This window comes from uncultured Sphingomonas sp. (assembly GCF_913062585.1).
Taxonomy (GTDB): Bacteria; Pseudomonadota; Alphaproteobacteria; order Sphingomonadales; family Sphingomonadaceae; genus Sphingomonas.
The window spans coordinates 1-41,441 of the sequence record NZ_CAJXWX010000032.1 but is presented as its reverse complement, the minus strand read 5'-3'; the positions used below and the strand labels follow the sequence as shown (position 1 = coordinate 41,441).

Sequence of the window (41,441 nt, the reverse complement as noted above, 5' to 3'; positions counted from 1 at the left end):
GGCTCCTTCATATGAGGCTGGCAACGACCTCATCGTGGCACATTGCGATGCCGTTGGGAGCCGTCCACCCCAACACGCACGCTGGTCAGGAAGCGGAAGCGCAGATCCTCGGGCGAAACCTTCGCGAAGAAGGCGGCGAGCGCGGGCTCGTCCTCTTCGCGGGCGGGCCGGACGTGCAGCACTGTGCCGTGGCGGGTGACGAGCATCTCGGTATCGGCGGCGATCATGGTGTCCTCCTGGGTTGCCGTACCGATGAATCGGTGGCACGCGTGCCGCATTGACCGCGGTCAAGAGGGCAGCATCGTCCCCGTTTCCATGAAGCGCCGATGCCAGGACAATGCCTCGCCAGGAAGCGCGGGGGCATGGAGGCCATAGGAACCGCCCTCGGCCCGCATCGCATAGTCGGCGAGCATCGGGCGGTAATCGGGATGGGCGCAGCGTTCGATCACGGCCCGTGCGCGCTGGCGCGGCGACAGGCCGCGCAGATCGGCGAGGCCCTGTTCGGTCACGATCACCTGCACGTCCTGCATGATGTGATCGACATGCGAGGCCTGCGGCACGATGGCGGAAATCTTGCCGCCCTTGGCGGTCGAGGGCGTCATGAAGATCGAGACATAGGCGTTGCGCGCGAAATCGCCCGACCCACCGATGCCGTTCTGGATGCGCGATCCCATCACCAGCGTGGAATTGACGTTGCCGTAGATGTCCGCCTCGATCAGCCCGTTCATCGCGATGCACCCCAAGCGACGGACAAGTTCGGGATGGTTGCTGATTTCCTGCGGGCGCAGGATCATGCGGTTCCGGTACGCGGCCATGTCGGCGTTGAGCCGCGCCGCCGCCTGCGGGCTGAGCGAAAAGGCGGTGGCGGAGGCCATGCGCAAGCGGCCGGCATCGAGCAGGTCGAGCATCCCGTCCTGGATCACCTCGGTATAGGCGGTCATCGGCTCGAACGGCGCATCGATCAGGCCCGACAGAACGGCATTGGCGATATTGCCGACCCCCGACTGGATCGGCAGCAGCGCGGGTGGCAGGCGGCCGCGCGAGACCTCATGGGCCAGGAACTCGATGATATGCCCGGCGATGGCGCGCGCCGTGTCGTCGGGCGCGGCGAAGGGCAGGTTGCGGTCCGGCGCGTCCGTCTCGACGATGGCGACGATTTTGTCCGGATCGCAGGCGAGATAGGGCGTGCCGATCCGGTCGTCGGGGCGCACCAATGGGATCGGTACGCGATCCGGTGGTAGGCGGGTGCCGTAATAGATGTCGTGCATCCCCTCCAGCGCCGCATCCTGCCAGCGATTGACCTCCAGGATGACGCGGGACGCGCGGTCCAACCAGGTCTTGTTGTTGCCGACCGAGGAGGAGGGGATCAGCGAGCCGTCCGCGCGGATGCCGGACACCTCGACGATCGCGGTGTCGAGCGGGCCCAGCACGCCCTCCCACGCCATCGGCGCGACCTGGCTCAGGTGCATGTCGAGATAGTCGATCTCGCCGCGATTGATCTTCTCTCGCGCGACCGGATCGCCGCTATAGGGCAGGCGCTGGGCGATGCCGTCGACCGCCGCCAGTGCGCCGTCCAGTTCGGGTCCGGTCGAGGCGCCGGTCCACAGGTTGACGCGGAACGGGCGCCCCTCCTTATGATGGGCTGCGATCCGTCGTCCCAGTGCTTGCGGGACGGCCTTGGGATAACCCGATCCGGTGAAGCCGCTGGTCGCCACGGTTTCGCCCGGACGGATCAATGCGGCTGCGGTATCGGCATCGGTGATACGCGAAAGAAGGGCAGGGCAGGCGATACGATCGGTCATTGTCACTCCCAAGGCGGCGGGCGGGGCCGAAGCCGCCGCCCGCCGGGGTTTCAGGCGGCGAGGTCGAGGACGACGCGGCCCTCGATCTGGCCTTTGCGCATTCGGTCGAACACCTCATTGACCTCGGTTAGCGGCGCGGTGGAGACGGTCGCCTTCACCTTGCCGTCCGCCGCGAAGTCGAGCGACTCCTGCAGGTCGAGCCGGGTGCCGACGATCGACCCGCGCACCGTGATGCCGTTCAGCACCAGCCCGAAGATGTTGAGCGGGAAGTCGCCGGGCGGCAGGCCGTTCAGCGCCACCGTGCCGCCGCGCGCCATCATGCCGACGGCTTGCGTAAACGCCTTTTCGCTGACCGCGGTGACGAGCGCGCCCTGCGCACCGCCGCCGGTCTCGCGCTTGATCGCCGCGGCCGGATCGGCTTCGGTCCGGGCATTGACCGTCACCTTCGCGCCCAGCCGCCGGGCGAGGTCGAGCTTGGCGTCGTCGACATCGACCGCCGCGACGTTCAGGCCCATGGCAACCGCATATTGCACGGCCATATGGCCCAGCCCACCGATGCCGGAGATGACCACCGTGTCGCCCGGCTTGGTGTCGGTCATCTTCAGCCCCTTGTAGACCGTGACCCCGGCGCACAGCACCGGCGCGATCTCGGTGAAGCTGATATTGCCGGGCAAATGGCCGACGAAATTGGGGTCGGCGATGACATAATCGGCAAAGCCGCCATTGACCGAATAGCCGGTGTTGAGCTGGCTCTCGCACAATGTCTCCCACCCCCCCAGGCAATGCACGCAGTGGCCGCAGGCGGTGTAGAGCCACGGCACGCCCACCCGGTCGCCTTCCTTGATATGCTTGACGCCCTTGCCGACCGCCGAGACATAGCCGACGCCCTCATGCCCCGGGATGAAGGGCGGGTTGGGCTTGACCGGCCAGTCGCCCTCGGCGGCGTGCAGGTCGGTGTGGCAGACGCCCGACGCCTGGATCGCGACCTGGATCAGGCCGTCGCCGACCTCGGGAACGGGGACTTCATCGATGGTGAGCGGGGCACCGAATTCGCGGACGACGGCTGCCTTCATGGTCTTGGCCATGGATATTCTCCTCTCGAATGATGATGGAGCGGGGATGGGAGTGATCGACCGTCCCCGCTTTGACCGGGATCAAAAGAAGCCGAGCTTCTTGGCCGAGTAGCTGACCAACAGATTCTTGGTCTGCTGATAGTGATCGAGCATCATGCGGTGCGTCTCGCGTCCGATGCCGGAGCGCTTGTAGCCGCCGAACGCCGCATGGGCGGGATAGGCGTGGTAGCAGTTGGTCCACACGCGGCCCGCCTGGATCGCGCGGCCCATGCGATAGGCGCGGGTGCCGTCGCGCGTCCACACGCCCGCGCCCAAGCCGTAAAGCGTGTCGTTGGCGATGCGCAGCGCTTCCTCATCGTCCTTGAAGGTCGCGACCGAGACGACGGGGCCGAAAATCTCCTCCTGGAACACCCGCATTTTGTTGTGGCCGCTGAGCACGGTTGGCTTGACGTAATAGCCCTCCAGCCCTTCGGGCCGGTTGCGGGTGCCGCCGGTCAGCACCTTGGCCCCTTCGTCCCGACCGATGTCGAGATAGCCGAGGATCTTGTCCATTTGCTCCTGCGAGGCCTGTGCGCCGACCATCGTGGCGGGGTCGAGCGGATCGCCCTGGATCATCGCCTCGACCCGCGCGACCGCCTTTTCCATGAAGCGGTCGTAAATGGACTCGTGCACCAGCGCGCGGCTGGGGCAGGTGCAGACCTCGCCTTGGTTTAGCGCGAACATGGCGAAGCCTTCGATGGCCTTGTCGAAGTAATCGTCGTCCTTGGCGGCCACGTCGGAAAAGAAGATGTTGGGGCTCTTGCCGCCCAGTTCGAGCGTGACCGGGATCAGGTTTTCGGACGCATAGGACATGATGAGCTGCCCGGTCGTCGTCTCGCCGGTAAAGGCGATCTTGGCGATGCGCGAGTTCTGCGCCAGCGGCTTGCCCGCCTCGACGCCATAGCCGTTGACGATGTTGAGCACGCCCTCAGGCAGCAGGTCGGCGATCAGTTCGGCCAGCACCATGATCGAGGCAGGGGTCTGTTCGGCGGGTTTCAGCACCACGCAATTGCCCGCGGCCAGCGCGGGCGCCAGCTTCCAGCAGGCCATCAGCAGCGGGAAGTTCCACGGGATGATCTGACCCACCACGCCCAGCGGCTCGTGGAAGTGATAGGCGACGGTATCGTGGTCGATCTCGGAAATCCCGCCTTCCTGAGCGCGGATGCATCCGGCGAAATAGCGGAAATGGTCGATGGCCAGCGGCAGGTCGGCGGCGGTCGTCTCGCGGATCGGCTTGCCATTGTCCCAGGTCTCGGCGGTCGCGAGGAGCGACAGGTTTTCTTCCATCCGGTCGGCGATGCGGTGGAGGATCAGCGCACGCTCGGCGACACTGGTGCGGCCCCAGCCGTCCTTGGCCTTGTGCGCGGCGTCGAGCGCCAGTTCGATATCGGCCGCCTGACTGCGCGCGACCTGGCAGATAACTTGCCCGTCAATCGGCGATCTATTGTCGAACCAGCGCCCATCGACCGGATCGACCCAGCGGCCGCCGATGAAATTGGCGTAGCGTTGTTTGAGCGGCGCGGTGCGGGCCTTGATGGCTTCCTGGATCGTCATGCAACCTCTCCTTCGTTTCGTATGAAACAAAGGCTCTGCCTGTCCCCAGCCGACGACAAGCCGATCCGCGACGAAGTGTCTGTGCGATGATGGACTTTCTGCGGGCTAAGCGTAGCATGTGTCGCATGGCGCAACGCGAAGGCGCGCCAGTGTCGCAACTTGCGACAGTGGGAGAAGGATGCGGCGATGGACGGCGCCGGAATAGAGCAGGGGCGACGCGCCTATTTCGACGAGGGGCAGTTGCCGCTGGAAAGCGTGCGCCAGCCGGTGTTGCGCTCCTGGTTACGATGCACCGACATGGGCCTGGCGCAAGGACGGCGACGTGATGGCGGTCCGCTGACCGAGAGCGACCTCACTGCGCTTCGCCAGCGGCGAGAGTCGCTGCGCCGTCTGTGCCGCCCCGAACTGGAGATGCTGGCGGGCGAGGCGCGCGATACGGGCAGCGTCGTGATCCTGGCCGATGCGGACGGCATGATCCTGGACAGCATCGGCGACACCGGCTTCCTGTCGCGCGCCGCGCAGGTGGCGCTACGCCCCGGCGTGTCCTGGACCGAGGCGAGCACCGGCACCAACGCGATCGGCACCGCTATTGCCGAGCGTCGCCCGATTGCCGTCCATGGTCCGGAGCATTTCTTTGCCGAGCATGCGGTATTGAGTTGCGCTGCAACCCCCGTACTCGACCCGCGCGGCGCGATCGTCGGCGCGCTGGATATTTCGGGCCCGTCGGTAAATGGCCATGGCCATGCGCTGGGTCTGATCCGGCTGGCGGTCGATCAGATCGAGCATCGCCTTTTCCGCTCAGGTTTCACCGATTGCCGCGTGCTGCGGATGCACGACGATGCGGCGATGCTGGGCACCGCGCGGGAGGGGATATTGGTGTTCCGCGACGAGCAGTTGGTCGCCGCCAATCGCCGTGGCCTGTCGCTGGTCGGGCGCAGCTGGGAGGCGTTGGACGATACCGCGCTGGGCGAGCTACTTGATATGCGCGGTCAGGCGGCGCGGGGACATCTGCGCCTGACGAATGGCGCGACGCTGATCGGTGGTTGGGACGCCGATGTTCGGGGCGGCGGCATCGAATTATCGGTGGCGCGCCCACTGGCCTTCGAGCGGGCGGAGGCGATCGACGCGGCACTGGCGGCGCATGACGGCAATGTCTCGGCGGCGGCGCGGCAACTGGGCGTCCATCGCAGCACCATCCACCGGCACCTCGCCCGCCAGCGCTGAGGGCTGCGGCCCGGTGCTTTGACCATCGTCAATGCGGGGTGCACCGCCCTTCGTCATCAGGGGGACGAAGGAGAAGACCCGCGATGGATCGCAACCCGCTTCAAGGCAGCGTCGTGTCGTTCGCGCGGCGCTGGCACGTCATTCAGGAAATCGACCTGATCCGCCTGGTCCAGGAGCATCGTCGTCGGCTGGCGCTGTGCGGGCAGGCGGAGGCGATGGCGGACGCCTTGCCCGATCGTCCCGACGCCGCGACCATGACGCTGTTCCTGCAGGCGCTGGAGGCGCTGGTGACGCGGGGGGCGCAGGCGGACGGCGTCTATCTGGAGGCGATGCTGTCCAACGGACGGGCCGATCCGCTCACCGACACGCTCCTCGACCATGTCCGCCACCGGCATGAGGCGGATGCGGCAGCGGCGCGCGAAATGGTCGCGGCCTTTGACGAGGCGGATGCCTTCGCCGCGCCCGAGACGCTGGGCCATATGCTGCGCAGCTTCTTCACCGGATGTCGCCGCGCGGTCGATTTCGAGCAGTTGGCCATCATCGCGCTGGCGGGGCACCGGCTGACCCCGGAGGCGCGCGGCCTGCTGGTCGATGCGCTGGCGGAAAGTTTGGCGGCTTAAGCGGCCTCGGCACGTGCCGCCAATGCCTCACGGTCGCTGATCGTGATGGCGCGGCCGCCGGGCAGGCCGATCACGCCGCTTTGCTTCATCCGAGTCAGCTGGCGGCTGACCGTTTCGATCGTCATACCCAGCACATCGGCGATCTGCCCGCGCGTTAGCGGCAGATCGAACGTCACCGGCCCGTCGCGGCTGGCCCGGCACCCGCTGGCCCCGGCGCGTGCCGCCATGTCGAGGAGGAAGCCCGCCAGCTTCTCCCCCGCCGACTTGCGCGCCAGCACCAGCATCCGCCCGCGCGCCTCGTTCAGCGATTCGAAGGTGCGCTGGAGCAGCAGGCGCTCCATGCGCTGATGATCTTCCAGCACCCGCTCGAACGCGGCGCGGGGAAAGACGCAGAGTTCCGCCTCGGTCAGCGCGGTCAGGGTGAAGTCGACATCGCCCGCATAGGGCTGTCCGAAGAAGTCGGCGGGGTAGAGCAGGCCGACCGTCTGCTCGCGGCCGTCGGCGGTGGCGGCGACCAGCTTCAGCACGCCCGTCAGCAGGTTGCCACAGATCACCGCCTCGTCGCCTGCCCAGGCGATGGTCTGGCCGCGCGCGACCCGGCGGCGCTGGCCGATGGCGTTCAGGGCGAGCAATTCCCGGTCGTCGAGGCTGCCGCACAAGGCCCGGTCGCGCACCGCGCAATCGGCACAGATGTCGTTTGGGATCATGGCCTTGCCCTATAGCGCCGCCATGATCCCCTGTCGTCGGACGGATTGTCCTATCTGTCAGTGTCGCGGTGACACGTCGTCCTCGTGCGGCAGATGGAATTCGTGCCAGATGCCGTTGAGGATGCCGAAGCCGATCGCCAGGCCGAGGCCCAGGACCCAGGAGAAATACCACATGGGTCGTTCCTTTCTCAGTAGAAGTCGGGATTGGTGCGCACCGCGTCCGCCGTCACGCGGCCGAACATCACCCGATAGGCCCAGGCGGTGTAGGCGAGCACGATCGGCAGGAAGACGAGCGTGACGAACAGCATGATGCCCAGCGTCTTCTGCGTGGACGAGGCGTTCCACACCGTCAGACTGCTATGCGCGTCGATGCTCGACGGCAGGATGAAGGGGAACATTGCGCAGCCGACGGTGGCGATGATCCCCGTCGCGGCGAGCGACGATCCGGCAAAGGCCAGCGCCTCACGACCGCTGCGGATACCAATCAGCGCCAGCGCGGCCCCGGCGAAGCCCAGTGCGGGCAGCGCCATCATCCAGGGATAGGTCGCATAATTGTCGAGCCATGCGCCGCCCGCTTGCTCCGCCGTCATGCGCAACGGGTTGGACGGGCCGAGCGGATCGACCGCGCCGACGATCCGATAGCCCATATCGCCCCATGCGACGAAGGCGAAGCCGACCGCGAACAACAGGATGGAGGCGATGGCCGCCGCCGTACCGAACGCCCGCGCCCGGTCATGGACGGGACCATGCTCGACCTTGATCGACAGCCACGCCGCGCCGTGTAGCACCAGCATCGCCACCGACAACAGCCCGCAGACCAGCGTGAAGGGCGTGAACAGCCCAAGCAAAGTGCCGTCGTAAAAGGCGCGCAGGTCTCCATCCAAGCGGAAGGGCGCGCCGAGCAGCACATTGCCGACCGCGACGCCGAAGACGAGGGCTGGCACCAGTCCCCCGACGAACAGCGCCCAGTCCCAGCGGGTGCGCCAGGCCGGGTCCGGCCGCTTCGAGCGATATTTGAACCCCACCGGCCGCAGGATCAGCGCAGCCAGCACCAGGAACATCGCGAGGTAGAAGCCCGAAAAGCTGACCGCATAGACGAACGGCCAAGCCGCGAAGATCGCGCCGCCGCCCAGGATGAACCAGACCTGGTTTCCCTCCCAGGTCGGCCCGATGGAATTGATGACCATCCGCCGCTCGGCATCGCTCCTCGCGACGAAGGGCAGGAGGGCGGCGACCCCCAGGTCGAACCCGTCGGTCAGCGCAAAGCCGATCAGCAGCACGCCCAGCAGCGCCCACCATATCAGGCGCAACATCTCATAGTCGAACATGTCCTGGCCTCCTTCAGGCGGTGACGGGAGTGGCGGCGGGGATCGGTCCGGGTGCGGGCTGGTCGTCTCGCTCCTCTGGGCCGTGTGCGATGGCGGCGAGGATCAGGCGCACCTCGATCACCGCCAGCACGCCGTAGAGCGCGGTAAACCCGGCCAGCGTGGTCCACAGCGCCCCGCGCGACAGCGAGCTGGTCGCGAGGAAGGTCGGCAGCACACCCTCGATCGCCCAGGGCTGTCGTCCCAGTTCGGCGACCAGCCAGCCGAGCTCGATCGCCACCCAGGGCAACGGGATCGCCGCCACCGCGAGGCGGAGGAACCAGCGGGCATCCATGTGCATCCGGAGCGAACACAGGATGAAGGCGGTGGCGAACAATGCGATCATTGCAAAGCCGATCGCGGCCATGATGCGGAAGCTCCAGAAGAGCAGGCCGACATTGGGGACCGTGTCCCAGGCCGCCGCCTCGATCTGCTTCGCAGTCGCGGCGCGCGGGTCGGCCATCTGCCGCTTGAGCAGCAGCGCATAGCCCAGGTCGCGCTTGTGGGCCTCGAACCGGGCGCGCTGGGCGACGTCGTTCGGGTTCGCCTTCAGCTGCTGCACCGCGTCATAGGCGATCACGCCCGAGGCGATGCGCTCCTGCGCCTTGAGCACCAGTTCGGACATGCCCGCGACCGTCCCGTCCAGGCTGCGCGTCGCGATCAGGCCCAGCACCCAGGGGATTTCGACCTTGTAGCGCGTCTCGCGCGCGACCGTATCGGGCAGGCCGAACAGGGTGAGGCCCGAGGGGCCGGGCTCGGTGTGCCAGACCGCCTCGATCGCGGCGAGCTTCATCTTCTGGTTATCGGTCAGCGCATAGCCGCTCTCGTCGCCCAGCACGACGACCGACAGCGAGGAGGCCAGGCCGAACGCCGCCGCCACCGTCATCGACCGGCGCGCGATGGGCACGAACCGCCCCTTCAACAGCCAGAAGGCCGACACACCCAGCACCACGACCGAGGCGCAGACATAGCCCGCGCTCACCGTGTGGACGAACTTGGCCTGGGCGACGGGATTGAACAGCACCGCGCCGAAATCGGTGACCTCCATGCGCATCGTATCGGGGTTGAAGCTCGCGCCGACCGGGTTCTGCATCCAGCCATTGGCGACCAGAATCCACAGCGCCGACAAATTGGTGCCCAGCGCCGTCATGAAGGTGACGATCAGATGGCCGAGCTTCGACAGCCGGTCCCAGCCGAAGAACATCAGCCCGACGAACGTCGCCTCCAGGAAGAAGGCCATCAGCCCCTCGATCGCCAGCGGCGCACCGAAGATGTCGCCGACATAATGCGAGAAATAGGACCAGTTGGTGCCGAACTGGAACTCCATGGTCAGGCCCGTGGCGACGCCGAGTACGAAGTTGATGCCGAAGATCTTGCCCCAGAAGCGCGTTGTCACGCGCCACACCGGGCGGTTGGTCATGACATAGACCGATTCCATGATGACCAACATCATCGACAGGCCGAGCGTCAGCGGCACGAACAGGAAATGATAAAGCGCGGTGGCCGCGAATTGCAGTCGCGACAGGTCTACGACGCCGGGGTCCATAGCATGTCTCCATAATAGGAGCCGCCCCCGGCCCCTTGCCGAGCGACTCGCTAGGCCTGGCGCGCCGTGCCGACATTGACCGCGGTCAAAGACAGGTCGGCCAGTCGCGGCGACGGTCGGGCCATGACGACGATCGCCCATGACGCCTCGACCCCCGGAATGCGGAACCGCTGGTTGAAGGACGCGGCCGGGGGGCGGGACGGGGCGGTGGGCCTGTTGCTTCTCGATACGCTGGCCGCGGTCGGCTTTGCGGGCGGGATCGCGGGGGCCGTGGCGGCGGTGGCGGGGCGAGGGGCATTGTGGCCCTGGGCTCTGCTGATGGTCGGCATGGGGGCCTTGCGCGGACTGTTCGCGATGCTGGCCGTGCGGCGGGGTGCCGCGCGGGCGGGAATGATCAAGCGAGCGCAGCGGCGGCGGGTCGTCGCCGCCACGCTCCATCGGCAGGCGGGCACACCGATCGACAGCGGCCTGTTGGCGACGCAGGCGGTGGATGCGGTCGAGGCGCTGGACGGCTATGTCGCGCGCTTCATGCCCGCACGCCGGGCCGCCGCCATCGCGCCGATGCTGGTCCTGGCGGCCACGGCCTGCGCGAGTTGGGTCGCGGCCGTCATTCTGGCGGGCACCCTGCTGCCCTTCGTGGCGGCGATGATTCTGGCGGGCGGTGCGGCGGCGGACGAATCGCGACGACAGTTCATCGCCTTGCATCGTCTGTCTGCCCGTTTCGCCGACCGGGTGCGCGCTCTGCCCGTCGTGCTGGCCTTCCGCGCCGAGATGCGCGAGACCGAGGCGATCGGCGCGGCGGCTGAGGAACTGGCGGAGCGGACGATGCGTGTCCTGCGGATCGCCTTCCTGTCCTCCGCCGCGCTGGAGTTCTTCGCGGCGCTGTCGGTCGCCTTGGTCGCGGTCTATTGCGGCTTTTCACTGCTCGGCCTGTTGCCCTTTGCGGCCCCCGAGACGCTGACCCTGGCGCGGGCCTTCTTCGTGCTGGCCCTGGCGCCCGAATTCTACGCGCCGATGCGCCGCCTTGCCGCAGCCTATCATGACAAACAGTGCGCCGATACGGCCGCCGATACGCTGATGCCGCTGGTCGAGCCGGTGCGGGCGGTTCCCGTCGTGGCGGCGGCCCCCCTGAGCTTGCGCGATGTGACGATCCATTATCCCGGCTGCTACACGCCCGCCGTCTCGGGCCTGTCCTTCTGTGTCGAGGCGGGCGAGACGGTGGCGCTGCTGGGTCCGTCGGGCAGCGGCAAGACCAGCGTGCTGCATCTGCTGCTGGGTCTCGCGCCGCTGTCGGCGGGAACGGTCGAGGCGGGCGGTGTACCGCTCACTTCGCTGGCGGGGCAGGCGAGCTGGGTGGGGCAGCATCCCCTGCTGGTCGCGGGCACGATCCGCGAGAACCTGTTGCTGGCCTACACCCATGCGGATGACCTGGCGGTCCGGCGCGTGGTCGCGGCGGCGGGGCTGGGCCGGATGCTCGCATCCCGACGCGGCGGGCTGGACGCGCCGCTGGATGCGCGGGGGAGCGGGTTGTCGGGGGGCGAGCGACGGCGGATCGCGCTGGCCCGCGCGCTTCTCAACCCCGCCCCGTTCCTGCTGCTCGACGAGCCGACCGCGCATCTCGACGCCGGTGCCGAAACCAGGCTGATCGCGACCATCGCCCGCGCGGCGCGGGGGCGTACGACGCTGATCGCCACCCACAGCCCTGCGCTTGCCGCCATCGCGACGCGGGTCATTCATCTGGGACCTGCCGCATGACCTTGCGAACGCTGATCGCCGCCGAACGTCGCAAGGAGCGCCGCCGTTTGCGACAGGCGGGAGCGTGCGCCGCGCTGGTCGCTGCTGCCTCGGTGCTGCTGCTGTCGCTGTCGGGCTGGTTCCTGGCCGCCGCAGCCTTGGCGGGCGGGGCAGGGATCGTCGCGGCGCAGGCGTTCAATTACATGCTGCCCTCCGCCGCGATCCGCTTGCTGGCGATCGTGCGGACCGGCGCGCGTTATGGCGAGCGGTTGGCGAGCCATGGCGCGGCATTCGGGGCACTCGCCCGGCTGCGCCCCGCGCTCTATCGCGCGATCACCGCCGCGCCGCCCTCGGTCGCGCTGGCGCTTGGGCGGGGCGAGGCGACGGCGCGGCTGATCGGCGATGTCGATGCGGTGGAATGGCGCTTCGTCCGTCTGTCGGGGCCGTGGGGTGCCGTGGCGGCGTTGGCATCGGGGGCGGTGTTGACGCTGCTCGGCGGATGGCTGACGATGGGGGCGGCACTGGCCTGTGCCGGGGGAATATGGGCTCTGGCGCGTTATGGGGCGGGTCGGTTGGAGCAGCCCGGCCGCGCGGTGCAACAGGCGACCGGTGCCTTGCGCGAGGAAGTGGCGATGCTCGGCAGCGCGGCGGCGGAGTTGCGTTGCTTCGCGCTGGAGGATTGGGCGACGGCGCGTGTCGCGGCGGCGGGCGATCGCCTGTCCGAAGCGCAGGTCAGGCAGGCGGCGGTCGCCGCGTGGTTCGAGGCGTTGCACGCGAGCGGCGTGGCCGTGGCGGCGGCCTTGGCCCTGACGTTTTCATCCGGCGCCGGCGCACCGATCGCCGCGCTCGCGGCGCTGGCGGCGGCGATGACCGTCGATGGCATCGCCCCGATCCTGCGGGCGTTGACCGAGAGCGGACGGCTTCGCGAGGCGGAGGCACGGCTCGACGCGGTGTTCGATGCGGTGGAGGACGCGCCCTCCGCCATCGGATCGCGCGGCCCGTCGATCCTCGTCATCGATGGCGAGCGGTTCATGCCGGGCAGCCGGATCGCGCTGACCGGACCATCGGGCTGCGGCAAGACGACATTGGTCGAAGGCTTGCTGGGGCTGCGTCCCCTACAGCCGGGCCGGATCGGGATCGATGGTCGGGATGCCGCTGATCTCGCGCCCGCGACCCTGCGCGCGATCTTTGCCTGGGCGCCGCAGGATGCCGCGCTGATGGCGAGCACGGTTCGCGACAATCTGCGGATCGCCGAGCCTCACGCGAGCGAGGATCGGCTGTGGCAGGCGCTGGGCGATGCAGCGTTGGAGGCGGTCGTGCGGGCCTTGCCCGACGGGCTCGACACATGGCTGGGCGATGATGGAGCGCGGCTGTCGGGTGGCGAGCGGCGGCGGCTGTCGCTGGCCCGCGCCTATCTGGGCGATGCGCCCTGGTTGTTGCTCGATGAACCGGGCGAGGGACTGGACGCCGATGTCGCGGCCGAGGTCGCCGGCCGCCTGGATGCGCGCGTCCGGCGGACGGGGCAGGGAATGATCCTGGTCAGCCATCGCCCCGTGCTCACCGTGCTGTGCGAGCGGCAATGGGCGGTGGATGAAGCGTCCCGCCGATCCGCCGCCTGACCTAGCCCGCGATGATGGCCAGGCGTGTCCTGTCGATCAGGCGCACGCCGCGCAGGCCGGATAGCGCGATCAGACCGTCCTGCTGGAATGCGGTCATGTGACGGCTGACGGTCTCGACCACCAAGCCCAGTGCCTCCGCCATCGCGCCACGCGACAGGGGCAGGCGGAACATGTCTTCACCGTCCGCCGCGCACCGCCGCGCCATGTCGAGCAGCAGCGCGGCGACCCGTGCGTCGGCCCGCGCGCGCGCCAGCATCGGCATCCAGCGCCGCACCTCGCCCAGCGTCGCCAGCGTCCGGCGCAGCAGTAATCGCCCGGCGGCCGGGTGGCGGACCAGCATCTCCTCCAGCGCCCGGCGCGGATAAACGCACAGATCGGCCTCGCTCAGCGCCGCGATGGTGTCGGCGGAGCGATCGGCGAAGAGCGTGCCGACGAAATCGCCGGGATAGAGCAGGCCGACGATCTGGATGCCGCCGTCCGCCTCCACGCGAGACACTTTCAGGACGCCCGAAATGAGATTGGCGCAACTGCTTGCCCGATCGCCGAACCAGCCGAAAGCCTGCCCGGCGCGCAACCGACGGCGGCGCCCGATCTGATGGAGCGCGGCGAGGGCCGTCTCGTCCAGGCCGTCGCATAAGGCCATATCCCGCGCGGCACAGGCGGCACATCGCAGCGGCAGGTCAGACGGCATGGCTGAACCGCATATCTTCCTCGTTGCGCCAGGCGTCGAAGGCGGCCGCGATGCTGCGGGCATAGGGCAGGGCGTCGGCCGCCAGCCGCAGGCGCGCGCCGTCCCAGGCGACCAAACCCACCTGCTCGAAGCGGTGGAGGCGTCCGCGAATGGCGCCCCGTTCGGGCAGGCCGTCGAGATTGGCGACGCCGTGGCACAGCAAAGCTGCGATGGCCTGGCCTCGGCGCTGGTCCAGCGGACTGCGATGGATGCCGCGTGTGGTTGCAAACCGACCCGCACCGATCGCCTGATGCCATGCGCCCGCACTCTTGGCGTTCTGGAGCAGCCGGTCGGGAAATGCGCTGATCGCGCTGGCCCCCAGTCCAATCACGATGTCGGCGGGGTCGTCGGTGAAGCCCTGGAAATTGCGGTGCAACGTTCCGTTCGCCGCTGCCCGCGCCAGCGGATCATGTGCTTGTGCGAAGTGATCGAAGCCGACCGCCCGGTAGCCTGCCTGCGTCAGCCGGTCATGCGCCAGCGCCGCCTGGACGAAGCGTGCCGCCGGGTCGGGGAGAGCCCGGGCGTCGATGCGGCGCTGGCGCGGGATGAGGTGCGGCACATGCGCATAGCCGAACACCGCCAGCCGTTCCGGGGCCAGTGCGATGGCCTCGTCGAGCGTCGCGGCCAGTGTTGCCTCGTCCTGACCGGGCAGGCCGTACATCAGGTCGAAGTTGATTGATCCGACCCCGACGGCGCGCAGCAGCGTGACGGCGCGGATAATGTCCTCGCCGGGCTGGACCCGACCGATCGCCGCCTGAAGGGCCGGGTCGAAGGTCTGCACCCCCAGGCTGACCCGTGCGACACCGGTGTCCGCGATGACGCTCGCCCAGTCCACGTCGAAGCCGCGCGGATCGATCTCCAGCGAAAGGATTGCACTATCGCTGGCAAAGGCGGCGCGCAGATGGGCGACCAGCGCGGCAAAGGCGGCGGGCGGGATCGCATTGGGGCTCCCGCCACCAAAGGCGATCCGCCCGATCCGTCCGCGACCCTCCAGCCGGGCGGCCACCAGATCGATCTCGCGATGCAACCGCGTGAGATAGGCATCCAGCCGCGCGGTCCGGTTCGCCGCCCCGGTATTGCACCCGCAATACCAGCAAATCGCCCGGCAATAGGGGATGTGCAGATAGAGCGACAGGATTTCGTCCGTACCGACCGTACCGAGTGCTGCAGCCATGTCGGCATGACCCACATGATCGCCGAATTCGGCGGCGGTGGGATAGCTGGTGTAGCGCGGCACGGGCCGGGCGAGCAGATCGGGATGATAGGGCCACATGGCCATGCCGTGCCCCGAGCGTGCGATCCTGCCTTTGACCGCCGTCAAACCGGCGCTTGTCGGTAGTCAAGGCGACGGGGCAGGGGCGCTCCTATCCGGACCTTCTGTACGCTAACAGGAGACAAGGGATGACCATTATCAGAACCGCCACCGTCCTGCTCGCGCTCGCTGCGACGGGTATCGGTACGTCGGCATGGGCGCAGGATACCGCAGGGAACGATCCTCGGGTCGGGATACGCGCTGGAGACGTATTGCTCCGCGCCCGCGCCATCCTGGTCGCGCCGAACGAGCGGTCGGGCAGTATCCTGCCCGCCTTCCCCGGCGAGCCGGTGAAGGTCAACGACAGCGTGATGCCGGAGGTCGATGCGACCTATATGGCTACCGACCATATCGGCATCGAACTGATCGCCTCGACCACGAAACATTCGGTCGGCGGGGTGCGGGGCACGACCGGCAGCATCGGCAAGCTCGCCTCCACCTGGGTCCTGCCACCGACCCTGACCGCCCAATATCATTTCATGCCGACGCAGCATGTCCGCCCCTATGTCGGTGCGGGTGTAAACTATACGATCTTCTGGAACGAAGCGGCGTCGGACGGGCTGCAAAGGGCGGTGGGGCCGACCAGGGTACACCTCAATGACAGTGTAGGCTGGGCGGCGCAGGCGGGCGTCGACGTGGACATCACCCGCCGGGTCTTCCTGAACCTCGACATCAAATATATCGATATCGACACCACCGCCCGGCTCTACAATGCGACACTGGGTCGCCAGCGGGTGAACGTCTCCCTGGACCCGCTGGTGTTCGGGATCGGTCTTGGAGTTCGGCTGTAATGAGAGGCGATCGGATCGAAAAAGCGTCGGCCTATTGTGACCGGAGATGAGGAAATTCAGGCGCAACAACGCAAATCGGCGGCCGGGCCGCCAATTTGCTGGTGCGCGCGCTCGGTCAGGAGCGACCGAGCGCGGTGTCCTCCAGCCGCACGCGGCTTCCGGAAGGCGGGAGGGATGTCATAGTCACAAAAAGCGCGGATTTTCGGGCTTTTTGTGTCTCGCGACCAGCCACGCTGTACCTGTTCGCTGTACCAACGCGGTTGATCTCCCGATCATAGCGAAGCAGGAGCGCGATGCAATTGTTTGGTACTGAGCCACTGCGGCCAGCTGCTAGGTCCCGTGCCGCGCACAAGTCGCCCACCAGCCCCTTGACACCCCGCCGCCAGCAAACGTTGCGTCTGCTGGCACATTGTTGCCTGGAGCGGAAGGTCGGCGGGCATCCACCGCCACGGTGAGTCCGTTCTTCAGGACTTGCAGAGACCGTTGAATACCTCGTGCAGACCATGGGCGCGCTGGCCCGCATCCTGACAGACGTTCTTCTCGGCGCATCCCGGAAGACCCGTGACACGCGGCACCGGTCGACCATCACTGAACGGCCATACTACATCTAGGTTGATATTCGCAGGATGGCCTCAGCGAGAGCCATATCGGCTACATGCCTTCATCGATCCGATGGCCCAGTCGATCGCGGCGTCGAACAGCTTCAGCCCGTCGGGCGAGAGATTGGTAAAGCCGTCGTTGCCCATGAACAGCATAACGCGCCTGGCCGGTGCGAGCGCTTCATAGTCCATCGTTGCGCCGGTCTCATAGCCGAAGATCGCCACCTTTTCCGGCTGGCCGTAGATCGTCGCGATGATCGTGGCGCCCAAGCCCGGTTTGCCCCAGCTCATCGGGGCCTGACGGGCGTAGACGTCGACGATCCCCGCCGGCAGGCCGGCGGCCATCGGCTGCGGCGCGTTGACGATCCAGAGATAGCGTTCCTTCTCCGCCTCGCCGAAATCGCTGTCGTGTCGCTTGCCGGTCATGGCGAGATCGTCGAGCAAGTCGTTTTCCCAGGTGACCAGCGGCACCGCCAGGCCTCGCCAGCCGGGTTTGACCGACTTGGCCGACACCGTGGCCGAGATCACGACCAGCGCCGCTTCGCGCGCGGTCAGCGGGTCCGCCGACTGGTCGGCGAGGCGAACCGTGAACCCTCGTGCAGCCAGCCGGTCGCGGACCGTCAGGTCGCTAGCCATCGACGGGCCGCCTTGCTGGACGACCAGCATGGCGATCCGTTCGCGCGCCGCCGCCGGGGTTGCGATCATCGGGGCACAGAGCGCCCCCAGGACAAGGCCGTACCAGCGCATCAGAAGGCGAAGCTCATCGTGCCGATCGCCCGGCGCGGGTCGCCGATCGCGACGCCGTACTGGTTGACCGCCGAGGTGTAATAGGTCTTGTCGAAGACGTTCTTCAGGTTGAACTGGAACGTCACCCGCCGCCCGGCGAGACGCGTGTCATAGGTCACGAAGGCATCCGCGACGACGTAATCGGCCAGCCAGAAGCTGTTGGCGCTGTCGCCCGGCCGCCGCCCTACATAGCGCCCGCCCGCGCCCAGCCGCAGGCGATCGTCGCCTGCGATCGCGCCGACGTCATAGGCGGCCGACAGCGACGCGGTATGCGGCGCGACATTGGCGAGCTGCTTGCCTGCGAAGACCGGGTCCTCGGTGGTGCGCGCATAGGTATAGGCATAGCTGCCAATCAGGCTGAAGGTCCGGGTGACCTGCCCGGACACGTCCAGCTCGACCCCGCGCGAGATCGCCCGGCCCGAGGTGCGATAGTCGTTCAGCCCGGTCGCCGGATTGAACTGCGACACCAGCACGTTGCGCTTGTCGATGTCATAGAGCGCTAGCGTGCCCGAGATGCGATCGGGAACGTCCAGTTTGGCCCCGATCTCGAACGAGCGTCCCCGTTCGGGCGCGAAGCTGGAGGTGATGGTGACGCCGCTGCCCAGCGGGGCGATGGTTGAGGTGGGTTTGAGCGAGCGGGTATAGCTGCCGTAGAGCGAGAAGATGTCCGCCGCGCGCCACACGAGGCCCGCCTGCGGTACGAACGCCCATCCGGTCAGGTCGGTGTTGGCGACGAAGGGCCGCTCGCGTCCGGCACGCTGGTCGAAGCCGATCAGTCGTCCACCCGCCACCACGATCCAGCGGTCGCCGAGATGGATCGAATCCTGCCCGAATAGCGAGTAATTGTAGAGCCGGTCGGTCTGGTCGCTGTCGCTGGGCGACACGCGGGTGGGGAAGGGCTCCAGGCCGTAGACGGGCTTGAGATAGCTGAAGGTCGCGCGCACCGGCTGGCGGATCAGGTCGCGGCGGTAATAGCGCCGATACTCGCCCTCAGCCCCCAGGATGACATCGTGCCGCGCGCCGAACAGGTCGAAGCGGCCGTCGACATAGGTCTGGAGATAGGCGTCGGTGCTGAGCGCCCCGACCGTCGCGTCATTGCTGCGCGACAGCGTGCCGCGCTGGACGTTGATGCCGTTCACGCGCAACTGGCCGGCGTCGTAGCTTTCGCTGTTGAAGCTGGTCGCCAGATGCGCCGCCCAAGTGCCGCCCAGCCGGTGGTCGAGCGCGAGCTGGACAAGGTGGCTGACCCCAAACATCCGGTTGCTGAGATCGTCGAGCCGTTCGCGGCGCGGCATCGCCAGCGGCGTCATCGTGCGCGGATCGAGGATCGTGCCGCGATCGAAGGGCGTGTCGAAGCGGCGAAATTCGTACCACAGCACCGCCTGCGTGGTGCCGCCATACCAGCCGATCGAGGGGGCGATCAGCGTGTCGCGTCGCTCGCCGAAATCGCGCCAGTAATCCTCGCTCTGCTGGTCGAGCACCAGCCGCCCGGCAAGGTCGCCCGCGATCGGCCCGGTCAGGTCCGCCATCGCCTCCAGCCCGGCGCGGGCATTGGCATAGCTGGAGCCGATCAGTGCGACGGTCAGATGCGGGTCGAGCAGCGGCTTCTTCGAGACGATGTTGATGACGCCGCCGGGGTCCATGATGCCGTAGAGCAGTGAGGCAGGACCCTTCAGCACTTCGACGCTTTGCGAGGCGGCGTTGAACCCGCGCCCCTGGACCAGCGGCATGCCGTTGTGCATCACCGACCCGTCGCGATTGCCGCCGAAGCCGCGCTTCAGAACCGTGTCCTGGGTGCCCGCCAGCGTGTTGCCTTGGGTGATACCGCTGACATTGGTCAGCACGTCGTCTAGATAGCGGGGGCGCTGGTCGCGGATGACTTGGGCGGGGACGATGTTCACCGTTTGTGGCGTGTCCAGTGGATCGGCCGACGAGCGGAGCGTCGAGGCGTCGGGCGTCGGCTTGTAGCGATCGTCGGCCGCCTTGGGCGCAGGCGAGGCGCGGCCGGTGACGACGATGTCCTGGCCCATGGTGTCGCTTGCCGATGCTGGTGCGTCCCGCTCGTGCCCATGAGCGGGCGTGATGGACGCGACCGTCAGGCCCGCAGCCACAAGGCTGCCGGTGATGATCCTCATGATGTATGATCCCCTTCGCGGGGCTTCATACATTAATGCTAAGAAGTCGCAATAGCTATCGCGCGGGTCGTCCGTCTGCCGTCAGTTCGATCTGGTACAGCTTTCCGTCCCGGCGCCAGTAGATTTCATAATAGGCCGGGTTTCCGTGAACCCGCTCAATCAGCACTATGTGGCCGCTTCCGATAACGGTCGGCAGGGCGGCGCGGACGGCGGCGGGGAGGTCTCCGATGGAAATGCTGTGTTCGACCGCGAAAGCGCCATTGCCTTCGCGTTCGATCGCGGCGCGGGGCGTGCCGCCCCAATAAAACTGGAGTTCCGGCTCGTCGCCCGGGGCGACATAGGCGACCCAGGCCTGGTGGATCGACAGGATCCGTTGCCCCGACAGGCTGAACATCGCGACGCCCGACGCCACCATCGCCAGCAACCCGATCCGACGGAACAGGCTTTCGTGCATCAGCGCGAGCACCCGCTTGGAGGCGAAGGACGCGAGCACCGCCGCCGCAGCGACCAGGGCTCCCGCGATCCAAGCTGATCGTGGCAACAGCCCGAACGCCGCGTAGAGCGCAATCTTCAGCAGGTGGAGCAGCACCTCGTTCATCGCGCGGGTGGCGACGATCTCGTCTTTCGACAGGCCGATGCGATAATAGGCGCGGTTGAACACGACGCCGACCGCGCCGGTAAAGCCCGACAGCAGTCCCGCCGCGGCGCCCAGCCAGGGCAGGCGGTCGAGCGCTAAAGGCGGCTCCGATCCGGCGGGCGGTGTGCGGCGAAACAGGCTGGGCAGGTTGAGCAGCAGGAAACAACCAAGCAGGAACTCGACATAGACCGGCGGAAAGCGCGTGAGCAGCCATGCTCCGAGTGCAGCGGCGGGCAGGGCGGTGGGCAGGAAACGGCGCACCACGTCCCACCGGATGCGGGTGCGGAACAGCCAGATGCGCGACAGCGAACTGGCCGCCGTTCCGATCGATAGCGCGCCTGGGATCGACGCCACTGGCACGATCAGGCGAAGCAGTGGGACCAGGACCAGCCCGGCCCCGCCGCCCGCCACCGCACTGACGATGAACGCCAGAAAGGCGGCGAGGAAGACGAGGCCGACGATCATGCCGGAACAGCGCGCTCGTCCCGCGGCGGCAGTAGGCCGAGCAGGACCGGCAGGGCCAGCAGCACCAGCGGATATTGCAGCAGCAGTCCGGCGATGATCGCGATCGCCAGCGGTTGCTGGATTCCTGCGCCCTGACCGAGCGCCAGCGCCAGCGGCAAGAGCGTCAGGATCGCGGCAAGCGTCGTCATCGTGATCGGGCGCAGGCGATTGCGGCTGGCTTCGCGCGCAGCCTCACGCGGAGGAAGACGGTGCGCCAATTCCTCGTACTCGCTGACATAGAAGATCGCCATTTCGGTGCCGATGCCCAGGATCATCGTCATGCCCATGAGCGCGGTGATGTTGAGATCTACCCCGGTGATCCACAGCGCGGTGAACACGGCCGTGGTCGACAGCAGCGAACAGCCGATGATGACCAGCGGCACGCCCAGGCGGCGATAGAGGATCAGCAACAGGATGAACTCGGCGACCAAAGCGGCGAGGAACACCTTGAGAAGCCCGGCAAAGGCGATCTGCTGCTGCTGGTACAGGCCACCCAGTTCGTAGCGAACGCCAGGGGCCAGCACGCCGGGCCGGGCCAGCGCATGGGTGATATCGGCGATGGTCGCACCCAGCCCGCGGCCCTGGATGCGTCCCGTCACCGCGACCATCGGCTCCAGATTTTCGCGTGCGATCTGTGGTTGGCCGGTGACGACGCGCAGATCGGCGACACGCGACAGCGGGAAGACATGGCCATCGCCGCTGCGGATCGGCAGGCGTGCCAGTTCGTCGCGGGTGATCGTCATGGCATCGGGCAGGCGGATGCGCACGTCCATCGCCTTGGTCGGCAGCGCCAGCGACGTCGCGATCGTGCCGGTTAGCGCGGCATCGACTGCCGTCTGGACATCGGCGGGGGTGACGCCCTCGAACCCAGCACGGATCGGATCGATATGCAGGTCGATCGCATCGCCCGCCAGCTGCACCCCGTTCTTCACCTCGACGACGCCCGAGATTTTCTGGATCAGCGCGGCGACCTTCTGCGCTTGGTCGGTCAATATGCCGGGATCGGCGGAGAAGAGCTTGATCTCGATCGGCTGCGGAACTGCGGTCAGGTCGCCGATCAGGTCCTCCATCAACTGCGCCACCTCGACCTGAACGCCGGGCACCTTCGCGGCGACCTGATCGGCGATTATGGCGGCGACCTCTTCGGTCGCGCGAGCATGATCCGCCTTCAGTCGCACGAAATAGTCGCCGTGATAGCTCTGACCGAGATCGCCGCCGAGCCCGGTGCCGAGGCGACGCGAGAAGGTCAGCACATCCGGGTCGGCGCGGAGCAGCGCGTCGACCTGCGCCATGCGCCGCTCGGTTTCGATCAGAGAGGTGCCGGGTGGCGTGTAATAGTCCATCACGAACCCGCCCTCGTCCACCTTGGGCATGAAGCCCGTCGGAACACGGGTATAGCCGACATAGCCCAGCACCAGCAGCGGCACGGCGATGACCGCCAGCCACCACGGCCGGGCGACCAGCCTGTCCAGCGACCGGTCGTGCCAGCGCCCCAGCCGCCCCTGACCCGCCGCGTGCGGATCGTGCAGCGTGTCGAAGTTCACCAGCCGCCGGGTCAGCACCGGCACGACGAACGCCGTCATCGCCCAGGAGATGGCGAGGGCCGCCGCCATGGTGATCGACAGCGCCTGCGAAAATGCGCCCGTCACCCCGCTGAGGAAGGAGAGCGGCAGGAAGACGATCAGCGTCGCCAGGCTCGATCCGGTCAGCGGCGTCAGGAACTCGCGCGCGGCGGGCAGGACGGCGTCGCGGCCGGTCGGGGTTCCGTCGCTGGGCGGCGCGGCGGCGCGGCGAACGATATGTTCGACCATGACGATGACGTCGTCGATCAGCAGGCCGACGGCGGCGGCGATGCCGCCCAGTGTCATGATGTTAAAGCTCATTCCGAGCACGGTCAGCACCAGCACAGTCGCCGCCAGCGTCGCGGGAACCACGATCGCGGCGACCAGCGTGATCCGCCAGTTGCGCAGGAACAGCAGCAGCACGAGGGCGGCGAGGACTAGGCCGATCAGCACGGCATCGCGCACGCTGGCCACTGATTGCGTCACCAACTCGCTCTGGTCGTACCAGCTGACCAGCCGGGTGCCGGGCGGCAGGCGGGTCGCGGCCAATTTAGCCTGCACCTCGCGGGCGATGCGCACCGCATTGCCGTCGGGCTGTTCGTAGATATTGAGCAGCACTGCGGGCCGCCCATCCTCGCTGACGTGCAGCCATTGCGGCACCACCCCCTGCTGCACGGTGGCGACATCGCGGACATGCACGACGCCCGCCGCATCGGTGCGGATGACGACATCGCCGACCGCCGCGATGCCGGGCAGGCTGTGGTCGGCGATGACCAGCGACAGGCGACCACGATCCTGCACCCGCCCGACCGCGCTCAGCACGTTGCCGTTGCTGATCGCAGTCGCCACGTCGCTCATCGCCAGACCGTGGCTGGCGAGCCGGGCGGGATCGGCCAGCACCTCCACCTCGCCGGTGTCGCCGCCCTGCACCTCGACGCGGGCCAGGCCCTGGATACCGCTGAGCAGCGGCACGAGTTGATAGCGGGCGAAGTCCTGAAGCTGGACCGGCGAACTGGCGGGGGATTGGAGCGCATAGGAGATGATCGGAAAGACCGTCGGGTCCATCCGCCGGACATTATAGGTCGTGCCGGGCGGCAGGGTGCCGAGCGCGCGCGACATCGCCGCCTCGACCAGCAGCGTGCTAGCTACCATGTCGCGGCCCCAGCCGAAGTCGATCGAGATCTGCGCCGAGCCGCGGGTCGTTTCCGACCGGACGTCCTGAACGCCCTGCACGGCGCGCAACGCCTGTTCGACCGGCCGGGTGACGATCAGCGCGGTCTGGTCGGCGGGGCGCGATCCGGCATCAATGTCCACCAAGACGCGGGGGAAGGCGACCTGCGGGAATAGTCCGATCGGCAGCGAGAGGGCCGCCACCGCGCCCGCCAGCGAAAGCGCCAGCGCGACGACCATGATCGCCAGCGACTGGCGCCGCAGGAAGGTCGGATAGCTCATCGCGGCCGCTCGACCCGGACGGCATCGCCATCCGCCACCTGATACGCGCCGTCGACGATCACAGGTGCGTTGGGATCGAGCGCGCCGGTGACGAGATCGTCGGGCGTGCCGCCGACCGTGACGGTGACGGGCACCGCCTTGGCCTTGCCGTTTGCGATCTGGAACAGCTGCGCGTTGCCGTCGCTGGTCATCACGACGGCGCGGTGGGGGACCTGCCAGCCATCGGCGCTACCGGTGGCGATGGCGACCTTCATCGCTTCGCCGGACAGGATCGCGCCCGCCGGATAGGCGATATCCACATCGATCTGCCGGGTGCGCGGGTTCAGCACCGCGTCGATGTGCTGGAGATGGCCCGAGACCGGGGCGCCGCCGTCGAGTCGGGAGAGGGTGACGGGCGCGCCAAGGCGAAGTTCGGCGCGGCGGCCGGGGTCGACGCCTACGGTCACGATCAGGCCGCCTGCCCGTGCGATCGTCGCCAGCGCCTGGCCCGGCTGGGTGCGGTCGCCGAGTGCGACGGGCAGCGTCGCAACGACCCCGACAAAGGGCGCGCGCAGCACGGTGACGGTCGCGCTGGCACCGTCTTTGCGCAGCGCGGCCAGGGCAGCGCGGGCGTCGAGGACCGCCTTGTTCGCCTGGACGAGCTGGTCACGGGTGGCGAGCTGGTGGGCAAGAAGCTGGGCGGTGGTGGCGCGCTGTGACTCCGCCGCGTTCACCGCATCCAGCGCCTGCTGGTAGCTGCTGCGCGCCGAGGGGGCGAGGGTGAAGACCAGGATCGGCTCGCCCGCACGGACTTGCGCGCCCGCGACGACGTGGACCTGCGTGATCTGGCCCGGTTGCGGCATACTCAGCGTGGCGACGGCATTGCTGGCCGGGGTCGCCTCGCCATAAGCCTGGATGGTCCGGGTGGCTGAGCCGTGACGCGCGGGCACGGTGGTGACGAGGGTCGTCGGGGACGCGGTTGCTTCGGTATCGGACGCCTGCGACCCGCAGGCCGATAGGCCCAGCAGCAGGAGCGGCAACAGACCGTTCTTCGTCATCGTGCGGCGCCACGCGTGCCGGGATCGACGAGCCCCAGCGTCTCGACGCCGGGCAGGCCGAGCCCCAACAGGGTCGACACCGCCACCTGACGGTCCAGCAATGCAAGCCGAAGTGTCGCCAATTCCTGTTCCTTGGTGAAGCGGTTGGTGATGAGGTCGACATAGGCGCGCTCGTCCAGCGCGGCGGCGCCGAAGGCGGCGGCGGCGCGAGAGGCGGCGAGGCGCGCGGCGGGCAGGTCGCGTTCGACCAGGTCCAGCTGGCGTTGCAGCTGGGCCATCTCGTCCAGCAACGCCCCGATCTCGCCGGTCGCGTTGGTCAGGCGGGCGGCATATTCGGCCCGAAGCTGCGCGCGGGTGGCGCGGGCGATGGCGATGTTACCCTGGTTGTGATCGAACAAGGGCAGTCCGACCTGCGCATTGGGGCCGACATTGATGACCTTGGAACTGTCGCTGGATCCGGTGGCGCCGAGGATCAGGTCGGGGAATTGCGACAGGATCGCCGCGCGCAGCCCTTCGTCCTGCGCCGCATAGCCGAAGCGGAGCGCGAGCAGGTCGGGGCGCCGGTCGGCCAGCGTCGTCACGCCCGCCCGCGCCGCCGTCAGGTCGAAGGGCGGGAGGTCGACCGCAGTCCGGAGCGAGAGCGGCGCGTCGGGTGCAAGCCCGAGCAGCGCGTTGAGCTTGTGCCGGTCCTGCAATTGCGTCTGGTCGAGCGTCTGGAGCGTGGTGCGTGCCTGCTGGAAGCCGACCGCGCTCGGGGCTGCCGTCACCAGCGTGGCATTGCCCGCCGCCAGTGCCGCTTGCGTCACCCGCTGGCGGTGGCCGAGGATGCGCACGGCCTCGTCGAGCAGCGGCCGTGTCTGTTCGCGCGCGATGATGTCGACGGCCAGCTGGCGCGCCTGGCCCGCCACCTGCCATTCCTGCCATAGCAGGTCGGCGCGGACTTGACCGACGCTGTCGCGCGCGGCGCGGCGCTTGGGTTTGTAGACGAGCAGCGACTTGATGTCTTGTGCCAGCCCCAGGTTCCACGCGGGCACCGTCCCGGCACCGGCGACCAGCGGCAGCAATGCCCCGGTCAGCGATGGATTGGGCAGCACGCCCGCCTGAATGAGCTGAGCCTGCGCCACTCCGGCCTTTGTCCGCGCCGCGACCAGGTCGGGATCGCGCGCCACGGCGAGCGCGACGACATCGGCGACGCCCAGCGGACCGGCGGGATTATCGGCAGTCGCGGGCAGGGTCGCCGAAAGCATCGGGGCCTCGGCCAGCGGTGCAGGGCTGTAATGGGCGCAGGCCGTCAGGATCACGGCCAGCAGCGGCATTGTCCGGGATGGCGCACCCACGATCGTCTTGTCCCATTCAACCACGCCGGGTCGGCGCAGATGTGCCTTAGCCGCCGGATGTCCCGACCCGACATTGTGTCTTCCCAATGTTGCACGAACGGGGTGGCGTGGCGGGCCGGGGTTCGCGCAAGGGAGCGGCGAAGGAGACCATCCATGTTCTTGTCGCTTCGCGCCGCCATCCTCGCTGTCGCCATGATCGGACTTCCGGTCACCGCCGCTACCATTGCGGGCGATGCTCCCCGGTCGATTGCCGTGCCCGGCGATGGCGGATGGGATTATGCCCGCGTGGACGAGAAGGCGGACCGCCTTTACATCGCGCATGGCGATACGGTCGCGGTGATCGATCTGGCCAGCGGGCGTGCCCTAAAGCCGCTCGGGCCGGTGGCGCGTGCCCATGCCGTGGTGCCGCTCTCGAATGGCGAAGTCGCCGTGACGAGCGGCGATGACGACAGCGTCCGCTTCTTCGATCCCGCCTCCGGGCGGCAGATGGCCAGCGTCGGCGTTGGGCGGAAGCCCGATGCCGCGATCGTCGATCCGGCCAATGGCCATCTGTTGACCATGGATGCCAAGAGCGGCGTCGTGTCCGACATCGCCATCGGAACCCATCAGGTCGTGCGGACCATCAAGGTGGCGGCAGGCCTGGAATATCCGGCCATCGTCGGGCGGATCCTGTTCGTCAACAACGAGGACCGGGGCGAGATGGACGTGGTCGATCTGGCCCGGGGAGTTGCTGAAGCACCGATCGCCCTGCCCGGCTGCAAGGAGCCGAGCGGCCTGGGGCTGGACGCGCCGCATCACCGGCTGATCGCCGCCTGCGCCAACGGGATTGCAGCGGTCGTCGACGTGCCCTCGCGCCGCCTAGTCCAGCGCGTGGCCGTGGGGCGCGGGCCTGACGCGGTCATCATTGATGCCCGGCGGTCGCTAGCCTTGCTTCCGGCAGGCAAGGACGGGGTGCTCGACGTGTTGTCGACTGAGGGGCCCTCGGTCACGCATAAGCGCGCGATCCGGACGGAGGTGGGAGCCCGGACCGGTGCGCTGGATGCGCGGACCGGTCTGGTCTGGCTCCCCGTCGCACGCACCCTGCCTGCGGTCGGCGGCGCCAAGCCGCACGCCGTACCTGGCACCTTCCACGTCTTGGGCGTTGACCCGGCCTGATCGGTCGCGGAAACCCGGCGGATGCGAATCCTGCTTGCCGAAGACGATGGTGATACCGCCGCGCAGGTCGTTCGCGGCTTGACCGCGCTCGGCCATGTGGTGGAGCGTTTCGATGACGGGCGTGCGGCGCGCGACGCGGGATTGGCCGAAGCCTTCGATCTGGCCATCCTGGACCGGCTGCTTCCCGGCGTCGACGGCGTGGAGATCGTGCGCCATTGGCGGGAGGAGGGGAACCACGTGCCGGTCATCCTGCTTACCGCGCTGGGCAGCATCGCCGACCGGGTGACGGGGCTGGACGCCGGCGCAGACGACTATCTGGTCAAGCCGTTCGCGCTGCCCGAATTGTCTGCGCGGGTCAGCGCGCTGCTCCGCCGCCCGCCGATCGCGGAGGTGCCGACGCGGCTTCAGGTCGGCGATGTAGTGCTCGACGCGATGCGGCGCGAGGTCCGGCGAGGGGCCCGTCCGATCCGCCTTCAACCGCGCGAGTTCCGCATCTTGGAGGAACTGATGCGCCATGCCGGACGGGTCGTGACGCGCAAGATGCTGCTGGAAGCGGTCTGGGGGTTCCATTTCGACCCGCAGACCAACATCGTCGAAAGCCATCTCAGCCGGATGCGGTCCAAGCTGAATGAGGGCTTTGCCCATGACCCGATCGAGACGCTGCGCGGCGAGGGGTATCGGATGGGCGGCGATGCCTGACCGGCGGCGCAGCGCCGCCTATCGCATTGCGCTGACCCATTCGGCTGCGTTCGCGCTCGCCATCGCGATCCTCGGCGTGCTCGTCTATTTCGCCGCGGATGCTGCCTTCCGTCGGCAGCAAGACACCGCCCTGGCGGAGGCGAGCGCTGATCTGGTCCGACAATATCATGACGAGGGCGCGCACGAACTTGCCGAGGCGGTAGCGCATCGCGGGGGAGAGAACGGCGTCATCACCTTCGGCTATGCGCTGTTCGATAAAGCCGGTCGCCGCATCGTCGGGGATTTCGATCTGGCGTTGCCGCCGCCCGGTTATGCCGATGTGCCCTTTCACGATCCGGTCGAGGGCGATGATGACGCACGCGTCCTGACGACCCGCCTGCCGGATGGCACCTATCTGGTGGTGGGGATCGACTCGCAGGCGGTCGAGCAGCTGGACGGCGTGATCCTCAGCCTGTTCGGCGGCGCCTTCTTCCTCGTCCTGATGATCGGGGCAATCGCCGCGCTGGTGCTGGGCGGCTATCTTCACCGGCGCCTGGAACAGGTCACTGCGACAGCCGAGGCGATCATGGCGGGGGATGTCCGCCGCCGCGTGCCGTTTTCGCCGCGCGACGACGAGTTCGACCGCCTGGCGATTATCCTCAACAGGATGCTGGAGCGGATCGGCCGCCTGCTCGAAAACCTGCGCCAGGTATCGGCCGACGTCGCGCATGACCTGCGCACGCCGCTCGCCCGGCTGCGCGGCGACCTAGAACTGGCGCTGGACACGCGCGACCCCGACGCGCAGCGCGCCGCCATCGGCAAGGCCCTGAGGCAGAGCGACGCGCTGCTCGCGCTGTTCGGCGGCATCCTGCGCATCGTCGAGGTGGATGCGGGCGATATCCGGCAGGGCTTCGTGCGGATGGATATCGGAGCGCTGGCGGAGGATATCTGCGACAGCTATGCGCCCGCCGTCGCTGACGGCGGGCGCAGCCTGTCCTGCGATATCCAGGGCGGGCTGACGATCGCCGGCGACCGTGAGCTGCTGTCCCAGGCCCTCATCAACCTGCTCGACAATGCCCAGGCGCACACGCCGCAGGGTACGCATATCCGTGTCATTGTCGTACCCGAAGAGGAGGCGGCGGTCGCGGTATCGGTGATCGACAACGGCCCCGGCGTCGCCGAGGGTGATCGCGAACGCATCGTCGAACGCTTCGTCCGGCTCGACCGCACCCGCTCGGCGGCAGGACATGGCCTTGGCCTCAATCTGGTGGAGGCGATCGTGCGGGCGCATGGCGGCACCTTGACCATCGGCGATGCGAGGCCTGGGCTGGTGGTGACGCTCCACCTGCCGTGTGCCGCATAAGGTGGCGATCAGCTGATCCCCGCTGCCTCCATTTCGGCGCGGGCGGCGTCGAACTGGGCGCGGAACGCGGGCTTGCTCATCAATCGCTCGGCGATCACAAGCCCGAGCGCTTCCCCAGCCGTCACGTCGCTGCGCCAATGCTGTTCGCAGGTGATCCGCGTTTCGGCATAGGTGGCCGCCCGGGTGAGCAGGGCAGGCGCCTTGCCGGGCACCAGCCTCGCCAGCACGCCTGCCATCGCATAGGCGTTGGTCGTGTGGCCGCTGGGATAGCTCGACAGCGGTTCGTTGCCGGGTTTGCAGGTCTTCAGCGTGGGGTCGACGATCCAGGGGCGCGGCCGGGCGAAATGATCCTTGCCGCGTGCGATCACCTCCTTCTCGGTGGCGCGCACCATCGCCATCAGCCGCGCCGTGGCGGGCGGGTGCTACAGATCAAAACGCGGCCCCAGCACGCCCGCAAAGATCGTGGCGGTCGTCGTTTCCCCCGCCTCGCGGGCGGCCTTTGCCTGTTCGGACGAGCGCGACGTTTCGACCGCTTTGAGCTCAGCGATTTCGGCACTTGCCTGCGTGCTATCGCGGGCGGGCGGCGGGGGTACCATCGGTGGGAAGATCCGCTTTCGCTTGTGACTGTTCCCCGGCAGATGAACGAACGGCGGAATCTGGGAAGCCGGGTCGGGGCCCGAGCGTCGGAGTGTGGGTCTTTTGCTCGCCAGCATCCGGCCCTCATCTCTTTATAAGCGGGAGATTGCACCACCATCCCGCCTTGCCGAATGATTCGTAATTTCGTCAGCACGTTACGCTTGGCAGCGTCAAAGCCGCAGTTCAGCGCTTGAGATTGTTAACCCGCCCGGCGTAGAGGTGGACTGTTCGCCAGCAGGCGGACCGAGGCGTCAGAACCTTGTCGTTGAGTAGCCGAAGCCCGGCCCGAATTCTATTCGGCCGGGGAGCGGGTGTGCATGTCCAGGGCGCAAGCCTAAAGACACTCGCGCCTGTCTCAACGCAGGATTCTGAATCCCCGGCTCACGGGCCGGCACCGCCTCGTCAACAGGGGCGGTGCCGTCGGCTGGGGTCAGCCTGTCAGCACCGCGCGAACGGGGGTTCGGGCGTGAGTGCAGATCACAAATGCCGCAGCAGGCGGCTTGCCATCATCAGGAATTCGACCGCGGCAACGGCGGCGCTGTTGCTCGCCGCATGCGGCGGAGGCGGCAGTGGCGTGAACACGCCCGGCGGGAATGCGCCGCCAACCGGTACGCCTTCGCCAACCCCAGCGGCAACGCCAACGCCGTCTCCCACGCCAGCACCGACACCAACAACTGCTGACACCGCCGAATACCAGTCATCCGCCGCGGTGGTCAGCGCAAAGGCAGCCTATGCGTATGACCGCGGGATCACCGGCAAGGGCGTGACGATCGCGATCATCGACAGTGGAATCGTGCGGTCCTCGCCCGAGTTCGCCGGTCGCATCTCGGCCGACAGTGCCGGCTTCGAGCAGCGCATCGCCCGTTGCGCGACCTGTCCGGGCGAGACGGTGCCGCCCTTCGCGATCGACGACAATGATGGCCACGGCAGCAAGGTCGCCTCGATCGCGGCGGCGGCGCGCAACGGCTCCGGCATGCAGGGACTGGCACCGGATGCGACCATCCTCGCGCTCAAGGTGGCGGGGCCTGACCTAGACGGCGTGACGGCGGGCAGCACGACACCGATCCGCGAGGGTACGCAGCCGAACGCAGGTCTGATTGCACCGGCGCTGCGCGAAGCCATCGCCAGGGGCGCGTTCGTCACGGTGATGTCGCTGAACGGCTTCGGCGGCGGACAAGTCGCGACCGAGCAGCGTGCGGCGATGGACGGCTTGCGCGCCGCCGACCGGCTGCTGGTCGAGTCCGTCGCGAATGAGACCGGAAAGGACAGCTTCGCCGGCCAGTTTGCCGAGACCCTCGTCGGCAGCGACCGCGCCAACGCCGACTGGTTCCTGTTCGCGATCGGGGTGGACGCCAACGGCAACCCGCGTTCCGCCAATGGTAACGCAGGGGTGCTCGCCGACCGTATGATCGCGGCGGTGGGCGTGAACGTGCAGGCGGTCGACAAGGACGGCAGCATCACCACCGTCACCGGCAACAGCTTCGCGGCCCCTGCGGTCGGCGGGGCGGCGGCGCTGCTGAAACAGTATTGGCCGCAGCTCGGCGGCAAGGCGATCGCCCGTATCCTGCTCGACACCGCCACCGATATGGGCGCGCCCGGTGTCGATCCGATCTATGGCGCAGGGCTACTCAACGTCGAGAAGGCGATGCAGGCGCAGGCGCCTGCATCGTCATTCGCGGCGGCGCAGGCGGTGCTCGCCCGTTATTCATCGCTCGACGTCTCCGCACCGTTCGGCGGCTCGGCAACCGCGTCGATGATCGCGATGGCGGCGGGCAGCATGAGGGTGTTCGACCGCTACGGCCGCGACTTTGCTATGACGGGCGCGACCGGCATCCGTGCCTGGTCATCGGGGCTGCTGGCCGGCGGCATGACCGGGTCGGTCGATCCGCTGCCCGTCCGCCGCTGGTCGGCGAGCGAGGCACGGCTGGGCTTCGCCGGGCAGGACGCGGTCGGTCCATGGCAGGGCACGACAGCCAACCGACCGGCGGTGGCGAGCTTCTCTCCGGCAGCGGGGCAGACGGTGACGGTCGGCGCGAACACAGCGGTGGGCGGTAGCGGCTTGTCCCTCACCGGTTCCCCACTGCGCGGTGTGGTCGGCCAGCCCATTGGCCTGTGGTCGTCGTGGAGTGGCGGCGGCTGGTCGGCATCGTTCTCGTCGGGCTCGTCGCGCGACCGCAGCGCGGACCTGCGCGGCGTCACCTTCGCCACCCCGTTCGGCATCGGCCTGGAGGTAACCGACCTCACCGAGCACGGCCGGGTGCTGGGGTTCGGCGGTGGCATGGCTGCATCGGGCTTGCGTGGCGGTCGGACGACGCTCACCACCCTCGTCGCACGCCGCACCGTGGCGGGTGTCTCGCTCACCGCGCGGGCTACAACGGGAAGCACCAGCGTCGACGGTGGTGGCGACGGCCCGATCCGCTTCGACGGTCGCATCGTCAGCACCGCCTTCGCGGTAGAGGGCGCGCGTCCGCTGTTCGGCGGGTTGGCGACGCTCGGGCTGTCGTCGCCGTTGCGCGTCGAGCGGGCACGGGCGTCGCTGCTGGTGCCGGTCGCGTACGACCTGATGTCGGGTGTGCTCGCCGAAGAGGGCCGGACCTTCGACCTGTCGCCGACGGCGCGGGAACTCGATCTGGAGTTCGGCTGGTCGACCGCGCTGGCGTCCACCTCGACGCTGCGGGTCGGCGTCGCGCGGGCTTTCGACGCCGGTCATGTCCGCGGCGCGTCCGACGTCGCCGCCTTCTTCAATTTCGTCGTCCGCTGAACCGCAAGGAACACCCATGTCCAGATCCACTGCAGTGCCCGCCTCTGTCCTGCTCTTCGCCGCCGCCACGGGCTTGAGCGGGTGTGGCAATTCCAAGGCCCCGAGCAAGGCGGCGTTCGCCGCCGCGCTCGAACCTGTCGTCCGCGACGTCTTCTGCCACCCCATCGATGTGATGCGGTACGAGGTCGAAGGCGAGCCCGGCGGATCGGGGTTTCCGATCGTCACCTCGCCGAAGCCGACGCTCGCGGGGCCAGGTTCTGATGGAAAGGCGGTCGCGATGCTGGACGGTCTGGCCGGCGTCGGGCTCGTCACGCGCACGACGTTCGAGAAGCCGGCGCGGTGGAGCGGGTCAACCAACGCATTCGTGCGGCAGCCGCTGATCTCCTACGCGCCGACGCCGAAAGGCGCGCCCTATCTGCATACGGTCGAGCGCAAGGCCACGAACGCCATGGTTTCGGTGCCGTACTTCTGCCTGGCAAAAGGCGAGGTTGTCGACGTGGTGCGCTGGACCGAGCCGACCGACTTCGCCGGTCATCGGGTCAGCCAGGTCACCTACACCTATCACGGCGTCGATCCGATCCCGGTCATGCCGCCGGCGGAACAGGCGCGCATCGCCGAGCCGAAGGAATCGACGATGCCGTTCGAGCTGCAGAGCGACGGCTGGCGACCGATGCCGCGCTGACGATCGACGTGACCATCACCATCCCATCCATTTCGGCCAACACCATGACCCGAGCGCCGAGCGCCGGGTCGTCAAGGAACACCATGATGAAAATGACCAATGCTGCTGCCATCGGTGCCGTGATGGCGTTGTCGCTCGCCACCGCTCCCGCCATGGCGCAGAAGGCGCGATTGGCCGCACAACCCGCGTCTTCCGCTACACCGCTGGCGATGGACGTCGCCGGCGTTCGCCTCGGGATGCCGCTGGCCGCGGTGCAGGCAGCGCTGGCGGGGACCTACCGTTGCTCGACCTACCAGTCGGCCTCGTTCCGGCAACTCGTCGAGCGAGAGGTCCGCAAGCGCAAAGGCATCCCCGATGGCTTCGGCCCTGATGGCACTGCCGTTGGAGACCTGACCTGCCAGGGTCCTGCTGGTGAATATCTCCGCCTGTTCATGGCGCAGACGCCGGCGGGAGAGATCGTCGACCGGATCGACCTGACGGTGTCGACCAAACGCGTTGATCTGGCCACGCTGGTCGGCCAAGTCGAGGCCAAGTACGGGCGGCCAACTGAGGGCGTCCCGTCGAACGGATCGTGGTGCATCACCCGATGCGGCGGCGATCTGACCATGGAGCCCGATCCGCGCATCACCGTCAGGTCCGACGCCTGGTCCCTCAAGATATTCGGCACCCGGGGAAGCAACGCGCGTCTTGCCGATGAGGCGGCGGTGAAGGCGGCCGCCGCGCGCGAAGCACCGGCTGCGGCGCGCGGCGCCTTTTGAGGTCGGGCATGATCACGGCCGCGGTATCGCTTCTCGCGCCCGTAGCCGCGTTGTCGCTGTTGGCCACCGCGCCAACGCTCGCGAACATGCCGGTAGGCGTCCCGCGAAACGGCGTCGGGGCCACTGAGCCCGTAGCACCGCTGCGGCCGCTCTCGATGGCGATGGTCATGAAGGCGGGAGCCGCGGGGACCGGCTGCTCGTGGTCGTTGGCGAAGGACAGACGCATGCGCTTCGCCGCGGCCGACGACCGTGCCGTGGTCCGTCTCGACAGCGGCATGGTGCACCTTCGGCCTGCGGCTGGCGCTGGCGACCTGTTCCCGTTCACCCATGATCGCTGGGTCGGCGACAGCATCACCGTGACGGTGACATCCGTCGGTCGATCGACATGGCGGGGCACCGAGGTGAACGAGGGGGCGGCCGATATCGACGTTCGCACTGGCGACCGTCGATGGGTCGTGCGGGGGGCGCCTGACCTGCGGATCCTGACCCTCGCCGATCAGGATCGAAGGTCGTATGCCCTTCAGATCCGATAGGAGAAAACAGAAGAGGCCCGGGCAAGATTTTAAGGCGCAACAGCGCAAAAAGGTGGTGACCACCTTTTTGCGGGGACTGACCGACCGCAGTTCGGAGACATCCCCCATGTCCTCCACCTTCGGCTCCGGAAGGCATTTTTGTTCGAGGGCAGGGGGCGCCCCCTTGAGAATGGGGCAGCGCCACGAGACACTATACGCCATGACCAGCGGTGCCGACCCACAACCTGCCTATCCGCAATATGCGCATCAGCTGCAGGCGCTGCTACGGCGGCTGGCCCGCGAGGATCGCGAGGCGATCGGCGCGAATTTGCGACGCGGCGGCTTCGGCAAGCGGGAGATCGAGCCCGGGCCAGCTGTCTCACCTGGTCGCGTGCGGGGAACATCCGACGCCGGCTCGCATACGCAATCGCCCTCGCGCGAAGCCACGGGAACGCGCCGACGTATCACCGATGCGGGCGGCAATGGTGGGCGGACGACGTCGGTCGACTTCTCGCGGACCAGCCCGCTTTCGCTGAGCCCGCGCCAGACCGGGCCTGTGCGAATCCCGCATTTCGACATGGTGCGGATCAGTCGCACCGTCGTTCCCCGCGCTAAGGATGGCCGTACTCACCCGCGCTATCCCGACCGAAGCGGCATCGCCGCGGCCCACCACAGCTATGTCACCCGCGGCGGCGTCGCCGACTTCGAAACCCATCTCGACTATATCACCCGTACCACCGCCGTGGAGAAGAATGACACCGCGCGGCTGATCGACATGCTCGACATGGACGAAGATCGCCGGCTGCAGAATCACCTCGCCATCATCAGCAACATCCCCGGCGGGCGCGAGCGGGAACGCAGCCTGTTCGAAGCGGTCGAGCGCTGCGAGCGGCAAGCCAAGGGCGGGACGCTGTACGTCTCGACCCAATATGCCGATGACTGGATGCTGCTGGCCACCCGGCAAGATGCGCCGGGATGGGTGCGCAAGGCTGCGGTGACGCTGCAGCAGAAGCGGCTCGCCCAGGAGGCGAAGGCGAAAGCTGAAGGCAAGGCCTTTCTCGACGCCATCGTCGACATCGCCAAGGTCAACCTGGAAGATGCCTATGACCGGCTGGTGTGGTGTGATGACCAGCCTGGCTTGCCCGCGGCTGCGCGACCGAACTGGAAGGCGGGACCATGCGGGCGCACCCAGACCCGCTTCGTCGGCGAGTTTCCACGCGGACTGAAGCCAGCCGAGCGGCGCCTGGTGCTCGAACGTTTTTGTGAGACGCTTAACGCGGAAGGCTGGATGTACGTCGCCGCGATCCATCGCCCTGATGCGACGAACGACCCCGACAACTTCCACTTCCACATCGATGGCTATGATCGGCCGGCACGCTGGCTGACGGCGAAGGAGATCAATGACGAGCGCAACCCCCGCAAGCCGGTCGAAGGCGAGGGTTGCTGGGATTTCGAATATTCCGAGCGCAAGCGGAACGGCAAGTTCTGTTACCCTTATCGCCAGGACAAGATCGCAGAGCCGACCCGGGACGTGCCGAAGGACGGCGAAAAGGCCGTTTCCCATTTTGTGGCTGGTCGACGCTACGTCAAAGCGTTGCGCAAGCGCTATGTCGACATCGTCAACAAGGTCGTGGATGGTCGGGCTGGGAGCCCCATCTACGCGCCGGGGCCTTATCGGGATGCCAGGATTCGGCTGACACCGATGGAGCATCTCGGCTCCGCCATCACCGCCAGCGAGGCCAGGGGCGATGTAACGGCTGCTGGAACCCGAAACGCCCATATCCGGTTCAATGATGAGATGCGGCTGCTTCTGGAGCAGGCCGATTTCGACCGGAATGAGAATGGTTTGAAGGCCGCGATCCCACTCGGTCGACGGGCTTCAGCCGCTTCCCTGAAGGCGACTGCACACTGGCGGCAACTCGCAAACGCCGCCGTAACGCGGCGCTGCCAGGCGGGGCTGGTCGCCATCGTCGAGCGGATGGTGCGCTCACGCGCCGAGACGGTGCTGCGTGTCGGCACCGCAAGTCTAAAAGTCCAGGACGAGGCCCGCGCGTGGCTGGGCGAAATCGACGCCATCGTGGCACCGACCCCTCAGCAGGTCCGCGCGGCGGCCCGGCTAAAGGACCTCGACGGCAAGGTCGAGAAGGCGTGGGCTGAGGTTGTCGCGGCCACGGGCAATGGGCGTGAACGGCTGCGATACGTACCAGCCGATCACGCCAAGCTGGCGCCCCTTAATCCGATCTCGCCGGCCTATCGACCGCAGGTCGAAAAGCGCCTGCACGCATGGCTGATCAAGCATCGCCGAAGCCATGAACACCTGCGTTTCGTCTCGGGCGGATATGTAATCGACAAGACGGTCCCGCTCGCGATCCACCGGTTGTTCCGCCTGCTCGGCGACGAACCTGAAATCCAGAAGTTGCTGTTGGCCGAGCGCGAGCGTCGCGAGATCGCGGCGGCATCGGCAGCTGTGTCCCGTGACCTGATGCATCAGGACCATGGCGGCAGATCGGTCCTGCTCGGCGAGGGATTGGGGCACGCGCTCACCGTCGCGGATCGTGGTGCCGACGGCGGACAATCACGCACGCTGGCAAATATCGACAGTCTGCAGGATGTCGAACTGCTGCAGACGCTGTCGACAATCCAGGCCAAGCGCCGACGCAAGGCGACGGGTGCACCGCCTGCTGGCCCCGAAGAGCTCGCCGCCACGTCGCCCGTAGACGTTCCGAAGCCATCGCCCGCCGATCCTGCGTCGAGAGGCAAGTCGAGCGGCTTGCTCGGGCAGGCGGTCGCAGCCGTTGGCGACCGGCAAGCGGCTCATCCTCAATCCGGTATGTCGGGTGGAAAACGACATACCGGAAGCAGAGGCCCTGCCGTTGGCGTGACAAGCCAGACGAGTAAGAAAGGACAGGAAAGATAGGCGCTGCAGTAAGGGGGAAGCTGGGCTTTTGAGCCGCTGAAGATCGATGAAAAAGATTGGAGGTGCTTGTCCGGATCGCTCGGTCCGCGACCCTTAAGCTTCGGAACCACAATGGATTTCCTGACTACCCCCGTGCACTCGCTCCCGCACGTGCTTCTTCACTATATCGCCTCCGGGTTCGGCAAGCCCGAGGTGCCCATCCTGGTTTCGGGCGGCGGTATGCCCGCCGACAGCGTTCTGTACGACGCCCAGTCGGTCGTCGTGGCGCTGACCTGTGTCGCCGCACCCATGTTCCGCAGCAAGATCGAACGGCTCGCGGCCGATCAGTCGATCGACGTCATGCTGGTGCGCTGCTGCCTGACCGGCGGTGACCTGCTGCCGGTGTCGATCGATGTCGTTTTGGCGGGCGGTGGCCTCACCACCTTCAAGCTGGAGGACCTAGCACTTTACCGCCATGATGATGGCGGCCTGTGGCTGGTGCCGTTCGGGTTCGGCGGGGCGATCCGGCTGGAGGCGCACGGCCTCGAACTCTATCTGGTGCCGCCCTACGCAACGCTCGCCGAACGCGCCGACGGCATCTACCGCGCTGCGTCCGATCTGGCCGAACGCCTCTACCCGCAAGGTGCGTTCTGATGCGGACCAAGGCCAAGCGCGCAGCGGCAACACCCAGCGTCGAGGTCAACCCGGGCTGCCTGCCGGATCCGGCGAACCCGCATAGCTGGCTGGTACTGACCGGCGATGACGCCGATCGCGATGCGACCCGTGTCATGTATGGCTGCCTGCGCCCCAGCTTTCGCGGCCACCTGAACAGCGCGGCGGCTTTTGCCGCTGCCAAACTGACCGTTGGTGCGCCACCCGACACGCCGCCATGGACGCTGACCGCCGCACGCGCCGAGGTGTTGCTGCCGCCGGGGGCCGATGACCGGCTGTCCGACCCGCGTATCCTGATGGAGACGGTCGACGCAGAACTGCCGGTCAAGGCCAAGGCGCTGCTCGCCTATCTGACCTTCACCTTCCCAACCGCGCGACTGCATGAGCAGTATGAGCTGGTCCGCGCCTTCACCGGCCGGTGGATCGTCGATCCGTTCGAGGTCGCCGCATTGCTGGTCCAGCATGCCCCCCACCGGGCCGGCAGCGCCAGCCCGCCGCATGTTCATGTTCTCCTTGCTGGACCCAGGCGATTGACGCCGCTCGGCTTTGGCGAATGGGTGACGCCGCTTGCCACCGACAAGGCCCATGCCCTGGTCGGCAACGCCTTTCGCCAGTTCCAAGCCGACTGGCGGCAAGCCTGACCACGCCGGCGCACCAACACCATCATCGGGAAACATCATGAACGATAACGAACCCTGGCCGCGGATCGGCCAGGCGATGAACTCGCACGTCGTGCGGACACTGGCGCAGGCAGCGGGGTGGCGGCTGACCGACATGCCGGCCGACCTCGGCCTGCCGCTCGCCGGCTGCCTGTACAGCGAGGCGAACCACCTGCTGGTCACGACGATGAACGGCAATCTCGCCGCGTCCATCGCCGTGATGGACAGTGCGCTGCTCGCGACCCGGTCGGATGCGCTGATCGTGAGGACACCGTCGGCGGACGCGATGCCGGGCTTCGCCCTGGGCCTGTGGCACAGCGGGCGGGTCACCTGGCACTGGATGCTGACGCTTTGGGTCGATGTCGACGCTGGCCTGTGGCTCGTGCCGACACCGGACAAGCGGGATGGCACCGCTGCTTCGGGGTTCCGGCTGACGGCGCGCCATCTTCGGGTTGAAGAAGTGCCGTGGCGAACGGCGCACGAACGCGCCGACGGATTGGTCCGGGCCATCCGCCTGTTGGTCCACGGCGAGCGCGGCACGACATCCGGCCCTGCGGGCGGGGAGGATCGGTCATGACGGTGCCGATGCCGCGCCTGCTGCGGCAGGCGTGCTGGGCGCTCGTCATCGCCTTTCCGCTGCTCGTGCTGGCCGGCCAGCACTGGCAGCACGCGGCGGCGGGCCCCGGTACACGAGGCGTGACGGCGGTCGCCGCCGTCATCTGCCCGGCGGCCGTCGAGCCGGTCCTAGCGGTGCGCGTCGCCGACGGCGCGCACGCGCTCGACCGCGCCGTTCTGCGGCGGATCGTGGTGCAGCTTCACATAGGACCGGGGTGCTCAGTCCCGGTTGAACCGCCCGCCGTGCGGGCCGATCGATGGCGCGATCACGGTGGAGGGGAGAAGAAGAGGGGGATGGGCAAGTCGATGTGATCCCCGTGGTGGGGATGAAACAAGGAAGACAGACCATGAACCCCGACCAGACCGCCCATGTCCGCGCCCATGTCGCTGCCGTTTCCAAGCTCCTGCTCGGCAACAAGATCATGAACCCCGGCCTGATGATCATGGCCGGAGGTCCGCTCGATCCCCACCAGCGAATTGCGTTTGGTCGCACAGCGGTCGAAGCCCAGGTCGATCTCATCTATCTCGAATTCGCCGTCGGCGAAGACGACGTCCCCGTGATGACCGGAATCACCGTCATGCTGCCGCGCGACACCATCTGCTATGTCTCGACGGGATGCCGCCTGTCGCTCGTCCCCGGCAAGGCTCGCGCGGTGATCGTGCCGCAGGACGGGGCTCAGTCCCACTTCAAGGTACTGCCGGGCGAGATCGTGCAGGTGCGGGGGCGGCCGGCCTCGCTGGCAGCCGGATGTGACCGCGCGACCGCGAAGCTGGCGATGCTCGTTCGCGATGGCGCTGACCTAGGAAACCAAGTCAATCTGCAGACGTGGTGCTGATAGTTCAGAGGTTGCCATGCAAAAGGCGGCAACCTCTTCAACCCAGCTCAGCTGCCTCGGCCTTGCCATCACGGGCTGCGTGCATTTCCGAATAACGGCCTCGAAAGTCGTTATCGAAAGGGATCATATCCTGGTATGATGAGACCCTTCTGTAAGGCGATGATTGGGACTTTGCTGCCGTTCGCCTGCGGCGTGTCGAACGGCGCCTCTTGTCAGAAGCCGACGTTGAACGTTCGCCCGTTCGGCATCTGGGAACGTCGAAAGCTGGGCCGTCTTCCACCTGTCAGCATTCAGGCGGAGCGCTTCGAAAAGCTGACATTTGATAGAGCCATCGCCGGGCCAGCAGTCACTGGTATACCGACCCTTCCGAGTTTCAGCATTCCCGATGGTTGTAGATCATTCACGCGTCCGCGCCGGCTCCCCAGTTTGAAACGGGAAGCAGGCGATCAACATCAAGCACTCATGCGCTGAATGTAGAAGGCCATCGGCACCATCGGCAGGTGATGCTCAGAACTCGACATAAGCAGCAGGCGATTAATCGTATTGTCCTGGATGCCCGTCGGCGCGAAAACGCAGGAGATTCTGCCGTCATTTCCGACGTCTCCCCGCTTGCGAAGCGCGTTCTGGGCGGCTGTGTGCGTGCTGACGAACCGGGAAGCAAGCCCCGCCTCGAAATTCGGCCGGGGACCGTGATCTTCGACAGCGGCAAGATATCGGAACATCTCGCCGAACAGCTTATGATAGCCCGACAATATGCCTTCCCGCGCCAACTGGATGATGCGATCCGGGTTGTCGGGGAACAGAAAGGTGGCGTCAGCGAATTTCTCGGCGAGCTGCCTGAGACGAGCCGGCGGCGCTCCTGCCCTCGGTCGCGCCGCGCGAAGAATCTCCCGCCAGCGGAAGGCGCTGTCGGTCACGATGGAGGCCCCGGTCGCCTGTGCCAGATACATGGCGATCTCGAAGTTTGGCTTCATCTGGGTCGTGTCCGTCAACGTGGTGTAATTTCAGGTGTGCCACCGGGCCGCATCGTTCAGGCGGCCTTGGGTGTAATCTG

The 41,441-nt window shown here is 67.5% G+C and carries 37 protein-coding genes; 19 read left to right on the top strand and 18 right to left on the bottom strand.

The window, feature by feature from the left end:
- Positions 1-29: 29 nt before the first annotated feature.
- From QZ546_RS16545 to adh, 4 genes are all read right to left on the bottom strand, one after another.
- Positions 30-227: a hypothetical protein gene (locus tag QZ546_RS16545; RefSeq protein WP_367113544.1), complete on the bottom strand. Its 198-nt coding sequence runs from the start codon at positions 225-227 to the stop codon at positions 30-32.
- Between the two features lie 60 nt (positions 228-287).
- Positions 288-1,802, bottom strand: a complete 1,515-nt coding sequence (locus tag QZ546_RS16540; RefSeq protein ID WP_017978490.1) for an acetyl-CoA hydrolase/transferase family protein — start codon at positions 1,800-1,802, stop codon at positions 288-290.
- A 50-nt stretch (positions 1,803-1,852) separates the two neighbouring features.
- Positions 1,853-2,887: an alcohol dehydrogenase AdhP gene (gene adhP / locus QZ546_RS16535; RefSeq protein WP_017978491.1), complete on the bottom strand. Its 1,035-nt coding sequence runs from the start codon at positions 2,885-2,887 to the stop codon at positions 1,853-1,855.
- A 69-nt stretch (positions 2,888-2,956) separates the two neighbouring features.
- Positions 2,957-4,468 carry an aldehyde dehydrogenase gene (gene adh / locus QZ546_RS16530; RefSeq protein ID WP_017978492.1) on the bottom strand — a complete coding sequence of 504 codons (1,512 nt, stop codon included), beginning with the start codon at positions 4,466-4,468 and terminating at the stop codon, positions 2,957-2,959.
- 186 nt (positions 4,469-4,654) lie between these two features.
- Between adh and QZ546_RS16525 the strand changes: the two genes are divergently transcribed.
- Both QZ546_RS16525 and QZ546_RS16520 read left to right on the top strand, forming a co-directional pair.
- Positions 4,655-5,692, top strand: a complete 1,038-nt coding sequence (locus QZ546_RS16525; RefSeq protein WP_017978493.1) for a GAF domain-containing protein — start codon at positions 4,655-4,657, stop codon at positions 5,690-5,692.
- A gap of 83 nt (positions 5,693-5,775) precedes the next feature.
- On the top strand, positions 5,776-6,312 hold the full coding sequence (locus QZ546_RS16520) for a hypothetical protein (RefSeq protein ID WP_017978494.1): 537 nt from the start codon (positions 5,776-5,778) through the stop codon (positions 6,310-6,312).
- On the opposite strand, the gene QZ546_RS16515 is transcribed toward QZ546_RS16520, so the two are convergent.
- Genes QZ546_RS16515 through QZ546_RS16500 form a run of 4 tightly spaced genes read right to left on the bottom strand, consistent with a single transcriptional unit; the run spans position 6,309 to position 9,929 of the window.
- A complete protein-coding gene (locus QZ546_RS16515) occupies positions 6,309-7,019 on the bottom strand; it encodes a Crp/Fnr family transcriptional regulator (RefSeq protein WP_017978495.1) in 711 nt (236 codons plus the stop codon). The two genes, QZ546_RS16520 and QZ546_RS16515, sit on opposite strands and share 4 nt — an antisense overlap.
- Before the next feature lie 57 nt (positions 7,020-7,076).
- Positions 7,077-7,193, bottom strand: a complete 117-nt coding sequence (gene cydX, locus QZ546_RS16510) for a cytochrome bd-I oxidase subunit CydX (RefSeq protein WP_017978496.1) — start codon at positions 7,191-7,193, stop codon at positions 7,077-7,079.
- A 14-nt stretch (positions 7,194-7,207) separates the two neighbouring features.
- Positions 7,208-8,347, bottom strand: a complete 1,140-nt coding sequence (cydB, locus tag QZ546_RS16505; RefSeq protein WP_017978497.1) for a cytochrome d ubiquinol oxidase subunit II — start codon at positions 8,345-8,347, stop codon at positions 7,208-7,210.
- Between the two features lie 13 nt (positions 8,348-8,360).
- A complete protein-coding gene (locus tag QZ546_RS16500; RefSeq protein WP_017978498.1) occupies positions 8,361-9,929 on the bottom strand; it encodes a cytochrome ubiquinol oxidase subunit I in 1,569 nt (522 codons plus the stop codon).
- Between the two features lie 123 nt (positions 9,930-10,052).
- Here QZ546_RS16500 and cydD point away from each other — a divergent pair, with 123 nt between their 5' ends.
- Both cydD and QZ546_RS16490 read left to right on the top strand, forming a co-directional pair.
- On the top strand, positions 10,053-11,684 hold the full coding sequence (cydD, locus tag QZ546_RS16495) for a thiol reductant ABC exporter subunit CydD (RefSeq protein ID WP_020486466.1): 1,632 nt from the start codon (positions 10,053-10,055) through the stop codon (positions 11,682-11,684).
- On the top strand, positions 11,681-13,282 hold the full coding sequence (locus QZ546_RS16490) for an amino acid ABC transporter ATP-binding/permease protein (RefSeq protein WP_017978500.1): 1,602 nt from the start codon (positions 11,681-11,683) through the stop codon (positions 13,280-13,282). Before cydD ends, QZ546_RS16490 begins: the two co-directional genes overlap by 4 nt.
- A 1-nt stretch (position 13,283) precedes the next feature.
- Here the strand turns inward: QZ546_RS16490 and QZ546_RS16485 are convergent, their stop codons facing one another.
- Both QZ546_RS16485 and hemN read right to left on the bottom strand, forming a co-directional pair.
- A complete protein-coding gene (locus QZ546_RS16485; protein ID WP_020486467.1) occupies positions 13,284-13,973 on the bottom strand; it encodes a Crp/Fnr family transcriptional regulator in 690 nt (229 codons plus the stop codon).
- Positions 13,963-15,285 (bottom strand): oxygen-independent coproporphyrinogen III oxidase, encoded by a 1,323-nt coding sequence (hemN, locus tag QZ546_RS16480; protein WP_024310519.1) that lies wholly within the window; start codon positions 15,283-15,285, stop codon positions 13,963-13,965. Before hemN ends, QZ546_RS16485 begins: the two co-directional genes overlap by 11 nt.
- 128 nt (positions 15,286-15,413) lie before the next feature.
- Here hemN and QZ546_RS16475 point away from each other — a divergent pair, with 128 nt between their 5' ends.
- Complete coding sequence (locus tag QZ546_RS16475) at positions 15,414-16,115, top strand: OmpW family outer membrane protein (protein WP_081609127.1); 702 nt, start codon at positions 15,414-15,416, stop codon at positions 16,113-16,115.
- A gap of 632 nt (positions 16,116-16,747) precedes the next feature.
- Here the strand turns inward: QZ546_RS16475 and QZ546_RS16470 are convergent.
- Genes QZ546_RS16470 through QZ546_RS16445 form a run of 6 tightly spaced genes read right to left on the bottom strand, consistent with a single transcriptional unit; the run spans position 16,748 to position 26,143 of the window.
- Entirely contained in the window at positions 16,748-17,419 is a 672-nt protein-coding gene (locus QZ546_RS16470) for a hypothetical protein (RefSeq protein ID WP_231292001.1), read from the bottom strand.
- Positions 17,420-17,460: 41 nt separating this feature from the next.
- Entirely contained in the window at positions 17,461-19,635 is a 2,175-nt protein-coding gene (locus QZ546_RS16465; RefSeq protein WP_231376766.1) for a TonB-dependent siderophore receptor, read from the bottom strand.
- 55 nt (positions 19,636-19,690) lie between these two features.
- On the bottom strand, positions 19,691-20,737 hold the full coding sequence (locus tag QZ546_RS16460) for a sulfite exporter TauE/SafE family protein (RefSeq protein WP_017978507.1): 1,047 nt from the start codon (positions 20,735-20,737) through the stop codon (positions 19,691-19,693).
- On the bottom strand, positions 20,734-23,790 hold the full coding sequence (locus QZ546_RS16455) for an efflux RND transporter permease subunit (protein ID WP_017978508.1): 3,057 nt from the start codon (positions 23,788-23,790) through the stop codon (positions 20,734-20,736). The genes QZ546_RS16460 and QZ546_RS16455 overlap by 4 nt, the downstream gene beginning before the upstream one ends.
- Complete coding sequence (locus tag QZ546_RS16450) at positions 23,787-24,827, bottom strand: efflux RND transporter periplasmic adaptor subunit (RefSeq protein WP_017978509.1); 1,041 nt, start codon at positions 24,825-24,827, stop codon at positions 23,787-23,789. Before QZ546_RS16450 ends, QZ546_RS16455 begins: the two co-directional genes overlap by 4 nt.
- Positions 24,824-26,143 carry a TolC family protein gene (locus QZ546_RS16445; RefSeq protein WP_017978510.1) on the bottom strand — a complete coding sequence of 440 codons (1,320 nt, stop codon included), beginning with the start codon at positions 26,141-26,143 and terminating at the stop codon, positions 24,824-24,826. Before QZ546_RS16445 ends, QZ546_RS16450 begins: the two co-directional genes overlap by 4 nt.
- A 174-nt stretch (positions 26,144-26,317) precedes the next feature.
- On the opposite strand from QZ546_RS16445, the gene QZ546_RS16440 reads away from it, so the two are divergent.
- Genes QZ546_RS16440 through QZ546_RS16430 form a run of 3 tightly spaced genes read left to right on the top strand, consistent with a single transcriptional unit; the run spans position 26,318 to position 29,360 of the window.
- A complete protein-coding gene (locus QZ546_RS16440; RefSeq protein WP_017978511.1) occupies positions 26,318-27,319 on the top strand; it encodes a YncE family protein in 1,002 nt (333 codons plus the stop codon).
- Positions 27,320-27,340: 21 nt separating this feature from the next.
- Complete coding sequence (locus QZ546_RS16435; protein ID WP_017978512.1) at positions 27,341-28,018, top strand: response regulator transcription factor; 678 nt, start codon at positions 27,341-27,343, stop codon at positions 28,016-28,018.
- Positions 28,011-29,360, top strand: coding sequence for a HAMP domain-containing sensor histidine kinase (locus tag QZ546_RS16430; protein ID WP_017978513.1), 1,350 nt, complete (start codon positions 28,011-28,013; stop codon positions 29,358-29,360). Before QZ546_RS16435 ends, QZ546_RS16430 begins: the two co-directional genes overlap by 8 nt.
- An 8-nt stretch (positions 29,361-29,368) precedes the next feature.
- Here the strand turns inward: QZ546_RS16430 and QZ546_RS16425 are convergent, their stop codons facing one another.
- The gene (locus tag QZ546_RS16425; protein ID WP_017978514.1) at positions 29,369-29,758 is read right to left on the bottom strand and encodes a phosphatase PAP2 family protein; all 390 of its coding nucleotides are present in this window, start codon (positions 29,756-29,758) and stop codon (positions 29,369-29,371) included.
- 721 nt (positions 29,759-30,479) lie between these two features.
- On the opposite strand from QZ546_RS16425, the gene QZ546_RS16420 reads away from it, so the two are divergent.
- The 11 genes from QZ546_RS16420 (at position 30,480) to QZ546_RS16370 (ending at position 40,387) form a co-directional block, all read left to right on the top strand.
- On the top strand, positions 30,480-30,677 hold the full coding sequence (locus QZ546_RS16420; protein ID WP_167692814.1) for a hypothetical protein: 198 nt from the start codon (positions 30,480-30,482) through the stop codon (positions 30,675-30,677).
- A 28-nt stretch (positions 30,678-30,705) separates the two neighbouring features.
- Positions 30,706-32,757, top strand: a complete 2,052-nt coding sequence (locus QZ546_RS16415; RefSeq protein ID WP_017978517.1) for a S8 family serine peptidase — start codon at positions 30,706-30,708, stop codon at positions 32,755-32,757.
- Between the two features lie 16 nt (positions 32,758-32,773).
- Positions 32,774-33,439, top strand: coding sequence for a hypothetical protein (locus tag QZ546_RS16410; protein WP_231292003.1), 666 nt, complete (start codon positions 32,774-32,776; stop codon positions 33,437-33,439).
- 8 nt (positions 33,440-33,447) lie between these two features.
- Positions 33,448-34,197: a hypothetical protein gene (locus QZ546_RS16405; protein WP_145957865.1), complete on the top strand. Its 750-nt coding sequence runs from the start codon at positions 33,448-33,450 to the stop codon at positions 34,195-34,197.
- Between the two features lie 8 nt (positions 34,198-34,205).
- A complete protein-coding gene (locus tag QZ546_RS16400) occupies positions 34,206-34,730 on the top strand; it encodes a hypothetical protein (protein WP_017978520.1) in 525 nt (174 codons plus the stop codon).
- A gap of 199 nt (positions 34,731-34,929) precedes the next feature.
- On the top strand, positions 34,930-37,626 hold the full coding sequence (locus QZ546_RS16395) for a hypothetical protein (RefSeq protein WP_017978521.1): 2,697 nt from the start codon (positions 34,930-34,932) through the stop codon (positions 37,624-37,626).
- A 111-nt stretch (positions 37,627-37,737) separates the two neighbouring features.
- Positions 37,738-38,259: a hypothetical protein gene (locus tag QZ546_RS16390; protein ID WP_017978522.1), complete on the top strand. Its 522-nt coding sequence runs from the start codon at positions 37,738-37,740 to the stop codon at positions 38,257-38,259.
- The gene (locus QZ546_RS16385) at positions 38,259-38,918 is read left to right on the top strand and encodes a hypothetical protein (RefSeq protein WP_017978523.1); all 660 of its coding nucleotides are present in this window, start codon (positions 38,259-38,261) and stop codon (positions 38,916-38,918) included. Before QZ546_RS16390 ends, QZ546_RS16385 begins: the two co-directional genes overlap by 1 nt.
- A 37-nt stretch (positions 38,919-38,955) precedes the next feature.
- Positions 38,956-39,513 carry a hypothetical protein gene (locus QZ546_RS16380; protein WP_017978524.1) on the top strand — a complete coding sequence of 186 codons (558 nt, stop codon included), beginning with the start codon at positions 38,956-38,958 and terminating at the stop codon, positions 39,511-39,513.
- A complete protein-coding gene (locus QZ546_RS16375) occupies positions 39,510-39,863 on the top strand; it encodes a hypothetical protein (RefSeq protein WP_017978525.1) in 354 nt (117 codons plus the stop codon). The genes QZ546_RS16380 and QZ546_RS16375 overlap by 4 nt, the downstream gene beginning before the upstream one ends.
- 35 nt (positions 39,864-39,898) lie before the next feature.
- Positions 39,899-40,387 (top strand): hypothetical protein, encoded by a 489-nt coding sequence (locus QZ546_RS16370; protein WP_017978526.1) that lies wholly within the window; start codon positions 39,899-39,901, stop codon positions 40,385-40,387.
- Between the two features lie 452 nt (positions 40,388-40,839).
- On the opposite strand, the gene QZ546_RS16365 is transcribed toward QZ546_RS16370, so the two are convergent.
- Positions 40,840-41,379: a hypothetical protein gene (locus QZ546_RS16365; RefSeq protein ID WP_294239943.1), complete on the bottom strand. Its 540-nt coding sequence runs from the start codon at positions 41,377-41,379 to the stop codon at positions 40,840-40,842.
- Positions 41,380-41,441 lie beyond the last annotated feature (62 nt).

Excerpts from the sequence above, each read along its gene's own strand:
- QZ546_RS16435 (WP_017978512.1), top strand. The coding sequence starts at position 27,341 with ATGCGAATCCTGCTTGCCGAAGACGATGGTGATACCGCCGCGCAGGTC.
- QZ546_RS16375 (WP_017978525.1), top strand. The coding sequence starts at position 39,510 with ATGACGGTGCCGATGCCGCGCCTGCTGCGGCAGGCGTGCTGGGCGCTC.
- QZ546_RS16475 (WP_081609127.1), top strand. The coding sequence starts at position 15,414 with ATGACCATTATCAGAACCGCCACCGTCCTGCTCGCGCTCGCTGCGACG.
- QZ546_RS16440 (WP_017978511.1), top strand. The coding sequence starts at position 26,318 with ATGTTCTTGTCGCTTCGCGCCGCCATCCTCGCTGTCGCCATGATCGGA.
- cydD (WP_020486466.1), top strand. The coding sequence starts at position 10,053 with ATGACGACGATCGCCCATGACGCCTCGACCCCCGGAATGCGGAACCGC.
- adh (WP_017978492.1), bottom strand. The coding sequence starts at position 4,468 with ATGACGATCCAGGAAGCCATCAAGGCCCGCACCGCGCCGCTCAAACAA.
- QZ546_RS16545 (WP_367113544.1), bottom strand. The coding sequence starts at position 227 with ATGATCGCCGCCGATACCGAGATGCTCGTCACCCGCCACGGCACAGTG.
- QZ546_RS16450 (WP_017978509.1), bottom strand. The coding sequence starts at position 24,827 with ATGACGAAGAACGGTCTGTTGCCGCTCCTGCTGCTGGGCCTATCGGCC.
- QZ546_RS16540 (WP_017978490.1), bottom strand. The coding sequence starts at position 1,802 with ATGACCGATCGTATCGCCTGCCCTGCCCTTCTTTCGCGTATCACCGAT.
- QZ546_RS16390 (WP_017978522.1), top strand. The coding sequence starts at position 37,738 with ATGGATTTCCTGACTACCCCCGTGCACTCGCTCCCGCACGTGCTTCTT.
- adhP (WP_017978491.1), bottom strand. The coding sequence starts at position 2,887 with ATGGCCAAGACCATGAAGGCAGCCGTCGTCCGCGAATTCGGTGCCCCG.
- QZ546_RS16385 (WP_017978523.1), top strand. The coding sequence starts at position 38,259 with ATGCGGACCAAGGCCAAGCGCGCAGCGGCAACACCCAGCGTCGAGGTC.
- QZ546_RS16525 (WP_017978493.1), top strand. The coding sequence starts at position 4,655 with ATGGACGGCGCCGGAATAGAGCAGGGGCGACGCGCCTATTTCGACGAG.
- QZ546_RS16465 (WP_231376766.1), bottom strand. The coding sequence starts at position 19,635 with ATGAGGATCATCACCGGCAGCCTTGTGGCTGCGGGCCTGACGGTCGCG.
- QZ546_RS16460 (WP_017978507.1), bottom strand. The coding sequence starts at position 20,737 with ATGATCGTCGGCCTCGTCTTCCTCGCCGCCTTTCTGGCGTTCATCGTC.
- QZ546_RS16380 (WP_017978524.1), top strand. The coding sequence starts at position 38,956 with ATGAACGATAACGAACCCTGGCCGCGGATCGGCCAGGCGATGAACTCG.
- QZ546_RS16470 (WP_231292001.1), bottom strand. The coding sequence starts at position 17,419 with ATGATCGCAACCCCGGCGGCGGCGCGCGAACGGATCGCCATGCTGGTC.
- QZ546_RS16425 (WP_017978514.1), bottom strand. The coding sequence starts at position 29,758 with ATGGCGATGGTGCGCGCCACCGAGAAGGAGGTGATCGCACGCGGCAAG.
- QZ546_RS16445 (WP_017978510.1), bottom strand. The coding sequence starts at position 26,143 with ATGCCGCTGCTGGCCGTGATCCTGACGGCCTGCGCCCATTACAGCCCT.
- QZ546_RS16410 (WP_231292003.1), top strand. The coding sequence starts at position 32,774 with ATGTCCAGATCCACTGCAGTGCCCGCCTCTGTCCTGCTCTTCGCCGCC.
- QZ546_RS16420 (WP_167692814.1), top strand. The coding sequence starts at position 30,480 with ATGCCGCAGCAGGCGGCTTGCCATCATCAGGAATTCGACCGCGGCAAC.
- QZ546_RS16370 (WP_017978526.1), top strand. The coding sequence starts at position 39,899 with ATGAACCCCGACCAGACCGCCCATGTCCGCGCCCATGTCGCTGCCGTT.
- QZ546_RS16515 (WP_017978495.1), bottom strand. The coding sequence starts at position 7,019 with ATGATCCCAAACGACATCTGTGCCGATTGCGCGGTGCGCGACCGGGCC.
- hemN (WP_024310519.1), bottom strand. The coding sequence starts at position 15,285 with ATGTGGCCCTATCATCCCGATCTGCTCGCCCGGCCCGTGCCGCGCTAC.
- QZ546_RS16395 (WP_017978521.1), top strand. The coding sequence starts at position 34,930 with ATGACCAGCGGTGCCGACCCACAACCTGCCTATCCGCAATATGCGCAT.
- QZ546_RS16455 (WP_017978508.1), bottom strand. The coding sequence starts at position 23,790 with ATGAGCTATCCGACCTTCCTGCGGCGCCAGTCGCTGGCGATCATGGTC.
- QZ546_RS16430 (WP_017978513.1), top strand. The coding sequence starts at position 28,011 with ATGCCTGACCGGCGGCGCAGCGCCGCCTATCGCATTGCGCTGACCCAT.
- QZ546_RS16485 (WP_020486467.1), bottom strand. The coding sequence starts at position 13,973 with ATGCCGTCTGACCTGCCGCTGCGATGTGCCGCCTGTGCCGCGCGGGAT.
- QZ546_RS16500 (WP_017978498.1), bottom strand. The coding sequence starts at position 9,929 with ATGGACCCCGGCGTCGTAGACCTGTCGCGACTGCAATTCGCGGCCACC.
- QZ546_RS16400 (WP_017978520.1), top strand. The coding sequence starts at position 34,206 with ATGATCACGGCCGCGGTATCGCTTCTCGCGCCCGTAGCCGCGTTGTCG.
- QZ546_RS16520 (WP_017978494.1), top strand. The coding sequence starts at position 5,776 with ATGGATCGCAACCCGCTTCAAGGCAGCGTCGTGTCGTTCGCGCGGCGC.
- QZ546_RS16490 (WP_017978500.1), top strand. The coding sequence starts at position 11,681 with ATGACCTTGCGAACGCTGATCGCCGCCGAACGTCGCAAGGAGCGCCGC.
- cydX (WP_017978496.1), bottom strand. The coding sequence starts at position 7,193 with ATGTGGTATTTCTCCTGGGTCCTGGGCCTCGGCCTGGCGATCGGCTTC.
- cydB (WP_017978497.1), bottom strand. The coding sequence starts at position 8,347 with ATGTTCGACTATGAGATGTTGCGCCTGATATGGTGGGCGCTGCTGGGC.